This is a genomic window from Burkholderia sp. IMCC1007, from assembly GCF_027257875.1.
GTDB lineage: Bacteria > Pseudomonadota > Gammaproteobacteria > Burkholderiales > Burkholderiaceae > Burkholderia.
This window is the reverse complement of record NZ_JAPVQY010000002.1, coordinates 102,684-160,354: the sequence shown is the minus strand read 5'-3', so window position 1 is coordinate 160,354 and position 57,671 is coordinate 102,684. Positions and strand designations below refer to the sequence as shown.

Annotated in this window: 48 protein-coding genes and 1 pseudogene (1 of these 49 only partly in view); 39 read left to right on the top strand and 10 right to left on the bottom strand. The window is 60.6% G+C overall.

Annotated elements, in window-relative coordinates; genetic code table 11:
* The 3 genes from O1Q03_RS03245 to O1Q03_RS03235 all read left to right on the top strand — a co-directional run.
* Positions 1-1,113 carry the 3' portion of an LPD7 domain-containing protein gene (locus tag O1Q03_RS03245; protein ID WP_124455079.1) on the top strand. The gene continues 411 nt to the left of window position 1, outside the view, so only the last 1,113 of its 1,524 coding nucleotides appear in the window; the start codon falls outside the window, past its left edge; it ends in the stop codon at positions 1,111-1,113.
* A 104-nt stretch (positions 1,114-1,217) separates the two neighbouring features.
* A complete protein-coding gene (locus O1Q03_RS03240; protein WP_311767310.1) occupies positions 1,218-1,658 on the top strand; it encodes a plasmid stabilization protein in 441 nt (146 codons plus the stop codon).
* 1 nt (position 1,659) lies between these two features.
* Positions 1,660-2,673, top strand: a complete 1,014-nt coding sequence (locus O1Q03_RS03235; protein ID WP_124455075.1) for a relaxase/mobilization nuclease domain-containing protein — start codon at positions 1,660-1,662, stop codon at positions 2,671-2,673.
* Between the two features lie 17 nt (positions 2,674-2,690).
* On the opposite strand, the gene O1Q03_RS39945 is transcribed toward O1Q03_RS03235, so the two are convergent.
* Together O1Q03_RS39945 and O1Q03_RS03225 are read right to left on the bottom strand one after the other, a co-directional pair.
* Positions 2,691-3,716 (bottom strand): hypothetical protein, encoded by a 1,026-nt coding sequence (locus tag O1Q03_RS39945; protein ID WP_332112496.1) that lies wholly within the window; start codon positions 3,714-3,716, stop codon positions 2,691-2,693.
* Entirely contained in the window at positions 3,667-4,038 is a 372-nt protein-coding gene (locus O1Q03_RS03225) for a hypothetical protein (RefSeq protein WP_269501655.1), read from the bottom strand. Before O1Q03_RS03225 ends, O1Q03_RS39945 begins: the two co-directional genes overlap by 50 nt.
* Before the next feature lie 57 nt (positions 4,039-4,095).
* Between O1Q03_RS03225 and O1Q03_RS03220 the strand changes: the two genes are divergently transcribed.
* The 3 genes from O1Q03_RS03220 (at position 4,096) to O1Q03_RS03210 (ending at position 5,998) form a co-directional block, all read left to right on the top strand.
* Positions 4,096-4,560 carry a hypothetical protein gene (locus O1Q03_RS03220; RefSeq protein WP_124455074.1) on the top strand — a complete coding sequence of 155 codons (465 nt, stop codon included), beginning with the start codon at positions 4,096-4,098 and terminating at the stop codon, positions 4,558-4,560.
* Between the two features lie 9 nt (positions 4,561-4,569).
* On the top strand, positions 4,570-5,277 hold the full coding sequence (locus O1Q03_RS03215) for a nucleotide-binding protein (RefSeq protein ID WP_124455072.1): 708 nt from the start codon (positions 4,570-4,572) through the stop codon (positions 5,275-5,277).
* A gap of 76 nt (positions 5,278-5,353) precedes the next feature.
* Complete coding sequence (locus O1Q03_RS03210) at positions 5,354-5,998, top strand: hypothetical protein (protein ID WP_311767308.1); 645 nt, start codon at positions 5,354-5,356, stop codon at positions 5,996-5,998.
* 47 nt (positions 5,999-6,045) lie between these two features.
* Here O1Q03_RS03210 and O1Q03_RS03205 read toward each other — a convergent pair whose 3' ends face one another.
* A complete protein-coding gene (locus O1Q03_RS03205; protein ID WP_269501654.1) occupies positions 6,046-8,241 on the bottom strand; it encodes a ParB/RepB/Spo0J family partition protein in 2,196 nt (731 codons plus the stop codon).
* Positions 8,242-8,372: 131 nt separating this feature from the next.
* A complete protein-coding gene (locus O1Q03_RS03200) occupies positions 8,373-9,206 on the bottom strand; it encodes a DUF932 domain-containing protein (RefSeq protein ID WP_124455068.1) in 834 nt (277 codons plus the stop codon).
* A 767-nt stretch (positions 9,207-9,973) separates the two neighbouring features.
* Here O1Q03_RS03200 and O1Q03_RS03195 point away from each other — a divergent pair.
* The 5 genes from O1Q03_RS03195 to O1Q03_RS03175 are packed head-to-tail and all read left to right on the top strand — an operon-like array spanning position 9,974 to position 17,113.
* Entirely contained in the window at positions 9,974-11,917 is a 1,944-nt protein-coding gene (locus tag O1Q03_RS03195) for a hypothetical protein (protein WP_124455066.1), read from the top strand.
* Positions 11,914-13,023 carry a phosphoribosyltransferase-like protein gene (locus O1Q03_RS03190; protein ID WP_124455064.1) on the top strand — a complete coding sequence of 370 codons (1,110 nt, stop codon included), beginning with the start codon at positions 11,914-11,916 and terminating at the stop codon, positions 13,021-13,023. Before O1Q03_RS03195 ends, O1Q03_RS03190 begins: the two co-directional genes overlap by 4 nt.
* Positions 13,016-14,926: an ORC-CDC6 family AAA ATPase gene (locus O1Q03_RS03185; protein WP_124455061.1), complete on the top strand. Its 1,911-nt coding sequence runs from the start codon at positions 13,016-13,018 to the stop codon at positions 14,924-14,926. The genes O1Q03_RS03190 and O1Q03_RS03185 overlap by 8 nt, the downstream gene beginning before the upstream one ends.
* Positions 14,923-16,038 (top strand): hypothetical protein, encoded by a 1,116-nt coding sequence (locus O1Q03_RS03180; RefSeq protein WP_124455059.1) that lies wholly within the window; start codon positions 14,923-14,925, stop codon positions 16,036-16,038. The genes O1Q03_RS03185 and O1Q03_RS03180 overlap by 4 nt, the downstream gene beginning before the upstream one ends.
* Positions 16,004-17,113: a PfkB family carbohydrate kinase gene (locus O1Q03_RS03175; RefSeq protein ID WP_124455057.1), complete on the top strand. Its 1,110-nt coding sequence runs from the start codon at positions 16,004-16,006 to the stop codon at positions 17,111-17,113. The genes O1Q03_RS03180 and O1Q03_RS03175 overlap by 35 nt, the downstream gene beginning before the upstream one ends.
* Here the strand turns inward: O1Q03_RS03175 and O1Q03_RS03170 are convergent.
* Positions 17,087-17,617, bottom strand: coding sequence for an NADAR family protein (locus tag O1Q03_RS03170; protein WP_124455055.1), 531 nt, complete (start codon positions 17,615-17,617; stop codon positions 17,087-17,089). The genes O1Q03_RS03175 and O1Q03_RS03170 overlap by 27 nt on opposite strands.
* A 222-nt stretch (positions 17,618-17,839) precedes the next feature.
* On the bottom strand, positions 17,840-18,688 hold the full coding sequence (locus O1Q03_RS03165; RefSeq protein ID WP_185658219.1) for a WYL domain-containing protein: 849 nt from the start codon (positions 18,686-18,688) through the stop codon (positions 17,840-17,842).
* Positions 18,689-19,063: 375 nt separating this feature from the next.
* Between O1Q03_RS03165 and O1Q03_RS03160 the strand changes: the two genes are divergently transcribed.
* From O1Q03_RS03160 to O1Q03_RS03095, 14 genes are all read left to right on the top strand, one after another.
* Positions 19,064-20,809, top strand: coding sequence for a ThiF family adenylyltransferase (locus O1Q03_RS03160; protein ID WP_269501652.1), 1,746 nt, complete (start codon positions 19,064-19,066; stop codon positions 20,807-20,809).
* Positions 20,806-21,288 (top strand): Mov34/MPN/PAD-1 family protein, encoded by a 483-nt coding sequence (locus O1Q03_RS03155; RefSeq protein ID WP_111442665.1) that lies wholly within the window; start codon positions 20,806-20,808, stop codon positions 21,286-21,288. Before O1Q03_RS03160 ends, O1Q03_RS03155 begins: the two co-directional genes overlap by 4 nt.
* Before the next feature lie 121 nt (positions 21,289-21,409).
* The gene (locus tag O1Q03_RS03150; RefSeq protein WP_134163186.1) at positions 21,410-22,168 is read left to right on the top strand and encodes a hypothetical protein; all 759 of its coding nucleotides are present in this window, start codon (positions 21,410-21,412) and stop codon (positions 22,166-22,168) included.
* Positions 22,169-22,905: 737 nt separating this feature from the next.
* Positions 22,906-23,151, top strand: a complete 246-nt coding sequence (locus O1Q03_RS03140; RefSeq protein ID WP_111442668.1) for an AbrB/MazE/SpoVT family DNA-binding domain-containing protein — start codon at positions 22,906-22,908, stop codon at positions 23,149-23,151.
* Positions 23,148-23,543 carry a PIN domain-containing protein gene (locus O1Q03_RS03135; protein WP_111442669.1) on the top strand — a complete coding sequence of 132 codons (396 nt, stop codon included), beginning with the start codon at positions 23,148-23,150 and terminating at the stop codon, positions 23,541-23,543. Before O1Q03_RS03140 ends, O1Q03_RS03135 begins: the two co-directional genes overlap by 4 nt.
* Positions 23,544-23,580: 37 nt before the next feature.
* A complete protein-coding gene (locus O1Q03_RS03130; RefSeq protein ID WP_111442670.1) occupies positions 23,581-23,760 on the top strand; it encodes a hypothetical protein in 180 nt (59 codons plus the stop codon).
* 13 nt (positions 23,761-23,773) lie between these two features.
* Complete coding sequence (locus O1Q03_RS03125; RefSeq protein WP_111442671.1) at positions 23,774-24,034, top strand: hypothetical protein; 261 nt, start codon at positions 23,774-23,776, stop codon at positions 24,032-24,034.
* A gap of 306 nt (positions 24,035-24,340) precedes the next feature.
* A complete protein-coding gene (locus O1Q03_RS40085; protein ID WP_124455045.1) occupies positions 24,341-24,742 on the top strand; it encodes a DUF6283 family protein in 402 nt (133 codons plus the stop codon).
* Positions 24,743-25,380: 638 nt separating this feature from the next.
* Positions 25,381-26,526: a branched-chain amino acid ABC transporter substrate-binding protein gene (locus O1Q03_RS03120; protein ID WP_269501651.1), complete on the top strand. Its 1,146-nt coding sequence runs from the start codon at positions 25,381-25,383 to the stop codon at positions 26,524-26,526.
* Positions 26,527-26,604: 78 nt separating this feature from the next.
* Positions 26,605-27,510: a branched-chain amino acid ABC transporter permease gene (locus O1Q03_RS03115; RefSeq protein ID WP_269501650.1), complete on the top strand. Its 906-nt coding sequence runs from the start codon at positions 26,605-26,607 to the stop codon at positions 27,508-27,510.
* Positions 27,511-27,520: 10 nt separating this feature from the next.
* Entirely contained in the window at positions 27,521-28,525 is a 1,005-nt protein-coding gene (locus tag O1Q03_RS03110; RefSeq protein WP_269501649.1) for a branched-chain amino acid ABC transporter permease, read from the top strand.
* The gene (locus tag O1Q03_RS03105; protein ID WP_269501648.1) at positions 28,522-29,358 is read left to right on the top strand and encodes an ABC transporter ATP-binding protein; all 837 of its coding nucleotides are present in this window, start codon (positions 28,522-28,524) and stop codon (positions 29,356-29,358) included. The genes O1Q03_RS03110 and O1Q03_RS03105 overlap by 4 nt, the downstream gene beginning before the upstream one ends.
* A gap of 2 nt (positions 29,359-29,360) precedes the next feature.
* Complete coding sequence (locus O1Q03_RS03100) at positions 29,361-30,062, top strand: ABC transporter ATP-binding protein (protein ID WP_269501736.1); 702 nt, start codon at positions 29,361-29,363, stop codon at positions 30,060-30,062.
* A gap of 182 nt (positions 30,063-30,244) precedes the next feature.
* Complete coding sequence (locus O1Q03_RS03095; protein WP_269501646.1) at positions 30,245-31,909, top strand: FAD-binding protein; 1,665 nt, start codon at positions 30,245-30,247, stop codon at positions 31,907-31,909.
* A 133-nt stretch (positions 31,910-32,042) separates the two neighbouring features.
* On the opposite strand, the gene O1Q03_RS03090 is transcribed toward O1Q03_RS03095, so the two are convergent.
* Complete coding sequence (locus tag O1Q03_RS03090) at positions 32,043-32,987, bottom strand: LysR family transcriptional regulator (RefSeq protein ID WP_269501645.1); 945 nt, start codon at positions 32,985-32,987, stop codon at positions 32,043-32,045.
* A 221-nt stretch (positions 32,988-33,208) separates the two neighbouring features.
* On the opposite strand from O1Q03_RS03090, the gene O1Q03_RS03085 reads away from it, so the two are divergent.
* The 3 genes and pseudogenes from O1Q03_RS03085 to O1Q03_RS03075 form a co-directional block, all read left to right on the top strand.
* The gene (locus O1Q03_RS03085; RefSeq protein WP_269501644.1) at positions 33,209-34,513 is read left to right on the top strand and encodes an MFS transporter; all 1,305 of its coding nucleotides are present in this window, start codon (positions 33,209-33,211) and stop codon (positions 34,511-34,513) included.
* 463 nt (positions 34,514-34,976) lie between these two features.
* Complete coding sequence (locus tag O1Q03_RS03080; protein WP_442865732.1) at positions 34,977-38,480, top strand: indolepyruvate ferredoxin oxidoreductase family protein; 3,504 nt, start codon at positions 34,977-34,979, stop codon at positions 38,478-38,480.
* A 20-nt stretch (positions 38,481-38,500) separates the two neighbouring features.
* Positions 38,501-38,623: pseudogene (locus tag O1Q03_RS03075) on the top strand (acetyl-CoA C-acyltransferase); the annotation flags it as partial.
* Between the two features lie 50 nt (positions 38,624-38,673).
* On the opposite strand, the gene O1Q03_RS03070 reads toward O1Q03_RS03075, so the two are convergent.
* Together O1Q03_RS03070 and O1Q03_RS03065 are read right to left on the bottom strand one after the other, a co-directional pair.
* On the bottom strand, positions 38,674-39,396 hold the full coding sequence (locus tag O1Q03_RS03070; protein ID WP_269501642.1) for a GntR family transcriptional regulator: 723 nt from the start codon (positions 39,394-39,396) through the stop codon (positions 38,674-38,676).
* 273 nt (positions 39,397-39,669) lie between these two features.
* Complete coding sequence (locus O1Q03_RS03065) at positions 39,670-40,911, bottom strand: D-amino acid dehydrogenase (RefSeq protein WP_269501640.1); 1,242 nt, start codon at positions 40,909-40,911, stop codon at positions 39,670-39,672.
* 249 nt (positions 40,912-41,160) lie between these two features.
* On the opposite strand from O1Q03_RS03065, the gene O1Q03_RS03060 reads away from it, so the two are divergent.
* Together O1Q03_RS03060 and O1Q03_RS03055 are read left to right on the top strand one after the other, a co-directional pair.
* The gene (locus O1Q03_RS03060) at positions 41,161-41,508 is read left to right on the top strand and encodes a RidA family protein (protein WP_269501639.1); all 348 of its coding nucleotides are present in this window, start codon (positions 41,161-41,163) and stop codon (positions 41,506-41,508) included.
* Positions 41,509-41,576: 68 nt separating this feature from the next.
* On the top strand, positions 41,577-42,362 hold the full coding sequence (locus O1Q03_RS03055; RefSeq protein ID WP_269501638.1) for a maleate cis-trans isomerase family protein: 786 nt from the start codon (positions 41,577-41,579) through the stop codon (positions 42,360-42,362).
* 238 nt (positions 42,363-42,600) lie between these two features.
* Here O1Q03_RS03055 and O1Q03_RS03050 read toward each other — a convergent pair whose 3' ends face one another.
* Positions 42,601-43,425, bottom strand: a complete 825-nt coding sequence (locus O1Q03_RS03050; RefSeq protein WP_269501637.1) for an IclR family transcriptional regulator — start codon at positions 43,423-43,425, stop codon at positions 42,601-42,603.
* 113 nt (positions 43,426-43,538) lie between these two features.
* Here O1Q03_RS03050 and O1Q03_RS03045 point away from each other — a divergent pair, with 113 nt between their 5' ends.
* The 9 genes from O1Q03_RS03045 (at position 43,539) to pntB (ending at position 57,539) form a co-directional block, all read left to right on the top strand.
* On the top strand, positions 43,539-45,890 hold the full coding sequence (locus O1Q03_RS03045; protein ID WP_269501636.1) for a cytochrome P450/oxidoreductase: 2,352 nt from the start codon (positions 43,539-43,541) through the stop codon (positions 45,888-45,890).
* 90 nt (positions 45,891-45,980) lie between these two features.
* Positions 45,981-47,294 carry an MFS transporter gene (locus tag O1Q03_RS03040; RefSeq protein ID WP_332112498.1) on the top strand — a complete coding sequence of 438 codons (1,314 nt, stop codon included), beginning with the start codon at positions 45,981-45,983 and terminating at the stop codon, positions 47,292-47,294.
* A 182-nt stretch (positions 47,295-47,476) separates the two neighbouring features.
* Positions 47,477-47,854: a hypothetical protein gene (locus O1Q03_RS03035; RefSeq protein ID WP_269501633.1), complete on the top strand. Its 378-nt coding sequence runs from the start codon at positions 47,477-47,479 to the stop codon at positions 47,852-47,854.
* A gap of 46 nt (positions 47,855-47,900) precedes the next feature.
* Positions 47,901-50,609 (top strand): GMC oxidoreductase, encoded by a 2,709-nt coding sequence (locus tag O1Q03_RS03030; protein ID WP_269501632.1) that lies wholly within the window; start codon positions 47,901-47,903, stop codon positions 50,607-50,609.
* Positions 50,610-51,031: 422 nt separating this feature from the next.
* Positions 51,032-52,237, top strand: a complete 1,206-nt coding sequence (locus O1Q03_RS03025) for a paraquat-inducible protein A (RefSeq protein ID WP_269501631.1) — start codon at positions 51,032-51,034, stop codon at positions 52,235-52,237.
* Positions 52,234-53,520, top strand: a complete 1,287-nt coding sequence (locus O1Q03_RS03020; RefSeq protein WP_269501630.1) for an MlaD family protein — start codon at positions 52,234-52,236, stop codon at positions 53,518-53,520. The genes O1Q03_RS03025 and O1Q03_RS03020 overlap by 4 nt, the downstream gene beginning before the upstream one ends.
* The gene (locus O1Q03_RS03015; RefSeq protein WP_269501629.1) at positions 53,517-54,146 is read left to right on the top strand and encodes a PqiC family protein; all 630 of its coding nucleotides are present in this window, start codon (positions 53,517-53,519) and stop codon (positions 54,144-54,146) included. Before O1Q03_RS03020 ends, O1Q03_RS03015 begins: the two co-directional genes overlap by 4 nt.
* A 365-nt stretch (positions 54,147-54,511) precedes the next feature.
* The gene (locus tag O1Q03_RS03010) at positions 54,512-56,113 is read left to right on the top strand and encodes a Re/Si-specific NAD(P)(+) transhydrogenase subunit alpha (protein WP_269501628.1); all 1,602 of its coding nucleotides are present in this window, start codon (positions 54,512-54,514) and stop codon (positions 56,111-56,113) included.
* A 13-nt stretch (positions 56,114-56,126) separates the two neighbouring features.
* Positions 56,127-57,539, top strand: a complete 1,413-nt coding sequence (pntB, locus tag O1Q03_RS03005; RefSeq protein WP_269501627.1) for a Re/Si-specific NAD(P)(+) transhydrogenase subunit beta — start codon at positions 56,127-56,129, stop codon at positions 57,537-57,539.
* Positions 57,540-57,671: the final 132 nt, after the last annotated feature.

Genomic DNA, 57,671 nt, shown 5'->3' with positions numbered 1-57,671 from the left:
CCGGATGTGGTCGAATCGATGATTGACATGGTGCACGCGAAATCGTGGCGGCGCATTCGTGTGTCGGGCCATGAGGTGTTTCGTAGCGAGGCGTGGTTGCAGGGCACGCTGCGTGGCATTGAAGTGAGCGGCTACGAGCCGAAAGCAGCAGATCTGGCGCGTCTGACAGATGCGCGGCAGGCGCGGCTGGACAATCGCATCGAAGTGGTTGCGCAAGTCGGGGTGGCAACTGCCGAGAGTGGGCCGGCTCGCGCAGATAATCCGGCTATGGTTTCAAGCGCGCCCCGAGTCGACGTAGGCACGAATGGCGACCCTAACTCATCATCCACATCGGTCCGTGTGTCGGCATCGGAACCGTCTATTCATGAAGGCAGCCAGAGTGCGGCAAACGACGAAGCCGATATCCCGCGGCGATACGTTGGAGAACTGCGTGAGCATGGTGGCGCCCCGTATCAGCACAATCCAGCGCGCAGCGACTCGTACTACGTCGTGTTTCGCGATGTGGCGGGCGTTGATCAAGTCGTGTGGGGTGTGGATCTCGAGCGTGCGGTGCGCGAGGCGAATGCCGAGATCGGACAGCAGGTGATACTCGAAAATCTCGGCAAACGTCTCGTCACCGTGCGAATGCCGATCCTGGATGACGAAGGAAGGGTGATCGGAGAAGACGAGAAGGTCGTGCATCGCAATACCTGGCAGGTAGAGATTGTGCAGCGGGGCCATGACGTTGCAGTCTCGCAGAAGCCGAACTATTCACGGGATGACCAAGCCCGATCTACAGATTCATTCGGTGCTCCAGTCGACGAAACAGTGCCGCACGGCAGTCACGATGCGCGCCATTTAAGTAGCGAACGGGCATTGCATGTAGCCGTGCTGACGGCCGCCATGCGCGAACAGGGTTTCAGCGAGCGCTCCGTTACCCGCGTGCGGCAGCACGCTGAACGCATGCTGGCGGCGTTCCAGCACGAGAGCATTCCGGTCCCGACGCCGAAGGTATTCGATCCGAGCGCGCCATCGGGCCGGAATCGTCGCAAGCAGCAGGCTCCCGAACGCACGCCTGCCCGCGAACTCGAGCTCACGCCAGCTGAGCCGTCGCGATCATCACCCTCTCGCTGAGGTGAATCGTGGTCGTGCGCGAGCGTTTGTGCGTCGAACTTGGGGCAATCAGGTTGCGTTGGGACGACTGGTGCGCTCGCCGAGGTTTGACGGCGGGCGAGGGCGTGCGTCAGTTGATCGCAACGGCTATCGGCGGCGATGCGGACGGCGAATCCGGCACGACCATATGTCGCTTACCTCTACCGATCGTTGGGGAGCCGCGTCATCGCATCGAAATCCGACTGACCAGCGCGGAGCTGAACGCGGTCGAGCGGTGCGCTGCAGCAATGGGTCTGCGCAGTAATCGCTGGATAGTCTCGCTGGTTCGGGCGCAATTGAGCCGGGAACCGCAATTGGGCGAGCCAGAATTGAGTGCGCTGTCCGTATCAAACCAGCGACTTGCTGAGATTGGCCGTTTGTTGGGACAACTTGCACGTGCCGACGAAACCGAGCTTGTGCGTCGAGATTTGATGTCTGAATGGGCGGAATTGCGAAAGCGCGTTGACGAACACCTGCGTACGGTGGCCGCGATTATGCGCGCGAACCTCGATCGCTGGAGCCGCTGACATGCCATACCCGAAAATCTACATCGACGCGATGCTCGTGAACTGGGGCGATCGCCTGTTTCAGGATCCGCTACGACATGCGCAAGCGTCGCGACTCTCACATGTGGATATTCGCAACGCTGCCGCTCGCATGCGTGCGCAGGTCGCTCGCACGCTCAGGCGCACGCCGGAAGTCATGGTCAAGATCACCAACAAGGCGGCGAGTGCGCAGGGCATGGGAGCCGTACGTCGACATCTGCGCTATATCTCTCGTAACGGCAGGATCGAACTGGAAGATCAGAACGGTGACCGTATTGAAGGCAAGGATGCGCTGAATGATCTCGCGAAGACCTGGCAACTCGGTGGGTGGGGTATCCCCGAGACCAGCACGCGCCGGGAGACTTTTAACATCCTGCTGTCGATGCCACCAGGAACGGATCGGAAAGCGGTGCGCGATGCGGCGCGAGATTTCGCGGCACTTGAGTTCGGCGACGGCAGGGCATACGTTTTCGCCGCGCACGATGACGAAGCGCATCCGCATGTGCATCTGAGCGTGCAGGTACGTGGTCCGGATGGACATCGCCTGAATCCGCGTCATAAGGATCTTCAGCGATGGCGTGAGCGTTTTGCGGAAAAACTGCGTGAGCACGGTGTCGAGGCGAATGCGACGCCTCGGCGTGTGCGCGGCGTGACGCAGCGCTATCCGAAGCAGTCTGTCGTCCATGTGGTCGCGCGTGGAGAAACGCCGAGGTACTGGAAATCAATGCCGACCGATGCTCAGCGCGATGCAGTATGGGTCGCGCAAGGTGGCATATTTACCGCCTGGCGAGAAATTGCCTACGCAATGGCGAGGTCGAGTGTGCGTGAGGATCGCGCGATGGCCGTTGAAATGGCGTACTTCGTTGGGTCCATGCCCGTGCAACGAGATCGACCAATGGTAGGGCGTGCGCCGGATGACAGGCGCGAGATGCCGGATCGTCAGGTGCCAGGTACCGTAGAGCGTTCGGACGGCGCCGGGCAGGATGTGGAGCGTTGATGGTCACAGCGTTGGGTTCATTCCCGATCGGAAAACCACGCTGGTCCAGCCTTGAATGTCACGACAAGCAGAAACAGGAACGTGATCGCGAGAAGCGGAATGCCGTAGACTGCCACCGGGAAAAACAGCACTAGCTGCAGAATCGACCCGGGAACACCGTATATGGGTGCCGTGTTCTTGACGTTTTCGTAGATCAACCGGATAACTACCGCAAGTCCCATTGCGATGAGGACGAGACCGGCCCAAGTCGGTTCGTGATGCAGTAGTGCGGTTCCCCATCCGATGTATCCCCACCATGTGAGATTAATACCGACTGCGGCAAGCCAAAATCCACGTGCCGTGAAGAAACTGTAACCGTACTGGCATCGCGAGTGACGACTAAAAAGCTGGATGCTCTTTGCAATCGCGATGACTGTGCCAAAGACGACCGCAATTTTAAGAAATCCCACGGAACATTCCTCCAGAATGTGGCGCCCGATCAGGCCGCCTCCTTTGTCGAAATGAACAGCTCTACAGCGAAATGTGATGTGTCGACTGCCCTTCCTTCCAATATAGACGGCTAGACCGTGGATGAACAATCTCGACTTCGTAAATTTCAGAAGGTCGTTGTTCAGCAAATCTCCGCGTGCTTGAGAGCTAAGGTTCTCGCGATGAACGAAGAAATGGACGAATGTGGACAACATCGGAGTGCTTGGTAGTGCACGCTGCAGTCGTTGATCTAGAAAACACTTTGGACGTGAGATCGGACTTGATTTTCCGAGGAGCATTGCAATGGTGCCAAAAACCGGCGCAAGCCTATCCTGCCGTCCCTTGTCTTTTGTTCTTTCATCTTGCCGTTCGTCAATTACCACGCACGATGTGGTGTGGTCATGCAGAAAGATGGAGCCGTGGCAGCAAAAAGACGCGATCACAGCGCGAAGGAAGGGGCGCGCCTCGCGCAACAAGACGATCCGCATGTAATCAAAAAAAGCGGAAGGAACGGGTTGCGTAATGTCAATCCTTTGGCCAGGTGACGTGCGAAAAACGAGTGTTGTGGGCGACATGAGCGATCGGGGCCGTCATGCACAGTGCAACAAAAACGATTGATGGAAAGCGTGGTCGGATCAGTGCGAGCGCGAACTCAGCCAGTAAGTGGCCACGCGGATGCGGAGTAAGTCGCATCGGTCGAATACGGAGGTTTGCTCCTCGAGCATTGCTCACATGATCGGATTCATCCGGATCCAATCGTCGTTTGCTACTTAAGGCATGGTCGATAGCGAGTTGGTGTTGCCTTAGCGCGCCGACGAAAAATATTTTGTGATGCCGTTCAATTCCGGCCCGTTCCCATGCGGTCCGATGCGCGAAGGTCGGCTTGTTTTCGGGCATTGACGGTCGTCCTTGCCATCAGCAAGATGGCATCCAGGCAGTGTGTCGAGGCGGATCATGCCGGTCGTAAAGCACTTTACCCAAGCGCAATGGGACGCGGGAGCTCGCCGTCTCGACGCGCTGCCCCCAAAGCCTGCGCACGAGCATCACGTCACGGTGCGTGAGGCAGTGAACGCAATGCGGCCGCAGATAAGCGGCGCGCAACAGAAGGGCTACACATTCGAAGAAATCGTTCAGGAACTGGCGGAAGAGGGCGTCGACATCAGCGCCAGCACTTTGCGCTACGCGATGCGGCGCGTAGCGAAAGATCACAAGGTCGGGCATGTGGAAAGAGCCGCGCCGCCGGGTCAGGCTGCAGCGTCACCACGAATCAAGAAGTCGAGGCAAACGAGACCGCTGACTCTCGATCAAAAAGAGAATCGAGACCGAAAGGATAGTCGAAGGGCGACAACCAATTCGGGGGGCATGGTGATTCAGGACGCGTTCTCGTTCGAGATAGCGCCGGACACCGAGAACCTGTAGAGGGTGCATATGGCGACGACTTATCCAATCTATCTGGTGGGCGGCAGCAAGGGCGGTGTGGGCAAGAGCTTTGTCTCGCTCGCGCTGGTCGACTACCTCCAGCGCCGTGATTTTCCTGTCGCACTGGTCGAAACCGATACGTCCAATCCCGACGTGATGAAAGCGATTCAGGACGAGGTACCGTGCGTCGCCTACAGTTTGGACGAAGCCGAAGGCTGGATCGGCCTGGTCAATTTCTGTGATGAACGCCGGGACGCAGCCATTGTTGTCAACACGGCGGCGCGCAGCCAAACGGGCATTACCCGTTTTGGCGCGACACTTGCCAGTACGCTCAGCGAACTGCGGCGCGAACTCACCGTGCTGTGGGTAATCAACCGGCAGCGCGATAGTTTGGAATTACTGCGCGCGTTCAGTCCGACATTTCCCCAGGCGACGATCCATGTCGTGCGCAACGGTCATTTCGGCACGCCGGACAAGTTCACGCTGTATCAGGCGTCGCAATTACGCAAAACGATCGAAGCACGGGGACGCACACTCGACTTCCCGGATCTGGCGGATCGTGTCGCGGACGAACTGCGTAGTCAGCGGATGTCGATTCGCGTTGCGTCGGAGACGATGCACATCGGCGAGCGGGCAGAACTGCTGCGCTGGCGAGTGCTGTGCGACATGACCTTCTCGACCGTGATTGATAACGCCGGGACCAATGATGAGCCGTAGGCGGCCAGTCGAGCCACTGATTCGCCTGTTTCAGGAGATATCCGGCGAGGTCCCGGACGACACGAGTCTGGCCCGGATGCGCCGGGTATCGGGCATCCTGAATCTCCAGGACAACGACGCGCTCTGGTCCATCATCGCGGTGCTCGAATACTACGCGCGCCTGTATGAGGCAATGCCGGAGCGTATTCGATGGGCGAGCGAGGGCAGTCTCGAAGCGGCTCGGCGGGAAATTGGTGGCGCGAACGAGGCTTTGATGCAACAACACCGCAGCGCGCTTGAACGGTGCAAGGCGACGATCACGGTGGCGGAGAACCTGATTCAGGAACATGAGGCGCGGTACCGGGAAGCGTTGGCAAATCTCAATGAGGCCGCACTGACGGCGTTCAGCGCACGGCTGACCAGTCAGATTGTGCGCTCGACCGGCAATCGAATGATCGGTGCGGCGGCAATTTCGGGGCGCGAACAGCGTGAGCGGCTGGATGAGACGACCGGGCGGTTCGAGAAAGTGGTGGACACGGCGGCGGCGCGGATGGACACGATGACGACGGCTATGGAACGACGTTTTGTACGTGCGATGCGGTGTCTATGGTTGGCAAGTGCAACGGTCCTCTGCTTGATGGTGCTGGTCGCGAGTGGTTGGGTGGACGGGCGGTCAGGGCACCACCCGTCGGGTACGGTTAGCCAAGCGGCGCAGAGCAGGTCAGCAGACGGCAGGCCCTGAAGTGAGCTGCCGTCTGCTGTATCGCGTCACTGGATGAGGATCAACAGTTACGCGACGTCCGGGTCAGTTTGCGCAGCGGTTACCGATTCGGTGGTCGGGAAAGGCCACGGCGGCTGTTCGGCGGTTCCGGTAGACGGCTCGGCGTCGTGAGGCGTGTGGTTGACGGGGTTGTGGTCATTTCCGCCGTTCTCATCTGCATCGACGTCCTCGCCGTCGTTGTCATCCGCGTCGTCGCCGTGGACAGCCCATGAGGGCGATGCCGGAATCTCGCGATCGGTGAGGATTTCCGGGAGCCATGCGACCTTCGCGAGGCGCAGTTCCGCCGCCGCTGCAGCGTCGCTCTTTTTCATCTTCGCGAGGTCCGCCGCGACCTTGGGAGAAACCGCACCGGACACGACTTCCGCGATGCGCGCCTTACTGACATGGTCGAAGTACGCGGTGCGCGTTGGTGTCCAGTACCGGGCCATATCAAGATTCAGTGCATCGGCCAGTGCGTTGATCGCGTGTGGCGCTTCGGAGGTTGCAATACCATCGAGCACGGTTCCTGTGCAAAACGCGAGTAGGTCGAGCAAGGTCGTGTACGCGTCCTGCCTGAGCAACCATGGCAGCAGATCGGCTTGGCTTGCTGGCAGTTCTGCGATCCAGCGTGTGCGCTGCGTCTCGATAGAGTTCCAGGCCGGGCTGACGGGGAGGTCGTCCGCCGCGCGCAGCAGGTCATCGTGATTGTTGTTGCCGGACAGTGCCAGATAGTGCGGCGTGAAGCCGTGGCCGTAGTGCTCCGGAAGCGCCTGCGGAACCAGATGCTGCAACAGGGCCGCGAGTGCCACGGCGGGCTGCACGACGAGTTCCGCATGGAGGGCGGCGGTGCGATGGGCTGTGAGCCGTTGGCAGAGCGTCGCGCTGTGGACTGGCTTGATCTTGGCCGGTGCGTCTGCCGTGTCCGGCGCATTTGCCTCGGGCGTGCCAGTTATGGTCGCGCCTGCCGCATCGAGTGCCGCGCTGTCCTCGCGCCGCACGAGACCGCGCTCGATCACCAGTTCACCCTGCGGGCCGACGATCACAAACGCACCGGCTTCTGCTATCTGCGCTGCGTCCCATACGATGGCACGGGTTTCGAGCGCGCCGATTGCGGCTTCCACCTGATCGCTTTCGGCGTCGAGGCGTTCGGCTTCGTCATAGGCGTCCTCGTCGTCATCGGCCAGTGCATCGAGCTTGTTGCCCAGTTCGGTCCGCTGCGCGATGAGTGCGTCTAGTTCGCGTTGTTCTTCGTCGGTGTAGGGGCGCTGGGCCGGGTGCAGTCTGCCGTAACGGTTCAGCTCCAACACGTCCCGTTCGGCACGCGTTTCCGTCCAACCCCAGCCTTCCGCGCGGATCGTCTCGGCTGCCGCGTCGAGTTTTTGTGCGGCAAGGTTCTGCAGCAGGTCGGCATCGGCAATATAGCCCGCGTGCTCGTCGTCGCTGAAGAGGTCCCGGCGCACATAGCCGCCTGCTGCCTCGTAGGCGTCGAGGCCGACGAAGCGCACGAGGCGACTTCGGCTCGCATCGATCTCAGCTCGGGTGATTGCCTGCCGCAGATAGTGCGGTTGACGTTGCCACTCGTTGGCATCGAACCACAGATGCTCCTGCGTGTCGTGATCGTCTGCGAGCGCGAGTGCGGCAAGCTGGTCGAGCGTGATTGCGTCCTCGCGCAGCAGCGCCAGTAGCTTGGGCGACACGTTGGCGAGCTTCATGCGCCGTTTGACGGTAATAGGCGACGCTGAAAAGAGCGCGGCGATGTAATCGACGCTGCGACCTTCGTCGGCCAGCATTCGATACGCGCGCAGCACGTCGAACGGGTCGAGTCCTTCCCGCTCGCTGTTCTCGATCAGCGATATGGCGAGCGCTTCGCCTTCGCTGACGATGCGCACCGGTACCGGATAGTCGGCGGCGATGTGCTTCTGTTCGAACAGCAGATCGAGAGCGGCTTCGCGTCGCTGACCTGCGCACACGCCATATTTGCGGTGCTTTCCGCGTGTCCTTTTGATTTCATGGACTACGAGGTTTTGCAGTAGTCCTTTGGCGCGGATGTTGGTTGCCAGTCCAGCGATGCCGGATGGTAGTTTCGTGCGCACGTTCAACGGTGAACGTTGCAGGCTGGAATACGGCACCGTCACGACCGGCTGCTCGTTGCCGAAGTCGGTTTCGAGCACGGCGGAGGATTCGGCGGCGTCAGATGTGACGGTTTCAACAGATTGGGCTTGCATGATCGACTCCTGATAGTAGGAAGGAAGATGCCGGGCCAGTAAGGTGCGGATGCGTCAGGACGTGACCCGACTGGCGTCATGGCGCAAAACCGAACAGCAGGGCGACGCGGATGCGCCGCCCGTAGCAGTCGTTACGCCTTCATCTGCCGCATCGCGTCCGCGAGCATCCACAGCGCGCGGTTGAGCTTCACGTTCTGGTCGATACCGGTAATGGGGCGTGTAGACATCGCGCGGCCCGAGCGGGAGCGGCCATGCAGGCCACCCTTGGTCAGGTTCTCCTGCACCCGGTTAAAGACAGTCCAGAGATCGTCGCGGCGATCCTCGAAACGGCGCGGGGCGAGTAGCTGGCTTTCGCAGATGGGAGCCGGGGCTTCGGCGTCGGTCCGGTCATACCGCAGCGCGAGCGCGGAGCGGGCGAATGCGTGCTGTTCGTCGCGGTCGAGCGTTACCGAGCGCATGCCGTCTTTCTGTTCTCGGATCAGCTCGAACCCGTCGAGCACGTCGAACGCACCGTTGATCACGTTCTGCACCACGTTGCCTTTGTGGGGTACGCGGATATCGGCGATGTTCTCGCCTGCAACCATGCCGTTCTGGCAGACAAAGCGGAATGTGCCGGCGAGCATCTGGTAACTGCTGGTGCCGTCATGAGAGTTCAGCAGCACGATTTCGTCGGCTTCCTCGCCGGTGATTTGGTCGGCATGGCGCAGCCGGAGCATGTGCTTGGTGAATTCGCGCTTGCCAGTGTCACGTACGCGGGTCTGACAGATCATGAATGGTTGAAAGCCTTCGTTGCGCAGGCCGCGCAGCACATCGATGGTGGGAATGTAGGTATAGCGCTCGGAACGGCTTTCGTGCTTGCCGTCCGCGAAGATTGAGGGGGCAACGAGGCGAATCTGATCATCCGAAAGCGGCGAATCCGCGCGCAGCATCGGGGCGCTGTAGTGGAATGAGGAAGCGAGTTGCATGATTTTCTCCGGTCAAGGTTGAGGACCTGAACCGGGCGAGAAGGCGTGCCTTGCCGTTGTGGCTGGACACCTTCCGGTGGAACTCGGGGTTGGCTTTGCTGCCGCCAGGCTCCCGGGTTCCCGCCCGTGCGACTGGAGGAGCCGATCGCGGGCAGGTGTCAAGGAAAAAGGCGAGGGAGGGGTGCGGGCAACACGGTCCCGCGCCCCTTGATGCCTGCCCGCGATCGGCTACGGTCGCGGGTCAAGGGCGGGAACCTGGGAGTCGGGTGCATGCCGTGCCTCGGGTTGACCAGGCACGGGCGCAGCAGCGTAGCCGTACAGGCCACGCTGAACTCGAAGATGAATGGGGTTGACGGTTGCGCTAGGGATTGATGCCCGACAGGGGTGAGACGCGGAACGCAGCTCGGCGCGCAGCGCGAAAGCCCGGTCCCGGTGCGTTAGCGCCGGGAGGCGTCCCATAGGTTCGTGTGCGATCTTTTCAGGTACGGCTCACATTTGCGGCGAAAGGGCGTACAGTCCTATCGGTTGTTCCCGCGCTTGGAGCACTGCGCAGCAAGTTGCAAAGCGCGGAGCGATGTTCCATCGCGGCTGCCTTAGCCGAACGCAAAAGGATAACCAATCTCGCTTCCACTGTTGGTCCGCCGCTGGAAGCAGGCGCAAGGATCGTTTTACTTCCATGTTGAGACCGCGATTTAATGTTAATGTAGTGGCCCTACGTAAGCGGTTCAAAGACAGCAGATAAACGAGAATCCGAGAGACTACCGGGGATGGGAAAGCAGTTCGCCGAGGAAATTGCATACCTGCCGAGCGCAATACGTTGGGCGCTTGAGCAAAACGTTGTCCTTTTGGCTCGCGTTATCGCTGGCAATTCGGGGCGAAGTCTGCTTGCGGTCGGTTCGGGGGGGTCGTCGACGTCGGCGGCTTTTCTTGCCCAACTTCATGAATCGGAGTTCGGTCGGATCTCGCGTCAGTCAACCCCGGTCGACCTTTTCGCGCATGAGACCAGGCCAGAGGACTGCGCAGTCGTTCTGGTGTCGGCCGAAGGCAAGAACAAGGATGTTCTCGCTGCCGGCCGGCACATGCTGACGCTGGAGATTCCTGGGTTTGCTCTGACCTTGGCACCGGAAAGCCCGCTGGCGGACAGGCTTCGGGCGTCGGGCGCGACGGTTGCCGCTTTCGCCGCTCCGTGGGGAAAAGATGGATATCTTGCGACCAATTCCCTGATCGCGACCATGATCCTGATCGCTCGCGGATACGCGATTGATGGCTTGGATCGATACCTTGAGCAAATCGACGAGCAGTGGCTTCAGCGGCGTCGCCGCCAGATTGCGGAACAGGGACTCGAGGACGCGGTCACTGGCGGCCGTCAAATTTGCGTGCTTTATGGCAGGGATGGCATAGCTGGCGCGATCGATATCGAATCAAAAATTGCCGAATCGGCGATCGGTGTGGTCCAGAAAGTTGATTACCGGCAGTTCGCACACGGTCGTCACCTGCAACTGGCCAATCGGGAACTCGCGCCGTGCTTTGTGTCATTCGAGTCACCTCGAGACCGGATACTGGCGCGGGCGACGATAGGGACGTTTCCCGCAGATGTGCCTGTCGTTCGGCTCGACCTGCCAGGAGAACACGCACTCGCGGAAATAGTGAGCGTGATTGATGCAATCCTGCTAACCGATATCCTTTCCCAACGCCGCGGGATTGATCCAGGGCAACCCGATGTTCCGGAGTTCGGGCGGGCATTGCACGCGTCGGATGTACGTGAGGCCGTTCGTGGACGAGCTGGGTGGCCCCCAGCTCTGGTCCGTAAAGTACGAAACGTGGATGCGCCCCGCGCGACCTACGAAACATTCAGGCAGGCAGGCGTTGCGTTCGCCGACCGGCTTGAGCGGGCGAGATTCCGTGCACTGGTATGTGATTTCGATGGAACGTTCTGCAATACGGACCTCCGGTTTGATGGGCTTGATGCCTGCCTGCTATCGGAAATAGGGCGTATCGCAGGTGCCGGATTTCCGATCGGCTTTGCAACAGGTCGAGGCGATTCGCTGCATGGCGATCTGCGGACCAAGCTTGGTGAAGAGCTGTGGAAGTGGATCACGATCGGTTTTTATAGTGGGTCGGTTGTATCGGGTCTCGCCGAGGCACCGCCGGTGCAGGGTAAGCCTGACCCGAGGTTCGTCGAGTTGACTGAGTGGTTGACTGAGTCAACCCTGCTCGGTGCGTTGAAGTCGTCGCCGAAAATCGGTGAAGGGCAGTTGAGCCTCCGCATTCGTGATCATTCGGCGAAGTGCCGCGTTGGGGCATACGTGCGCCAATGGCTCCACGCCAAAGGGTATGACGGGTGGCGAATTTTTTATTCAGGTCACTCGATAGACGTGGTCACCGAATCTGCAGGTAAGGACAAGGTCGTTTCGTCCATTGCCGCGACCGTTGGTTGTGATCGCGAGGACGAAATTCTCAGGCTTGGAGATTCGGGTGACATCGAGGGTAACGATTACGAATTTCTCAATGCGGGCCTGGGTCTCAGTGTAGGTGGCGTCTCAATTGCAAGGGATGCCTGCTGGAATTTTCTGCCTCAAGGCCTTATTGGCGCACAGGGCACGCGATTTTACCTCAAAGCGCTTGTGGTCGACGGAGGGGCGTTGCGGTTCGCGCCGGAGTTTATCGAACATGTTCGTGCAATTTTGACAGTGCCGGGGTTTGCAAAATGAAGGCACAACTTGCCATGCGCCTCCTGGCAGACCTGATGGAGTGGGACGAGACCCGGGCAACGGAAGAATTTGCATGGTTGCGGCTGATGGTCGGCGCTAAATATGACCACTACCAGGGCTATAGTCCTGGAGCGCGTTTCTATGTCAACCTTCTTGCCTGGCTTGGGCAGTTCACTAGCAAGGATCGCACGACGGCCTATTCCTTTCTTCGACGGCGGCTTGTATTTATCAGTCAGGGCGAGATGCACCATCTGGTGAATCTGACAATGCCGGTGCTTCTGCGTTGCATGCGCACCGAAGTGGCAACTCATTTGGGTGTACCCCTGTATAGAACATGGGGCAACAAGTCGGCTGAACGTCGCCTCGAATTGATCGGAATCCGGACGCTTTACGTCGGGTTGAGCGACGGAGCAAAAATCGATATTTTCCGCCGGGATAACGAAGGGCGTGTTTCCACGGAGCAGGTTGTCGCTGCCAGCGAGATATCAAACGAGAAGTGGAAGAAGTTGAACGAGGCATTGCGTGAGCGTCTGGACAAACTGGGCTTCTGCGACGAGGACGCATTATTTGAACGCGTCTGTCTGATCGATGATTTCACCGCGTCGGGTGCCACGCTGATCCGGCAGAACGATAAGGGTGAATGGAAGGGGAAGATCCCTGTCTTCTGCGAACAGAACAAGGGGCGGCTCGGTACATCGCTTACCGTGGATTGCTGTATCCACGTTCACCACTACCTGGGCTCCAGCCGTGCGACGGGAACTGTGGACGATGCCATTGGACGGTTCCGGGCGCTAACCGGAGCATTCCGGTTTGAATCGACGTTTTCTGCCGTGCTTAGCAACGACATTGTGATTGACGATGACGGCCCCGCGGATCTGGTCAAGTTGCTTAAAGACTGCTATGACCCTTCGATTCAGGACGTGCATCTCGGGAAGAATGTCTGGTACGGATATCGACAGTGCGGACTTCCTGTCGTGCTTTATCACAATGCGCCCAACAACTCGGTCGCGATTCTATGGGCGACATCCGGACCTGACCGCGTACCGCCCTCGCATCAGATGAGACCACTGTTCTCCCGAAAAAAGCGACACGCTGACCATGGATAATCCGTTCAAGAAACGCGCCACGGAATATTTTGATGCGCCAGGCGCGCTACTATCTATTCTCAGCCCGGAGCCGCTCAGACGGTTCTTTGAAAGCAACGCCGCATCGTTCTTTGACAGACTCGTCATTGTGGTCGGAACACCGGGTAGCGGCAAGACCACGATTGCGCGACTGATCGAACTCGACACCGTTGTCGCCTTGTTGAGGTCGTTGCCCAGTACAGACCACAAGGACGTAACACGTGCCTTGACTGAGTGTCTGGTCATTGAGGATCTTCGGCCGCGAATACTGGCTTTTCGACTCGCAACAACGCCCGATATGCGGGATATCTGGGAGTTGCCGTATTCGGCCAAGGTGAAGTCCGCTCTTCTGCGGTCCTTGATCCAGGTTCGCTCAGTACTTGGATGGTTGAGAAAGATTGAGGGGGCCGGTGCGGATCTTTCGCAGGTCAAGATAGTTGCGCGTGAGCAATTTGAGGTTCAGGCGAGGCTTATTCGCGCCGAAGATACGCTTGCCTTTCGAGACTACGCGCGGTCAGTCGAGGCACGGATATTTCGGATCGTCACTGCCCTGGTGCCACCCGCGGAGCACCAATTGGCCGAGATCGGCCCGCAAAGTTCCTATGAGGCCTTTTCGATCATCGAAGCGATTCGCATACCGGCCATCGCGGGGGTTGACGGCGGCGAAATCACCATGAGGCCGCTGTCAATTGTCGATGATGCACATGAATTGCATCCTGAACAGTTCGCGGATGTTGAGCAGTGGCTGCAGGGGCGGGAGCTGAAGGTTGCCAGATGGCTGGTCACGCGCGTCGATGCGATTGGCCACGATGTCTTCCGGCGTGCGTTGACGTCGGATCCTGAGGGGGCGTCTGTCAGTGCCGCGGGTAGTACACGGGACCGCGACTGGGTGCTCAAGCTCATGCAGAAAGGTGCATCGGACAAGCGCGCGTTTAAGGCGACGGTCAAGGACATATCAAAGCGGTATATCGAACAGATGCCCACGTTGCGCAGGCAGTCGATCCGTCTTGAGGACTGTCTGTCGACGAAGGATCCTGTATTGCAGTCCGCGGACATGCGGCAACTGACTGCTGCGGTCAAGAGGGTGATCGATGAGAGTGGGTTTGCCGCAAATCGTGTTGATCTCATCCGGTCATGGATTCCTGCTGAACTACCGGATGATACCCGGCAGGCGCTGCTCCGGATCTTGATACACCGCGAGTCTCGTCGTACCCCTCAGACAGAGCTATTTTCTTCGGAACCCGAGGAGCTTGAGTTGCGACCGGATGAGCCGGTAGCGTCACGTTCAGTGAACGCCTCGTTGATTGCTGGTGCCAACCTCCAGTTACTCCATGACTATGGTAAGCCTTTCTACTACGGGTTTGATCGTTTGGTCGATGCGAGTAGCGAGAATATCGAGCAATTTATCCAGCTGGCGGGTGCATTGGTGGACAACGTGGAAACTAGAATTGTGCGCGGGCGAGAGCCTCGACTGGAGGCGAAGGTTCAAAATGAAATCCTGGTCCGGCAGGCGGCTTCGACGATCGAACGCTGGAATTTCCCGCACAGTGATGCAGTACGCCGGCTTGTCGAATTCATCGCGTCCCGCTGCAGGGGCCGCACTCTTGAACCGAACGCACCGCTGGATGACGGTGCCAATGCGTTCGGGATACCTCAGTCCGAAATGGATCGTTTCCAGAAGGATGGGGGCAATCTAGTGGTTGTTTTGCACTACGCGCTTGCCTATAACGCGCTTTCTCTCACTGAGAACTATGAATGCAAACGACGGACATGGTGCCTGTTTCAACTGGGTGGACTTCCGATCCTGAAGCACGGACTGACGTTTGGGCGTGGTGGCTTTTGTGAGGGCCACTTGTCGGAGCTTATTGCGAGTATCAGTGAATGAATCGTTTTTCCCGCGACAGGTGCTACGCCCAGAGCGACGCCGACGTGCTTCCCTTTCTGTCGGAACACCTGATGAACTCAAGGCGCGTGCTATTTATCGGGACCGTCGGGATTGAGACGAGCAGCCTCTATTTTGCGACTGAGCTGGCCGCGGCAAAATGCGTTGATTTCCGCTTTATGGTGGAAAGACGGCGCGATAGCTCGAAGACGTTGAATGACATTGGCGCCAGCCATGTTGCGTACCTCGAGCGAACAATACCGCGGGAGCAGCTCCGGTTCGAGGACGTGCGCATCGTGGCCGACGACGGTGCGACGGTCGGCGGGCGCGTCGCTGCCCGTGCAGCGGACAACTGGTACGAAGGCGATTACGCTGACGTCGTCATCGACGCGACAGGAATGTCGCGCGGGATATGCTTTCCCCTCGTCAAGCAGGCCATTGAGCGCAGCATGCAGTCTGGAGCAAACGTTCACGTTCTGATGGCGACAAACGATCATCGTGAGATCAGGCTGGAGTCGGAATCCAATGACCGTGCCGAGTGGATGCACGGATTTCAGGGAACTATGGGGCTTGATGTCAGCGCTGACAACCTGAAGCTGTGGGTGCCGCAACTGGCAGAGAGCTCACTACCTCAGATGAGCATCATGTTTCAGGCACTATCGGCAAACGCTCCGGTGGCGGAAGTCTGTCCGATTGTACCTTTTCCGTCGGCGCGTCCCCGGCGCGGAGACGATCTGCTCTTCGAGTTTGGAGATCTCCTCCTTGGCGACTGGGAGAGCAGTCATCTGAACATCATCTACGCGCACGAATCGGACCCGATGGATGTCTTTCAGTCGATTTCGAGGATGGACTCCGCGCGCAAGGAGGTATTTCAGGCGACCAAGCAGACAGCGATCACGGTGCTTTCGCCGAACGGCTGGCGCATGGGCAGTTTGGGAATGCTGCTGGCTGCGATCGACCTGGACCTCCCGATGCTGTATGTAGAGACGATCGGGTATACTACTGCCTCAGCACCTCCCGCAGGGCTGACTGTTCAAAAGCCCAACCACTTGTGGCACGTTTGGCTTGCTGGGGTTCCCTATGACGATTCGATTGAGCTTGCCGGAAAGGTCTGACACGCGACCACACGTCGTGGGGACAGGTCTGCTGGCGCTGGATGTCCTCCTGGGCGAGGATAGGACCAGCGTGCGGGCCGAATTGGGCGGCTCGGCAGGGAATGTCCTGGCTATTCTCGCATTCCTTGGCTGGTCGAGCGCCCCGGTCGCGAGGCTCGGGGATGATGTTGCCGGCAGGCGCATCCGCCGTGAGTTCGAGGTTCTTCGGGCGGATACCCGGTTCATCAGGCACGAAGACCATGCACATACGCCGGTTGTCTACCAGTGGCCCGGCGATCACGAATGTACCCACAGATTCAGTTTCTCGTGCCCCTTTTGTGGACAGAAGCGGGGGTTTGCGTCCGAGGCTGGGGACGCGTACTGCCATACGGTGCTGCGGCAGATCGAACGGCCGGATGTTTTCTACTTTGATCGCGTCACTGACTGGTCGCTTAATCTGGCGGAGAACTACCGTAGTCGGGGGGCGTTAGTCGTGTTCGAGCCATCCGCCGTTGCTGTCAGAACGGCGGATTTTCAGCGGGCGATCGATGCGTGTCACATCCTGAAGTACGCGGACGAACGAATCACGGAACTGGCGGCGTTTGACTGCTCGGATGTTGAGGTGGTTATTCAGACACTGGGCGCACAGGGACTTCGCTTCAGGGTGGCGTCCGACATGCCGCAGGGGAGTTGGCGGACGCTGACGGCGTTCAGTGTCCCGCGTGTGGCTGACACGGCCGGAGCGGGTGACTGGTGTACTGCCGGTTTGCTTTACGCGTTATACGGGGGCCGTTCATCGCGAGAATTGAACACACCAACGCTTGCAGCGTCTCTTCGGTTCGGTCAGGCACTGGCCGCCCTGAACTGCATGCATTCAGGGGCACGTGGGTTGGCCCGATATGAGGTAAGAGACAAGTTGCTGGCCTTGGCTGATCTGATGGAAGCCCGTGACCCAGATGCAATCTGGGAAGCCGGAGATTGGCGCGATGCTTATGAATCCGCGCAGGCGGTCGGCAGGTCATCGTACTCCGGCGTTGGACTGCATATCCCGCCGCGAAAGCCCGCGAAGTTATGCTGTGAGCTTTTCCCGGTTTGATTTCCGGCGGGAGAGGGCGGGCTTTGTCTTTGCCCGGGACGGTTTGACAAGCGATGCCCTGATTTCTGAGCGGACCTCCATCAGCAAGACCCCCAGCATATTTTTCCCGACACCGTTCACCTGTCCCCAAAGCCGATTGACCGCATTGTCAACCGTTGCGGTTTCTACCAGTCTTGCGTCGCCTGTCGAAAGCAGAATCTCCTGCAAGTCCTGGTGCTGGGTGAATTTGGCATGCAGTACCTGTTTCATCCTGGCGAATTTGGTTTTGGACCAGTCAGGGTGAACGTCCCACACATACAGTCCATGCGCCGCCATCGCAAGCAGCGAGGGTGAGGGCGCAGCCATGAGCCAATCGCGAACTGAGTCCTTTCTGGCTTTGCCCGCCTGATAGGCGTGTTCTGACGTGGGATACTCGATGCCTTCAAATACGATTGCGCGTTTATACAGGTTACTGAAAACGCCGTATGGTTTTTCGTTTGCGCGATAGAATTCGATATCTTGCATCTTTGATTGGCTAGTGTTCGTTAGCGTCTGGGTAGACGATGATCTCGTGCTTTCTCGGCGTACCGGGACGTCCGCATGTTCCCTGCTGGACCGACGGCGAGCCAGCAAGATCGAGCTGATCACATCATTGTATCAAGAGCGCATCGTGCCTCCGAAAGGGCGATTACGTTACCGGTGATGAAGACGTCGCGTCATTCTTCACAACTGCTCCGACCTAGTCACCTAAGGTTGCAGCGCCCATGCCGGAGTACCGGCGTCAATCACTTCACTCCGATTCGCGAGATAGAGCTGTTGCGCGCGCGGGTTGCCGGATGCGTTTGGGGAGTAGTCAACATGCCAATGACGCAAAAAATATCCCACTAGGCAAGCACGGAGCGTGACAGTCTTGGCGCCGTCTTTCATGTCATAGTCAGCATATGTCGTTTCCGGGTGAAGGGCCTGGGGATGTGGGGTAAGACGCAACATTATTTCGGTGTTCCAGTCACGATCTTTTGACAAGTCGACATCGGAACTGCCACGTTCCTCGACACTCGTGAATCGAGTGAGCCCGAAATCCCGAAACTCTTCCTTTTCGTGGTCGAAACACCGAATGTGCCAGCGTAGGCCGTCATTCACGAGAGCCAACGGTGAGAGTTTTCGGGAGTGAGATCCAGTCGTTAGTGAGGTGTACTCAGCAATAACAAACTGTTGCTGATCGATAGCGCGGGTGAGAGTCGCAGCGATTTCCAGCGGAACCTGACGCTTGATGCTTGTGCTTACCCAACCAGGGATTCGCTTTGTTCTCGAAGGATCGAAATCGACAGCGCCGTCGCCCGCTAACGCATGCAGGGCCTGCTCGACGTTGTGTTCGAAGTATGGCTGTCCGCCGTCAAAAACGTAGCATTTCCGGCGCAGGTCGTATCTCAGCACCGAAGGGGCTAACTCTGCGTAGAGCGATAGGTCCTTGGTTGCAGCAGGTTCGCTAATCCCGAACCGGAAAGTCAGGTCCTTCCTGCTCACTTGTCCAGAAAATAGGGCCAGAAATTCGATGTAGTACAGCCGCTCGCGCTGGGTGTCTCGGGGCAGGTTCATATAAGGTAGTCCTCCGCACCACATTGTAGGCCAAGATTGATTTTATGTCATCGCTTAAAATATGTGGTCATAAAAAGTAGTTGTATTTTCTGCGCGCGCCGATAGAATAGTTCCATCGGCCGTAGATGGCGGCCGATCAGCATCGACAGATGCTGCCGGCGATCTATCAGGAAAAGCGACTATGAGCGAGCATGACCAGAAGGGCGCGCACGAACAGCGCGGCCATGAAGACGGTTCCAAGCATGGCCACCATGGTGACCACGCGCATCCCGGCCATCATGATCATGGCCACCAACCACCGCCGAACCCGCCGGGGCGGCCGGACCCGGGATCCGGTGCGCCGAAGCCTCCTGGTCATCGGCCGGTGGGTTAATCATGGAAGCCTGGTGGGACCGCTATCCGGCTGCGTTCTCCAGGGAGAAGGAGGCGCTGGAGCGACTGGGATATCGTTGGTCGATTGACGCCGCTGCGATGGAGGCGGGGCAGCTGGTGGTACATGTTGACGTGCCGCACGGAGATGGGGTGCTGGCACTCACGGCCAGTTACCCGGATATGTATCCATACTTCGTGCCAGCGGTGACGACGGATCCCGGTCAGTTTCAGCGCCACCAGCACCCTCTTGGGCAAAATCTCTGCCTTTTGGCGCGAGAGGGAGAGGAGTGGCGTCCCGGGCACGATTCGCTGGCGACGCTGATTCAGGAGCAGTTGCCAGCGATTTTGGAAGTTAACAACAGTAGCGCAGCTGCTGAGGCCATCGCGAAAGCAGAGGATCATGTTGGCGAGCCTTTGTCGTCGTTCTTGCCGTATGCGGTGGAATGTGCGGTCGTCGTTCCGGACGAAACCCCGCCGGCGGAGGTGTCAGCAGGGCGGCTTAACCTACTGCTTCGTGCTGCGCCGCCCGGATGGTCAGATCGGTGTTTCGTCAATGGCGTCGTTGCGTCGATAAGCGACATGCACAACAAGCCACTCGTGACTTTCGCGGCGAAGATACCGGCCTTCGCAGTCCGTTCGAACGGTTTTTGGCTGAGGCTGGAGAAAAGGCCGGAGGTCAGTTCCTTCGAGACCGCCGCGCAAGATGTATTCCGCCAGATAGAAGCTAAGCTTCCTGAACTGGGGAAAATGCTTTCGTCTGCGAAGCGGGGCGACGTCATCGTAGTCGGTGTGGTTTATCCCGACGAAGTGTCCTGGCGGCACTCCGCGGATGACTGGATATTCTTGTCCGTACGTGTGACGCGAGAAGCAAAGCGATCGCGTCCGGCTGTCTTTCGCGTGGACTTTGTGCGAGCGGATTGGGGAGGCCAGCAAGCTTGGCTGCGGCGCGCGCCATTTTTGACACCGATGCGCGACAAGGCCGCGTTGATTGTTGGGCTAGGCAGCTTGGGATCGCCCGTCTGTCTCCAACTGGCAAGGGCAGGAATCGGCCGGCTTGAACTCGTCGATTGCGATAACTTGCAGGTCGGAAATACGGTGCGGTGGGCGTTGGGATGGCAGTACGCAGGGCTCCAGAAGACGACCGCTCTGGCGTTGCACATCGGCAATGAGTATCCATACACGACCGTGCGTGGCTGTAATCTTCGCATCGGAGTGCCCTCCGGAGACAATCGCGTTTCTGAATATGCGATCCTCCGGCAGCTGGCGACCGAGGCAGATATCGTCATTGACGCAGCCGCGAATCACCGGGTAAGTCACTTCCTGGCAGATCTCGCTCGTGAGCTCGGGAAGCCGTATGTTTGGCTGACGACGACGCACGGCGCTGCAGGCGGCATCGTCGGTCGAATCAGGGCGGGCAGTTCGAACGGCTGTTGGCATTGTTTTCTTCGCGGTCTCGAGGATAAGACGATCCGACTGCCGGCAGATGCCGGTACAGATGAAATCCAGCCCGGCGGGTGCTCCCAACCCACGTTCATTGGTGCAGGGATCGATAGTGATGCGATCGCCAACCTCGCCAGCCGTTTGGCGGTCGCGACTCTATGTTCGGGAGCGCATGACGGATATCCAGACTTTTCGTGGGACGTCGCGGTTGCCGATATCCAGAGAGAAGGGATGTCAATTGCGCCTGATTGGACGACTTATGTTTTGGCTGCGAGACAGGACTGTCTGGTCTGCAGCTCGCGGGTATGAGCCAGCTTTGGATTGACGCGCCCGCGCTCGACGAGATGCTTGATGAGGCTCGCCGCGCGTATCCGCTCGAAACGGGGGGCATCCTAGTTGGATATGTCGCCAGTAACAATGAGCCGGTTGTTCAGCACATTATCGGACCAGGACCGGCCGCCCGGCACAAGCGCCAGCGATTTCACCCCGATCATGACTGGCAGTGCCATCGGCTCGACGATATTTTCGAGGCATCATCGGGACGCGCGGTTTATCTGGGAGACTGGCATACGCACCCTGATGGAAGGCCACATATGAGTTGGCTCGACAGGCGAACACTACGCGGCATCGCCCGACATCGAGAGGCAGAGCTTGCACGCCCATTGATGCTCATCGGCGGCGGCGGGCCCGAAGGTTGGGATTGGCGAGTGCATCGGTACGTCAGCGATTGCATAGCCGGTTTCGACATTCGGTACGACGTGCTCGATATTCGGGCATACGCGGCCTGATTCGGTACGGCTCGGTGCCGGGCTGCCGATGCCTTAACGGCACGCAGGCTTCTCATGGCCGTGGGCGAGACGACACTCTGAATTTTGTGAACTTAAATCGACATATTAATAAGGATAACGTATGAAACACGTAAATGTTGACATCGTGGGAAATGGGAATGTTGTCGGAAATGGTAACCGCACTATCAGCGTTACTAATAACACGCGGATTAACAATAATGGAGGGTCTGGCGGATCGGGTGGTAGTGGCGGTGGCGGGGGCGCGGGTGGAGAGATTGCCGTCCTCGCAGCCGTGGTATCGGTCATCATGTGCTGGCTGTACGTGCGACACATCGATGGAATCTATGACGTCCTTACGAAGGCTGCGCTTCTGTCGAGTTTGCCCATCCTGCCTCTTGTCATCGGATTTCTCTGGCGACTTCGCACTGAAGAGGGAACATGGGGGGATATGGTCAAATTGTTTATCAACCCTGTTGTTACGATCATCGTTTTGAGCTTGCTCAACTTCGGTTATGGGCGATTGGACGGGCACGTTATTCAGATGGCAACTCATATGCAGGCGCGTGACTTTTGGAACGGCCTATCGGAATACGGACATCGCGTAGTGTTCGAGAACATCGTTGGAACGGCCGCGATTGTGGGTGTCTTGCTTTCGAATGCGTTGATGGCAGTTTTCCAGTGCGCGGAAAGTATGGCTCGGATTACTGGAAGCGTGATGGCCGTCAGGCTGGTTGGTCTCACATTCAATTTCAGGCCGGCCCGTATGGTCGTGGTCTTTGCTGTATTTCTTGGAGGTTCGTTCTTGGCTTTCTCAGGTAAAGGCTTTGATTGGTGGTCATCTACCGTTGGGGGTATCACGGCTGCTGCTTTAAAGGGGTAGTCAAACAGCGTATCCGGCCATTGCCATTGAACGATGAATTTCGGATTTTTGGCCGGCCCGGGTGCAGTACCGTTGGCGAAGTAACTAAATCGCCAACTCCAGCGGGGCCCATCGGGCGATGATGCTCGATCGCCAGTAAGGCGCCGCCCCGCCGGGCGGCTCAATAGCCACGATCATGAGCCTGAATACCCCTGACCTGAACCGCCCCGGATTTTGTGGAGACTTCAACTCTTAAGGGAATGGAGCGAATCGAAGGCAGCCAATGGTGTACCAAGGTCGAGGCCGCCTGGAATCCCAAATGGATCGGCACGATGCGGTGCCGGGAGCTCCGCGTCTCCGGCGACCGTCTGGAGGTGCTGACTCCATGGCGGCAGATGCCGAACTGGCCCGCCACCACGCGGTCCATCATTACCTTCGAACGAGACACGCCGAATCCGGCGAGGTAGGCGGTCGGGTGCGTCGGACGCCGCCGTCACACCGTACTGACAATCTGACGCTTATCCACGATGAACGTCAGACCGTCCAACCGGTTCGTTGTAGCCGACCCTCGCCCGCACAATGACTCAAGACGGCGGCAATCCGAAAGCCGCCTTTGTCAACGGCCCCAATGCAGCACTGGAGTCAAAGCTGTGAGCTTGGCGAGCAGCGGGAGGTACATTGGTGGTGCGATGCGGCTGGAGGCTACTCTTGCTTTTTGCTTTTCCTTACCATAAAGTAAGGAATGGGGAGGTGTCACCATGACAGCCGCAACTATTACTTCAAAGGGTCAGATCACGATTCCAGTGGCCGTGCGCAATCAGCTTGGTTTGGAGGCCGGCGACCGGATCGAATTCAGCTTCAACGAGGCGACAGGCCGGTACGAGATCTATCCGGCCACGCGCTCGCTCGAGGCCCTTAAGGGCATTGTGAAGAAGCCCGCGAAACCGGTGTCGATTGACGACATGAATCAGGCCATCGCCGAGCAGGGGGCATCAGCGCGATGATCGGACTGGATACAAACGTGCTAGTCCGCTACTTCGCGCAAGACGACGAGATTCAGTCGAAGAAGGCGACGGCACTGATGGAGTCCCTGTCGCCCGAGCGGCCGGGATATGTTTCGCAAGTCGCATTAATCGAGGTCGTCTGGGTACTTGGGCGCTGCTACGGTGTCGAACGAGAGCAGATGAAGGACATCGTCGAATCAATGATCGGGACCAGAGAACTGGTCGTCGAAAGTGCTGACACGGTACGTAAGGCACTTCGAGTTTTAGCATCTTCAAAGGCGGATTTCGCGGACTGCTTGATCGAGCGTTCGGGGCATGTAGCCGAGTGCGAGTACACGGCTACTTTCGACGTGTCGGCCTCGAAGGTCGCGGGGATGCAGTTGATCAAATAATCGTGCCGACGGCCAATACACTGAGAAAGGAAATGATATGTTCACCAGAGCTCGAGCGGAACTTAGGGAACTCGTAACTCTCGTGGCGGAAATCGAACGCTACGACGCGACGCTGGCTGCCAAGCGCGACATCATTCCGACCGAGGAGTCGCGGCAAGAGCGACGTCGCAAAGAGATGCGAAAACTCGAACTGCTCGATAAGTACGAACTCGCTTAAGGAAGCGGAACTGATGGAACAGATTTACACCATTGACGTCTCGACGGCTGGCGACACCGTATGGGTGACAGGTCATGATGGGTCATGTGTCGGGCGATTCAGCAAGCGTTTTGGCGTAGACGTACATCGGACCGTAACCGAGCAGTTGGCCGGCGCGGACCAGTGCCTGCATTGCACGCACGAGGCGGCTGGTACTGAGGAATGGCGTGCCTTCCGTGAAGCAGTCCTGATGCATCATGGGATTGACGTACCGGTTGACACGATCCGGTTTTGAGCGAGGAAATGCTATCTATGTATCTCGGAGCAATCTCGATCCGTTGCCAGTATTGTGGCCGCCCAGCATTGTGCAATGCGAGCAAAGGCATGTGGTGTGGGCACTGCCAGAACGGCACAGTGCGATAGGAGGGCGAGCGATGATTTCCGCGAGTGCAAAACTAGGGCAAGACATGTGGAACGACTGTAGCCGACCGAGGCGCGAGCAAGAAGCAAAGGCTCAGGAATTGGTTCTGGTGAAGTGCCCACGCGTGGTGTCGGCGTATGCCATCGATGTAGCGGTCGTTTATGACGAAGCCGCCGGATTATGAAAACACCTGGCAAACCATGTGCATCGTGCCCCTGGCGTCGTGCCGCGGGCGCGGCAGATATTCCAAACTTCGATCTCGACCTAGCCGAAAAGCTGGCTGATACGTGCCCTGATCACCGGGGCATGGGACCGGATTTTGGCGCTAGTATGTTTGCGTGTCATCAATCACGGCAAGGGGAGGAATTCGCATGTGCTGGCTGGTTGGCCAAAGTCGGACACTGCCATCCGGCAGTGCGCCTTGCTGTGACTTCTGGTCGGCTTGATCCAGCGGCACTTGAGCCTGGCGTGGACTGGCCGGCACTGCATGAGAGTTATCAGGAAGTGCTGGACAAGTTGCGTGAAACTTCGAATTCCGAGGGCGGGGTCACCGGAGACGAGCGGGTTGTCAAAATCGGCTGATACAACGTCAGCCATTGTTCACCGATGCCACCTCGCGGGATTGCATCACTGTTCGCCAGACTGCCAGTGTTCGGCGTGCCGTTCTCGGATAGTCGGGTGGGCACGCGTTGCGGCAACTGATGGCATCGAAGAGACGAGTAGTTCGGATGCTGCCGACTTCCAACGCTCGCCGGATATGAGGTTTCGTCGCGTCCGCTTTTTAGTGTTTTTTTAGTGTTCGGACTGGGGTAAGGGAAGTTTGGTTTTAGGGGATCGAGCGCAAAGCCTTGCTGGTATTGCCCCGGGACACAGCCACGATTCAAAGTTAAATGAATTGTGAAGTCAGTACGCGCCGGATGCCAGTCCCCGCCGAGCAGTCCACAGGCTCGGGAACGAACCGGGATAGCCGCTCCAGGATGGGGGAAAAACATTATTTGCGCTCAAAAACTGTCGATGATAGTGTCGACACTTGTGTGGGCGATCGGCTTGCTTTCACACACGGGGAAGATCCCTGCACGAGAGCGTCATCCAGATGGGTCCGTTGCGGGGAGCGGCGCCAGGGAGAAGTCATTCAGACAGCCGCTCGAGTGCGCTGACCTGCGGACGCAGGCAGAGCGGAGATCGCACGACTGTCGCTTCATTAAATTCGGAGAATTGGCATGAGCACTGCTCGTCTGAAATGTGTAGTTTTCGGTGTCGCGGTCACGGCGATGTCCTCGACGTTTGCCCAGTCGACGATCAAGATCGGCGTTCAGGCGCCGATCACCGGTGAGTACGCTGCCGAAGGTCAGGGCATCGCCAACGCGGTCAAGCTGATCGCTACGCAAGTCAATGCCGCTGGCGGGACGCTCGGGCGCAAGATCGAAATCGTTACCTGCGATGACGAGGGCAAAGCGGCGCAGGCGGCGATCTGCGCACGCAAGCTCGTCAACGACGGTGTGCTGGCAGTGATCGGGAGCTACACCAGTGGAGCGACACTCGCTGCTGCACCGATCTACACGGCGGCGAACGTGATCGTCACGTCCGACGCGAGCACGGACGATCTCACCCAGCGCGGCTACAAGACATTCTTCCGCAATGCGCCGCCGAACTACGCGGAAGCGGCCTTCACGGCGGAATATCTCGTGAAGCACAAGAAGTACAAGCGGATCGCAGTGCTGTCGGATCACTCGAGCTTTTCAAGCGGCCTGGGTGCGGGTGTCGCCAAGGCGGTCAAGGACAACAACGGCAACGTGATCTTCAGCGGCTTCATCACGGCGGGTAGTCAGGATTACACGCCCATCCTGACCAAGATCAAGTCCGAGAATCCCGATGTCCTCTATTTCTCGGGGTATTACTCGGACGGCGGCCTGATTCGCGCGCAGATGGTGCAGTTAGGCCTATCTGCGCCGTTCGTCGGTGGCGACGCAAACCAGAACACATCGTTTGCGAAGATTGCGGGCAAGGCGTCGGAAGGCGCCATAATAATCGGTACTCCTGAACCGGAGAGCCTGCCTTACCCGCTGGCCAAAGAATTCCTGGCCCAATACAAGAAGGCTTATAACGCGACGCCGCCCAGCATCTACACGTTCTCGAATGCTGACGGTATGCGTATTGTGCTGGCGGCGGTGACGGCCACGAAGAGTACCGATCCGTCGAAGCTGATCGACTGGATGCACAACATGAAGACGTTTGACGGTCTGACCGGCACCTTCGGCTTCGACAGCAAGGGCGAACGCGTTGGAAGCCCGTTTGCAGCCGCCGAGATCAACGCGTCCGCGCAGTATCGGACCGTCTATCCACTCGATCAAAACGCCAAGAACTAAGCTCGGCCGCCACGTTCGACTACCGAGGATGTGGCGGTGCTTTCCTGATGGCGGCTCGACGTTTCTGGAAACGACATTATGGATTTCATCTGGCAGCAAGCTGTCAACGGCCTGACCATAGGCGGAATCTATGCGCTGATTGCGCTTGGATACACGATGGTTTATGGCGTGATGCGGCTGATCAACTTCGCGCATGGTGACCTTTGCGTGATGGGCGCGTTCATCGGTCTAACCTTGCTCGGCGGCGGCGTTCTTGGTGGACTGGGCAGCCCGATCGTTTTGCTGATCCTGGCCTTTGTTATCGCGGTCATCGTGGTTGCCGTCTCCGGCACCTTGCTCGAACGTATCGCATATCGACCGCTGCGAAACGCCAATCGGCTGTCACCGATGGTGTCCGCGCTCGGCGCATCCATGCTGATTGAAAACGGCATGATGCTCATCTGGGGGCCGAACGTGAGGGTATTTCCCGCCGACGTGCTGCCGGAAACGCGTTGGCTCGTCGGAGGCGCTTCGATCAGCGCCGTACAAGTGCTGATCATCGCGGGCGCATTCCTGCTGATGCTCGCTCTCCACATTTTCGTCAATCACACGCGGCTCGGCACGGCAATTCGCGCGGCAGCGATCGATCAGGACGCGGCGAAACTGATGGGCATCAACGTGAACCGCGTCATCAGTCTCGTGTTTCTCATCGGCCCCGCGCTCGGTGCGGTGGGCGGGCTCTTCATCGGCCTCTACTATCGCCAGGCCTATTTCACGATGGGATGGTCGTATGGATTGAACGCGTTCATCGCGGCGATTATCGGCGGTATCGGCAACATCCCGGGCGCGATGCTCGGTGGACTATTGCTCGGCCTCGTCAATGCATTCGGTGCCGGCTACATATCCAGTTCCTGGCAGGATGCCATCACGTTCGGATTGCTGATCATGATTCTGATCGTCAGGCCATCCGGTTTGCTCGGTGAACGCGTGGCAAACAAGGTGTGAGGAAATCACGATGCAACAAGATAGCAAGACTGTAATGGTTCCCGGGGCGAGTCCGGCCGCAGATCGTGCATGGACGAATAGCCCCGGAATCCGGTCGGCAAAAGGACCGGTGATCGGCACAACCCTGTGGGCGATCGGCCTGCTGATCCCGGTGTTTCTGTCGCCGTCGTGGATCACGATCGGTGGCGTTTTCGCCGTGTATGCGATGGTTGCGCTGTCGCAGGATATTGTGTTGGGAAGAGCCGGAATGTATGACATGGGCCACACGGTCTACTTCGGCATCGGCGCATACGTTACCGCGGTATTGAACGTGACGTACGGGTGGTCGGTATTCGCGACGATTCCGTTTTCCATAGCGGCGGCTGCGCTCGTCGCGGCGGTGCTTTCCGCGCCGATCGTAAGACTGAGAGGCGACTATTTACTGCTCGTCACGCTTGGATTGAACGCGATCTTCGTACTCGCTCTCAAGAACGATCCCATCGGAATGACGGGCGGAGCCGACGGCATCTTTGGTGTCGTGCCGCCGACCGTCATGGGCTATTCGCTGTCCAGTCAAACGGCGATCTTCTATCTGAGCTGGATCGCGCTGGCGATCGTCCTTCTGCTTGTGATCAACCTCGACCGTTCGGCACTGGGCCGCGCGTTTCGGTATCTGAAGCATGACGAACTGGCAGCAGTGACCGTCGGCGTGCGTGCACGCTGGTACAAGACCGGTGCTTTCTCACTGGCCGCGGCGATCGCGGGGTTCGCCGGATCGTTCTTTGCAATGCAGTTGTCCGGTGTGAGTCCTGGCTCGTTCCAGTTCGCCGACTCGGTTACGCTCTTCGCGATCGTGATCGTCGGTGGGCAGGCGTCCATACCGGGCGTTCTGCTCGGCACTGCATTGATGTTCGTTGTGCCGCAAGTGTTCCTGGGGCTTGCGCAATACCGTTACCTTGTCTTTGGTGCCGCGATGATCGCAGTAATGGTCGCGCGTCCCCAAGGCATCTGGCCCAGCCGGCGAGGCGCAAAATGAATATGCCGATTCACGCGGAACGGGAGACGCCCGAAGAGATCCTCGTGCTCGACAAGGTGGGGATCAGTTTCGGCGGTCTGCGCGCAGTGGACAACCTGAGCTTCAGGATTCGGCGCGGTGAAGTCGTCGGACTGATCGGTCCGAACGGCGCCGGAAAAACCACGGTCTTCAATCTGATCACGAGCATCTACACGCCGACTGATGGCGACGTCAAATGGAAGGGCATGCGCATTTCCGGGCAGAGTCCCGACAGAATCGCTGCGCTGGGGATTCGGCGCACGTTCCAGTCCGTGCGTCTCTTCTCGGATATGACCGTACTCGAGAATGTGGCGGCGGGGGCGCACCTGTCGGTCAAGCAGCGTTGGTGGCAGGGATTGCTGAACACCCCGGCGCAGCGCTCGGAAGAACGGCAATTGAAAGAGCGTGCATACGCGATGCTCGAGCGCATGAACCTGACCAGGGTGGCACTGGAAAACGCAACGTCGTTGCCGTATGGCACGCAGCGGCGGATCGAGCTGGCTCGCACGCTGATCGCCAACCCGGAGCTGATCATTTTGGATGAGCCCGCAGCAGGCCTGAACGACAACGAGTCGGCCGAACTCAACGAGAGCATCCGCTCTATTCAGAAGGACGGGATTGCGGTGTTGCTGGTCGAGCACGACATGAACGTCGTAATGGCGGTGACGGACCACATCGTGGTCATCAACTTCGGGAAAAAGATTGCCGAGGGGGCACCCGACGAGATTCGGTCGAATCCTCAGGTGATCGAAGCCTATCTTGGTCAGGACGACGATGTACCGGTTGCGGAAAATTCGACAGGAGCGGTGCGATGAGCTTGCTAACAGTCAAGGACCTCCGCGTGAACTACGGACAGATCGAAGCGCTGAAGGGCGTTTCCCTGCACGTGGAGCGCGGGGAAGTCGTCGCCATTCTGGGTGCGAACGGAGCGGGTAAAACGACGCTGATGCGGGCGCTCAGCGGGTTGCTGAAGCCTCGATCCGGGCAGCTTCAGTTCGATGGTGAGGACATCACGAAAGCGCCTGCAGACCGCATTGTGCGGCTGGGTATCGGTCAGTCTCCGGAAGGACGCAGAGTGTTCGGCACGCTCTCGGTCACGGAAAATCTACGACTCGGTGGTTTCACGAGGCCGGCCCGGGAGATCGCCGAAAGCATGGACTTCGTGTATGGCATCTTCCCCCGACTGTACGAGCGCAGGACGCAGCTGACCGGCACGCTTTCGGGTGGAGAGCAGCAGATGGTCGCGATTGGCAGGGCGCTGATCAGCAAGCCAAAGCTGCTTCTTCTCGATGAGCCGAGTCTTGGTCTCGCGCCGATCATCATCAAGGAAATCTTCTCCGTGCTCGGCAGGGTGCGAGATACCGGGGTGACGATCCTGCTGGTCGAGCAGAACGCCCGCACGGCTTTGAAGCTTGCGGATCGCGGCTATGTCCTCGAGGTCGGCCGTTGCGTGCACGAAGCGCCCGCAACTCAACTGTTAGCCTCCCCGGAAATCCAGGCGGCATACCTCGGAGCATAGCGAGCCGATCGTCCGCGATCTGTTGCAACTTTTTCGGTACGCACTTGTGAATCATCGATGTGCGCGCTTGATCGGAATCAGACTCGCGAGCCGGTCACGAAGCAGAACGAGCACGCCAGTCGCTTCGATTGCTGTCGCGACGTGAACGTCCGGATGTGGGTCCTAAAAAACGAGATATTGATATGAACGGTTTGCAGAACTGGGACGAGTCTTACGACGTGCTCGTAGTCGGCTCGGGATCGGCAGCCCTCTCGGCGGCGCTGCGTGCAAGCGTGGGTGGACTGCGAGTCAAGGTCATCGAGAAAAGCGCGTTCATCGGTGGCACGAGCGCGATGTCCGGTTCGGGAACCTGGATCCCTGCCAATCATCACGCGGCGGCAGCGGGCCTGAAAGACTCTCGCGAGGAAGCGCTGCAATATCTGCGCGCTTCAGGTCCGCAAGGCTGGCGTGATACGGAAGATCATTTGTGGAAAGCCTTCGCGTACGCTGCACCGCCTGCGTTGAAGTTCATCGAGTCGAATACGCCGCTGGAATTCCGGCTGACCGAAGAGCCGGATATTGTGCCGGAGCTGAACGGGGGCAAGTCGAAGGGGCGCATGCTGTCGCCCAAGCCGCTGAGCAAATGGATCGTCGGACGGTACGCTGGCAAGATACGGACGTCGACGCTGCCTCACTTGTTCACGTATCAGGAAGTGTATGACGGGGATCTCTATCACCATCCCGTGCGGGCGGCCGTTCGCGTGCTTCCGCGCCTGATCTGGCGCCTGATCACCCGCAGCCGTGCGCAGGGAAGTGCTCTGATCACCGGTCTGCTGAAGGGTTGCCTCGAGCATGGATGCAAGATCGAATTGGGCGCGCGCGTGATGCAGCTTCTCCCGGGCGCTAACGGGCGGATCGAAGGTCTGGAACTTGAAGCGGGCGGGAATCGCAAGCGTTATCGTGCTACGGCCGGTGTCGTCATTGCGTCTGGCGGTTTCGAATGGAACCAGGAAATGCTCGACCTGTATTTCCCGGGCAAGCTCGACTGGCTGGGCAGCCCTCGGACCAACGAGGGGGACGGGCAACGCATGGTGGCCGCGGTCGGTGGAAGGCTGTCCCACATGGATCAAGCGAACGTGTATCCGGCAATTCCGACCCGCTACGAGGGTAAGCCCCACGGCCTGCCAATGATTTTCCAGGCAGAAAAGCATGCCATTGTTGTCAACAGTTCCGCGAAGCGGTTCGTAAGCGAGTACGACTTCAACATCGGCGTCGAGGTCGACCGTCGCGATCCGAAAACCGGCCAACCGGTTCATTTGCCGGCATGGGTGATCGCCGATAGCCGTCTGCTCGACGATGCACCGCCTCTGGCGTTCTACGCCGGCCGCAGCCGCGGCTGGCTCGTCAAGGCAAACACGATCGCGGAGCTTGCGTCGAAGATCGGGTTGCCGTCCGAAGCATTGGAAGCGACGATCGCACGGTACAACGGATTCTGCCGTGACGGTAAAGATCATGATTTCCGCCGGGGAGAAAGCGAGTGGGAGCAATTCAAGACCGGCGGCCTTGGCGAAGCGTTGGGTGCGATCGATCGGCCTCCGTACGTCGCGGCGCCATTCAATCGTTCGATACTCGGGACCAAAGGCGGCGCGCAGACGAACGAATTCGGACAGGTGCTGCGCGAGGACGGTACGGTCATTCCTGGCCTGTACGCTGCGGGTTTGTGCATGTCCAACCCTATCGGCACATTTGCAATCGGCCCAGGAACGACGATTGGCCCGAACCTCACCTGGGGCTTCATCTGCGGCGAGTCTCTCGTCAATGAGACACGCGAAATGGGCGTCAGCAAGAACGGAACAGCGTTCGCGTGAGCCCCTCTGGTCGGGCGATCGTCGAAGTCGCTTGCCGCGACCGGCGCCGGTTCCCGGTTTCGGACGAAGAACCTGAAGACAGGGGCGGCAACGGGCGGTGTTGCTTCAAGCCTGATGCAGTGCCGCCGTCTTCTCATCGGGGTGCCACGGCGTCTGGTAACGCTCGCGTCAGAGCCTTGATGAGCAATTGCGCGCCGGGCGAAACGGGCGCGCCCTGTCGTGTCACGAGCTCGTATGGTTCGCTGCGAGATGTCACGGATAGTGCGAGCTTGCACGCCCATCCTTGTCCTGTACAGAAGTTCGCCACGGCGACAGGCAACATCGCGACGAATTCCGGATTGGTTTGCAGGAGCGACATCGTCATGAACGCAGAGGTGGTCTCGACGAGATGGACGGGCATCCGAACTCCCGCGTCCTGGAATTCCCGCTCGAGAAGGCGGCGAATTGGCATGTTGGCGCGGTAGACCACCCAATGCGCACCTTCGAGATCCGCTAGCGTCAGCTGCTCCGCTTGCGCAAGGCGGTGCCCCGTGCTCGCGATGACGGCCAGGGTTTCCTCCTGGACCACCGTGCTCGCGTACAGCTCTGGCGAGCGGCTGACGCTCGTTCTGCACAGCGCCAGGTCGATTCGGCCCTCATCCAGTAGACCCAGCAGTGTCGCGCTGGTGTCTTCGAGTACCTCGACGGAGATCTGCGGTTGCTCCGCCAGCAGGTAGTTGACGGCGTCGGTCAGAAATGGAACCGCACCCATGATGGTTCCGGCCGACACGCGGCCGCCGTAGCCGCGGAGAACGTCGAGCAGCTCGTCGCGCAGATGTCCCATATCCGACTGGAACAGGCGTGCGTAGCGAATCACGCAGTGACCGGCCGCATTGGGCTCGAGGCCGCGATTGGTGCGGACGAACAGCTCGACCCCGAAGATGGACTCGATTTCGCGCAGTGCCTTGCTCGCGCCGGGCTGCGACATGGACACCTCGCGTGCCGCATTCAGGAGCGAGCCGTGGTCGCCCAAGGCTGCAAGCAACCGAAGCTGCTTTGCATGCAGGCGTCCGATTATCGAATTGAGCGACGGAATCATCTGGGTTGCCTTGCAGCTATACCGCTATCCCGAAGTTTCATTATTCAACGGGCGACGGGTTTTCTTATACTGAACGAGTGCATTCATCAGTGTACACACGCTGGAGCCGTTTTCGAGGCCGGACGCGTTGAATCAACACACTGGGATGCTGCGCGATGAGCCGCGCAGACATCCCTGGTATCCGCCAGCAACGACTGTCGGAGCCGCACCGGAGACAGTTGATGACCCCCAAGACACGCCGTTTGCAGCGGATTCAGACACTTGCCGTCACTTTCCTCGTGATGGCAGGCCTCGTGAACTATCTCGACCGGAGTACGCTCTCGATCGCGAACCGGTCCATCGCGCATGAACTGAACCTCTCTGCGACGCAGATGGGACTGCTGCTCTCCGCATTCTCGCTTGCCTACGCATTTTCACAGCTTCCCGTCGGAGCGATGCTCGACCGCTTTGGCGCACGTATGATGCTGGGCCTGGGGATGTTCGCGTGGTCCTGTGCCCAGATCGCCGGCGGCCTTGTTACCACGTTCCAACAATTCTTCATTGCTCGAATCTTTCTCGGTATCGGGGAAGCCCCGCAATTCCCTGCAGGCGCCAAGGTCATCAGCGAGTGGTTCAACGCTCGCGAGCGCGGCGGGCCGACGGGAATCTTCACTGCATCGTCGACCATCGCGCCGATGCTTGCGCCTCCGCTTCTTACGTTCCTGATGCTCGGGTTCGGCTGGCGCATCATGTTTATCGTCATGGGCGCCGTTGGCGTGGCCGTATCCATCGGCTGGTACCTCATTTATCGGAACCGCGAGGAGCGGCAGATGGAACCGGAAGAACTCCGGCACCTCTCCGAAGGTGAAGAAGGGCATGCAGATAACGCGAAGGTGAGCTTTGCCGAATGGCGGGGACTTTTCGCCAAGCGCACCACGTGGGGAATGATTCTTGGCTTCATGGGCGTCATCTACATGTTCTGGCTCTACCTGACCTGGCTTCCGGCGTACCTCGAGCATGAACGACATTTGAGTATCGCGAAGACCGGCTGGCTGGTTTCCATTCCGTATGCATTCGGCACGCTGGGCGTTTGCATCAGCGGCTTCCTCGCCGATTGGCTGGTTCGAAAGGGCATGGCGCCCGTGAACAGCCGAAAGTGGCCGATTTGCGTGGGACTTTTCGGCGCGGCCGCTTTCACGGTTCCGGCGGCATTTACGCCCAGCACTTCGCTTGCGATCGCATACATCTGCGGTGCCATGTTCTTCGTCAACCTGGCAAGTGGAGGCGCCTGGGCGCTGGTCAGCGTGGCGGCGCCCCGTAGGCTTGTGGCGTCCCTCGGCAGCATGCAGAACTTCGGCGGATACCTCGGCGGTTCGCTTGCGCCGTTGATTACCGGCGTGGTTGTCGACCGGACGCAGTCGTTTGTCGTCGCGCTACTTATCAGTGCGGCTGTGGCGGTCGTCGCGGCATTGATTTATCTGTTCCTCGTTTCCTCGCCGATCAGTTCTCGAGAGCTGAATTCGTCGAGCGCGCAGGAAGCCTTCTGAGCGGCATGTGGTCTTCATCGACAGACAGGTTTGGGAGGCAAGACATGTCGGATTCCTTTTCATTGAGCACGGAAATGGCCGAACGCAGGAGTGGAGGCGCGCGCGTACGCGCACCCTCGGCTCTGTTTCATTGCAGCAGCCATGCTTGTCGCGTCCATTCTGATTCTTTTCGGGGTTGCGCTCACCTATCCGTCACGCGGCTCGGTCAGCGTGCAGTCCTTCGATGAACGAGATGGTCGCATGACGGGCCGGGTTTGAAGGAAGGCGCCTGCGGAATTCCCGGCAATGATGTTTTTTTGAACTGTCGACACTTGTGTAGAATAAATGCTGGCACGAAGATGACTCGGCGACGGCTATGGCTGGTTCAGGTCCGTCAAAGTGACCACGGTGCCCCGTTTCCAGGAGACGTGAATGAAGAAGGTTGAGAACAGGATGGATTCGGTAGCGGAACCGGAAACAAGGAATGCGAAGGCTTTGCCTCGAAGGAGCAATCGTGACGCTGCGTAAAGTAACGCTCGACGACAAATTCACGCTCGACGAAGGGCGCATTTTCCTGACAGGCGTTCAGGCGCTTGTCAGGCTGCCCATCATGCAACATCGCCGTGACAAGGCTAACGGCCTGAACACGGCCGGATACATCTCGGGATACCGCGGCTCGCCGCTCGGCACCTACGATGCTGAACTAGGCAAAGCGAAGAAGTTTCTCAGCGAAGCCAATGTCGTGTTCGTTCCGGGCGTGAACGAGGACCTCGCGGCTTCAGCGGTGTGGGGTAGCCAGCAGGCCGAGTTGAGCGGCGAAGGCCGATACGACGGCGTTTTCGGCATCTGGTACGGCAAAGGGCCGGGAGTCGACCGAAGCGGTGATGCCTTCCGCCACGCAAACCTGGCGGGCAGCTCGAAGCATGGTGGCGTGCTGCTGTTGATGGGCGATGACCACACCTGCGAGTCGTCCACGACCTGCCACCAGTCCGAGTTCGCGCTGGTCGATGCGGCAATTCCGATTTTGAGCCCAAGCGGCGTGCAGGAAATTCTGGACTACGGTCTGTATGGCTGGGCATTGTCCCGGTACTCAGGGTGCTGGGTTGGGCTCAAGTGTGTCAAGGACACGGCGGACGCGTCGGCAGCGATCGAAGTGGACCTGAATCGCGTGACTCCGGTGCTTCCAGAGGGCGTGCCGATGCCGGCGGGCGGTCTCAATGTCCGTCAACCGGACACGCCGCAAGAACAGGAATTCCGCCTGCACAACTACAAGCTCGACGCTGTTCGCGCTTTCGTTCGCGCCAACGGTCTCGACCGCGTGACGCTGGGCCAACCGGGTGCGCGTATTGGCATCGTGACGCACGGCAAGAGCTATCTGGACCTCATGCAAGCCATCGACGACCTCGAGATTTCCGAGGCTGAACTCGAGTCGATGGGTGTGGCCATTTACAAGGTCGCGTGTACGTGGCCTCTCGAACCCGAAGGGCTCCGCGAGTTTGCCGTCGGCCTCGACTTGCTGATGGTCGTCGAGGAAAAGCGCAGCCTGCTGGAATCCCAGATCAAGGACGTCCTGTATCGGACGCCCAATGCGCCACTCGTCATCGGCAAGCAGGACGAGCAGGGCAACAAGCTGTTCCCTGTAGAGATGTCGTTGAATTCCATCCAGGTTGCTATCGCGCTGGGACAACGGCTCGAGCGCAGCACAGGCGACAAACGCATCGCAGAACGCGTTTCCTTTCTCACGGAGTTGAGCCGTGTCGAATTCGCGCCCGAGGCGATGCTGCGCAGCTTCTACTTCTGCAGCGGGTGCCCGCACAATTCGTCGACTGTCATCCCGGAAGGCAGCAACGCATACGCCGGTATCGGGTGCAGCTGGATGGCGCAGACGATGGATCGCAACACGCTCGGTTACACGCAGATGGGCGCCGAAGGTATGACATGGGTCGGAGAGGCTCCGTTCTCCAAGCGGCAGCACATGTTCCAGAACATGGGCGATGGCACGTATTTTCACTCGGGGCTGCTGGCCGTCCGTGCCGCCGTGGCAGCAAAAACCAATATCACGTTCAAGATTCTCTACAACGACGCAGTGGCAATGACCGGTGGTCAGCGCCACGACGGCACCCTCGATCCGATGACCATCACGACGCAGGTCCGTGCGGAAGGCGTGAATCGGATTGCCGTCGTGACCGACGACCCCGGCAAGTATCCAGCCGATGCCGGCTGGGCGAAAGGTGTCACGATTCATCATCGATCAGAACTGCAGAAGGTGCAGGAAGAACTTCGCGACATCCCGGGGGTGACGGCGCTCGTCTACGACCAGACCTGTGCCGCGGAGAAGCGTCGGCGTCGCAAGCGCAAGCAGTTCCCCGATCCACCGAAGCGCCTGGTCATCAACGACCTCGTCTGCGAGGGCTGCGGCGACTGCGGCGTCAAATCGAACTGCGTGTCCCTTTTGCCGCTCGAAACAGAATTTGGCCGCAAGCGCGAAATCGATCAGTCTGCGTGCAACAAGGATTACTCGTGCAACAACGGCTTCTGCCCGAGCTTCGTCACCGTGCATGGCGGCAGCATGCGCAAGGACGGAGCCGTCAAACCGAACGTCGACTTGTTCCCGGCCCTGGTCGAGCCGCAACTTCCGTCTCTCGACCATGGCGTGTATTCCATTATCGTGACCGGCGTGGGCGGCACGGGTGTCGTGACGATCGGTGCAATCTTGGGCATGGCCGCGCATCTTGAAGGCAAAGGTTGCGGGATTCTGGACATGGCGGGTCTCGCCCAAAAGGGCGGCTCCGTGTGGTCGCACCTTCGATTCGGCAAGCGTCCGGCGGATATCAAGGCGATCCGGATTGCAGCGGGCGGAGCCGATGCCGTTCTCGGCTGCGACATGGTCGTCGCGGCCAGCCGCAAGACGCTCGCTGCGACGCGCAAGGGTTCGACGCGCATGCTCGTGAACACTCACGAAGTCATGACCGGTGAGTTCACGCGTCATCCAGACCTGAAGTTTCCGGCCGCGGAATTGCGCGACGGCATGACGAAAGCCGTCGGCAGCGATCGCGTCGAATTCGTGGATGCGACGAAGTACGCAATCAACCTCTTCGGCGACACGATTGCCGGAAACATGTTCATGCTGGGCTATGCCTATCAGCGAGGCCTCATCCCTGTTGGCTCGAAGGCGATCGATGCAGCCATCGAGTTGAACGGCGCAGGCGTGAAGATGAACAAGGACGCATTCCTCTGGGGCCGGCGTGCTGCGCTGTCGCCGGGTTCTGCCGAGCGCGCATGGATTGCCGCCAAACCGGTTCGTGATTCGCTTCGCCTGTCGACGTCACTCGATGAGCTTGTCGAGCGCAAGGCGAAGTTCTTGACGGGTTACCAAAACGCAGCATATGGAGAGCGCTTCCGAAAGCGGGTGAACCAGATTCGCGACTGGGAGCGTAGCGTCATGCCGAATGAACAGTCGGTCACGCGCGCGGTCGCCAATGGCTACTTCAAGGTTCTTGCCTACAAGGACGAATACGAGGTCGCGCGTTTGCATTCGTCGCCCGAGTTCGTTGAAAGTCTCAAGCAACAGTTCGAAGGCGACTTTCGCATTGCGTTCAACCTGGCGCCGCCATTGTTCGCCAAGCGGGACGAGGTCACGGGCGAGCCACGCAAAAAGGAGTACGGTGCATGGGTTCTGCCTGCATTCCGGTTGCTCGCGAAGCTCAAGATCCTGCGCGGTACGCCGCTCGACATCTTCGGTTACACCGCGGAGCGCAAGATGGAGCGCGATCTGATTTTGCGCTACGAGCAAACCGTCGACGAGATTCTTCGTCATGGCAGCGCGCGCAACTATCGCTTCGTGCTGCGGGCCGCGACGATGGTCGAGAAGCTTCGCGGCTACGGACACGTGAAGGAGCGCAACTTAAAGTCTATCGATGCCGAATGGGCGAGCGCAGTTGCTCAGTTATCCAAACCGTCTGTCATCGAACTGAAGCAGGTTGCCTGACGAATGGCGACGAGGATACGACCGGCGCTATTCTTTCCACCCGCGCTGCTTACCCATTGCAGCGTTCGGGTGGCCGCTATGCGCTCGTTGCCATGTGCATCGGTGGCGGACAACGCATGGCGGCGATCTTCGAAAGGATGTGACGTCTCGGGCTGGGCGCGCGCAGCGTGCCCGCCTCTCAGCGGCCGGTCGACTATTGCGAGAAGAGCCTCACGACCCCGGCGTCTACGACCTTGGCAATCTCTTCCATTCGCCACGTGATATGCGTCTCCGTGAGTTCGCGGCAGCGCTTCGCATCGCGCGCTTCGATGGCGTCAAGAATTTCGAGGTGCTCGGCGAAGGCGTCGTGTCCGCGCTGTTCAAGGTCGATCCAGCGAACGAAGTGTATGCGTGCGTTGATGCCATACATCGTACGGACCATCTCGTTGTTGCCCGACAGGGCGACCAGACGGACGTGGAACTCTTCGTCACGGGACACCAGTTGAGCTGCGGGCGCCTGCGCCTTGCTCTTCATCGTGTCCTTCCAGAACTTCCGCAGTGCCTTCACATCCTTGAGGTCGGCGCGTTCGACGGCAAGTTGCACGGCCGACGCTTCGATGCTGCGGCGAAGCTCGAACAGATCGAAGATGTCTTGACGGTTCAGTTCCCGGACAAAGAAGCCTCGATTGGGGACGAATGTCAACAGGTTTTCAGCGACCAGGCGATTCAGCGCCTCGCGAAGCGGCGTCCGACTGACGTCGAATCTCTCGGACAGTTCCAGCTCGTTGACGCGCTCGCCTGGCCGGATGGTGTACAGAACCGCCATCTGCTTCAGATGCTCGTACAAGTCGTTGACGGTCAGTCCCGCTCGCTTCGGAGCATTGGTCTCTCGGACCCGCGGTTTCGGATCCCGGATGAGAGAAGAGTAGCCTGCCATTGTGAGTTTCCTTCCTGATGCGCGTGGCACCTTAGATGATTCTGAAGACCTGCCACTCCGTCGGAGACGGCAGCTTGACGCGTGTCGGCTCGTCGGGTGCGCCGGCTCCACGGTCGGGCGCTCACTTCCAGGGCGGCTACTTTCTGTTCCGTACAGGCGCGGCCGGGAAGTGTCGGCAACGCTGTATTCTATACCAGCCCCGGAACGGCGTCGGGTGCGCGCCGGGGTCGCCCACGGCCGTCAAAAACTCAACGGATGCAGGCTGCGCGCCGGCTAAGCGAGCAGTCCTTCCATCGAAATTTCCGGCGCGCGCCGCGCTATCAGGTCAGCCGTGATGCGTGCGGACCCATGGGACATGGTCCAGCCGATGTGCCCGTGGCCGGTGTTCAGGAAAAGGTTCGAATATTTCTTTTGTCCGAAGAACGGGAGGTTGTTCGGCGTCATCGGTCGCAATCCCGCCCACATCTCCGCGCGGTCGTAGCTGCCGCCGTCCGGATAGAGTTCTTGCGTAACCCGCTTCATGAACGCGAAGTCCGCGGGCTTGTGCGAAGTATCGTATCCGGCGAACTCCGCGGTCGCCGTGACTCGGATCCTGTCTCCGAAGCGCGAAATGGCGACCAGATTGTGTTCGTCGACGACGGCAACATTTGGCGCGTGAGCATGCGCGTCGATCGGTACGGTCAACGAATAGCCCTTCACGGGATAGATCGGCAAGTGGATTCCAACTTGCCGGGCAACGATCGGGCTGTAACTGCCGAGCGCCAGTACGTACACGTCGCCTTTCAGTACACCCTTGTCTGTTCTAACACCGTCGATCCGGCCGGCGGCGACGTCCAGGCCGCGGATGCTCGTTCCCGTCAGGATGGTTGCGCCCCGGGCGACAATGATGTCGGCAAGCGCGCGCGTGAACTTCGCCGGGTCGCCCGTCTCATCCGTCGGGCAGTAAATGGCACCCGCAATCTCGTCTTTCGCAGAGCGAAGCGAGGGGTCGAGCGATACGACCTCTTCGCGGTTCAGCACTTTGATGATCTGGCCGTCCGACTCGAGGAGTTTCATCTGCGCGACACCACGGTCCAACGCTTCCTGGCTGCGATGGAAGTAGATGATGCCGCGGTCGTTGCGGTCGTACGAAATGCGTTCCGTCGCGATGACGCTCTGCAGCACCGACTGCGAATAGGCTGCCAGTCGATGTTTGAGAAGGGTGTTGCGGCGCGCCTTTTCAGCGCTGCATTCCATCAGGAAAAGCCACGACCACGAATAAAGTCGCGGGTCCGCTGAAAATTTGAATCGCAGGGCCTGGTCCTTCAATAGCAGCGACTTGGCCAGAATCATCGGCGCCTTCGGCGATGACCAAACGAAGGAGTGGCCCGGAGCGACCATTCCTGCGTTTCCCCAACTCGTTTCGCCAGCGACAACGGGTTGCCTGTCCACTACCGTGACATCGTGACCATCTCTTTGAAGCTGATACGCAGTGGTGACTCCAACCACACCGCCGCCGAGCACAATGACCTTCATGGCGTCCTCAATGTGAACCATGGAATGACTTCGGACCGCTGCGGCCGTCTGTGAGTGGGCCGCAGCTTCACCCGGGCTTACTCGCGCCCTAAGTGTCGACACTATTGTATATTAAGATTGGTGAACTTGTGCAACGAGGCGAACCCCCTCCATTGGGATTTTTCCTCAGATATGTCGATAAAAGTGTCGACAGTTGTGTGTGAGATGCGCTAGTCTCGTCACACTTTGACATCAACCGAAGGAGGATTTATGCAGATCAAGCGATACGAGAGCGGCAAGCGGATGAGCATGGCAGTCGTGTACAACGGTTTCGTCTTTGTGGCCGGGCAGGTCGCGGACGATCCGAGTCAAGACGTAAAGGGGCAGACGACGCAGATTCTTGCGAAGATCGACAAATTGCTGGAGCAAGTCGGCTCTGACAAGACGAAGGTTCTGTCGGCAAGCATCTGGATCGCCGACTACACAACATTCAACGAGATGAACGAAGTGTGGGACGCATGGGTGCCCGAGGGCGACGCTCCCGCGCGTGCCTGTGTCGAATCGAAGCTGGCCTTCCCTCAGTACACGGTTGAAATCGGCGTGATCGCCGCAGTCTAATTTCAGGATTCGAGGCAACGGCCTGGACGCTGCAGGTAAGCCGGCCGTCAACGTGAAGAGGCACGAATATGGAAACTCTCGAAGGCGCCGAGCGTTACGCGAAGCTCGATTTCGCCCTTGATGCCGGTATCTGCGACCGCGCCGCAATCGGCCTGGTCGTCCTCGCGACCGACCACACGATCGAGTACGAATGGCGCAAGCTTCTCGCCATCGATGGGGTTGGATTCTATGAAAGTCGCATCGCGAATTCGGCCGACATCACGCCGGAGACACTGAGAGAAATGGACGGCCTGATTGCGCCGGGGGTGGCGGTCATTCGACCCGGCGAGCGGCTCGATGTGGTGGCGTTCGGTTGCACATCTGCATCGATGGTCCTGGGTGAGGACCGCGTCATTGCGCGGATAAAAGAATCCAGGCCGAATGCGGCCTGTACCACGCCCATCACCGCGGCCCGGGTCGCGTTGAACTCGCTTGGCGCGCAGCGTGTCGCGCTTCTGACGCCGTACATGCGAACGATCAACGAATCGATGCGTGACTACCTGTTGAATCGCGGCGTGAACGTCGTCCGGATGGGATCGTTCGAGCACTCGGACGACAACGAGGTCGCGCGTATCGACGCACAGTCGGTTCGCAATGCGATCTTGGCACTCGGTCGACATGACGATGTCGATGCCGTCTTCGTATCTTGTACGTCGTTGCGATTGGCTGACCAGGTTGCGCTCATCGAGCGCGAACTTGGAAAACCGGTGACATCGAGCAATCACGCAATGGCGTGGCACGCTCTGCGCCTCGCGGGCGTGAAAGACGAATTGCCGCAGCTTGGTCGGCTTTTCACCGTTCAGAGCGCATCGTAAAGGCCGAGTCCGCAACGCATGGCCGTCGCTTGCTCGGGCGGCCGCACTTGCGTTGCGCGCCTTCACCCTTAAGTCATTACTTCTCGGATTCCGGGCAATGATCCGGAACTCGACGGCGAGGGGCTGCGCAACAGAAGGAGCGCGCGTGTTGGCGAGCACACAGCCTTGACGCACGACAGATCCCGTTCAGGCGATCGGGGGAGAACGTCAGTCTCCATCGCGCGTCTACACGATCGCATTAACGCAATTGAACGTTGTGCCCCAATTCCGCGCTGATCGCTTCGGCTTCGTGGCGCAACTCGCTGGCGATGGGGCCATGCGGCGACGCGTCGAACCCTCCGGTTGCGCCCAATGCTGTAATCGCCGCGCAGATGTGCCCGTTCGCATCGAATACGGGTGCCGAGACCGCGCTGATTCCTTTCAGGTTCGTATCGCGTACCGTTGCCAGACCTGCGGCCTGAATCTCGCGCTGCAGCAGGCCGATCGGATCGGTGGCATCGAGTTGAGCGCGCAATTCGGCGGGTGTGGCCGCCAGTTCCTCTTCCGCCATCTTCCTGATGCGCTTCTCGTTGAGCAGGGCGAGAAAAAGCCTTCCCGTCGAAGACCACAGTAGAGACATCACGGAACCCGCGCGCACGTTAACCGTCACCGGCAAGCCGGGCTCTTCGAACCGCATGATCGTCGGTCCCCGGTTGCCCATGATGGCGACGAAGCAGGTGACTTCAAGCCGCTCACGCAGGCGCATCAGCGCTGGCTCCGCCAAACGGATCGGATCAGCCACGCGCATGGCTGACAGACCGATTGCAATGCATTGGGGCCCCAGAACGTATTGCTGCGTGCCCTTGTCTTGCGTCACAAACGATTCCTCGATCAGGCTCGCCAGATAGCGATGCACCTTGGCAGGATTTTCGCTGAGTCGCGCGGCCAACGCAGTCAGCGTCGCGCGCCCACCCGACGCCGCCAGTTCCTTCAGCACGAGCAAGCCGGTCGACGCCGATTGCACACGTTGTCTGCGATCCCGCGTGGCCGCGGCGACTTTTTCGCGTTCGTTATCTGTATTCATAGGTGTGATCTTAGCCGAGGAGCCGAGGCTACTGCGCCGCACAGGTTTACCCCGATCTGCCGATTACGCAATGCGTATTATAGTTACGCAAAAGCATCGTACAGGAGCAAACCATGTCGTCGAATGCGCGTCCCGCATCATCGTCGGAGTGTCCCTTTCATTCGGCTTCGGGAGCCGCGCAATCCGCGCCGAATGGTTGCCCGGTGAGTGCACGCGCCGCCGCGTTCGACCCGTTCGACGACGGTTATCAGCAGGATCCGCCGGAGTACGTGCGGTGGTCCCGCGAGCAGGAACCGGTATTCTTCAGCCCGAAGCTCGGCTATTGGGTCGTCACGCGTTACGACGACATCAAGGCAATTTTTCGCGACAACGTCACGTTCAGCCCGTCGATCGCGCTTGAAAAAATCACGCCCACCGGCCCCGAAGCGAACGCCGTGCTGGAGTCGTACGGCTTTGCGTTGAATCGCACCCTGGTCAACGAAGACGAGCCCGCGCACATGCCGCGCCGGCGCGCGCTGCTGGATCCATTCACGCCCGAGGAGTTGAAGCATCACGAGCCGATGGTTCGCAAGCTGGCGCGTGAATACGTCGATCGCTTCATCGACGATGGGCGCGCCGATCTGGTCGATCAGATGCTCTGGGAAGTCCCGCTTACCGTCGCACTGCATTTCCTCGGTGTGCCGGAAGAGGACATGGATACGCTTCGCGAGTATTCGATCGCGCACACGGTGAACACGTGGGGCCGTCCGAAGCCCGAGGAGCAGGTTGCGGTAGCGCACGCCGTCGGCAAGTTCTGGCAGTACGCGGGCAAGGTGCTCGAAAAGATGCGGCTGGACCCGTCTGGCCCGGGCTGGATGCAGTACGGCATCAGGAAGCAGAAGGAACTGCCCGACGTCGTGACGGACTCGTATCTCCATTCCATGATGATGGCGGGCATCGTCGCTGCGCACGAGACCACGGCAAACGCCACCGCCAACGCAATGAAATTGCTGCTGCAGCATCCGCAAGCCTGGCGCGACCTCTGCGATGACCCGAGCCTGATTCCCAACGCTGTCGAGGAGTGCCTGCGGCACAACGGCTCGGTGGCTGCGTGGCGGCGTCTCGCGACAAAGGATGTCGTCGTGGGCGGGATTTCGATTCCGGCCGGCTCGAAGCTGCTGATCGTCACTTCGTCGGCAAACCACGATGACGCGCACTTCGTCGATGCCGATTTCTTTGACATTCGCCGAGAGAATGCGAGCGACCAACTCACCTTTGGCTATGGCTCGCATCAGTGCATGGGGAAGAACCTCGCGCGCATGGAGATGCAGATCTTCCTGGAAGAGTTCACACGTCGGCTCCCGCACATGAAGCTTGCCGAGCAAACCTTCACGTATGTGCCCAACACATCGTTTCGTGGCCCGGAACATCTGTACGTCGAGTGGGACCCCGCGCTCAATCCCGAGCGTCACGGCCGGTCCGTGCTGGTGTCCGATACGCCGGTGCGAATCGGCGAGCCGTCATCGCATGCGGTGAGCCGGGCAATGAAAGTCGAGCGCCTGACGATGTGCGCCGATCACATCTTGCATGTCCGCCTTGTTCCGGCCGATGGCCGACAACTGCCGCGGTGGGCGCCCGGTGCGCATATCGATGTCGCGTGCGGCAATACGGGCATCTCGCGGCAATATTCTCTCTGCGGTGCCCTCGAAGATCGACAGGCGTTCGAGATTGCCGTGCTGCATGAACCGCAGGGGCGTGGTGGATCGGCGTGGATACATGCGAACCTGCAAACAGGCGATGTTGTCCACATTCGCGGGCCGCGCAACCATTTCCGTTTCACGGGGGATGCGACGCGTGCCGTGTTTGTCGCAGGCGGAATCGGGATTACGCCGATCAGCGCGATGGCGCGTGAGGCCAAGGCCCGCGGCATTGACTATGTCATCCACTACAGCGGCGCAAGACGGTCGTCGATGGCCATGCTCGATGACCTCATCGCGCTGCATGGCGAACGCCTGCACGTGCATGTTTCTGAAGAAGGCACTCGTAACGATCTCGCATCGCTTTTCGCACCGGCACACGACGATACACATGTATACGCTTGCGGGCCCGCCAGAATGCTGGATGCACTTGCATCCAGCTGCGCACATTGGCCTGAACACGCGTTGCGCATGGAACATTTCGCCGCGACGAAGACCGTGACCGATCATTCGAAGAACGAGGCCTTCGAAGTGGAGCTGAAGGACTCGGGTCTGCTGCTCACGGTGGCGGCCAATCAGACCGTGCTCGACGCGTTACGGCATGCAAACATCGACGTGCAGAGCGACTGCCGCGAGGGCTTGTGTGGATCGTGCGAAGTGCGCGTGCTGAAAGGCCGGGTCGATCATCGCGACATGGTACTGACGCGAGCGGAACGCGAGGCCAACGATCGCATGATGACCTGCTGCTCGCGCGCATGCGGCGGGGAAAAACTGATTCTCGAGCTGTGACGACGACACCGTGTGCAGTGCTGCCGGCCATATCTTGGCACGGCCATTAAAGATAGGAGACCGAAGGTGAAAAAGAAACGTGCCAATCTGATGTTCGCATGTACCATCGGCACCACGCTCGAATGGTATGACTTTTTTGCCTTTGCCGCGTGTGCCGTACTGGTATTCGACAAGCAGTTTTTCGTCGTGGGAAATCCGCTCGCTGCGACGCTGCTGTCACTGGCCACGTTCGCGGTCGGGTTTATTGCACGACCGTTGGGCGGCATCGTGTTCGGGCTGATCGGTGACCGTGTCGGTCGTCGCAAGACCCTGGTCGTCAGCCTGTTGATGATGGGGCTCAGCACCTTCTCGGTCGGCCTCTTGCCAACGTACGCTTCGATCGGACTCGCCGCGCCTTTGCTGCTCGTGTTGCTTCGAATACTGCAAGGTATCGCGGTCGGAGGCGAGGCGACGGGCGCAATCCTGATGATTGCCGAGTCGATGCCGCGTAGTCAACGGGGCTTCTGGACGAGCTTCACGATGTTCGCCGGGCCGCTCGCGAATGTGTTGACTGCATTGGTGGTGGGCACCGTGCAGAAGGTTTATGGGGACTCGGCGTTCGTCGAATGGGCGTGGCGCATTCCGTTCTTTATCTCGGCGCTTCTGGTGATCGTCGGTTTCTGGACTCGCCGGCGAGTCGAGGAGTCAGCTGCGTTTGCCGAACTCGCCGCCGCACATCAGACGGTAGAACGCGTGTCGCTGAGCGAAACCTGGTCGCATAATTGGCAACAGATGAGTAAGGCCTTTTTCGTCAAGGCGGCTGAAAACACGTTCCTGTATCTCTTCTCGACATTTGTTCTCGGACTCGCCACGGGCTACCTGCACTTCAGTCGTCAGCAAGCGTTATCCGCGCTTATGCTGGCATCTGCGATCGAAGTGTTCGTGATTCTTGTAGCCGCCCATGTGTCGGATCGAGTCGGCCGTCGGCCTGTGTTGATCGTCGGCATGCTGGGCGCCGCGGTTGCAAGTTGTTCGCTGTTCACGCTGTCACCGGGAAGCCACTACCTGCACCTCCAACTTGCGCTTATCGCTTGCTTGGCATGCCACGGAATCATTCTCGGACCGATGGCCGCATATATGGCTGAACTGTTCCCAACGCGCGTGCGCTTTACCGCGCTTTCGACGAGTTATCAACTGGCGTCGGTGCTCGGCGGATCCATCGCGCCTATCGTCGGGACACTGCTCGTCAGCTTTACCGGATCGGCAGTATTCGTCGCGGGCTACGCTATCGTGATGGCATTGCCTGCGTTCATCGCCGTGGGTTTGTCGCGAGAGTCGCGCGGTCGGGACTTCGGATTGCCGCATGGCGCAGAGGACGGTGCAATCGTCCTGCCGGGCAACGGTGTGCGTCCGACTGGAGGGTGAGCGGCGGCGTAGATCATTTCTCCGCCGTAACAGGCCTACCGCGGATGGTTTGAGCACTCACCCGGAGCGGTATCGCTGGATCAGTCCGCTCCATGGCGCATCCACGTGTAGTCTCCCCGGCATCCATCTGCTGACCAAGCCGCCCCGATGCCGAAAATTCCGGCAGATTCCATTTATGTGAGATGGAGCACACTGCTTTCCGACGGCGACTGTATCTTGTTGTTTCGGCTGGAGCAGTGCCGGATTTTCAGAACGGCTATCGGGGCAATGCGACATTGCAAGACGGCATCGATCTCGGCGCCGGATTCGACGACGAGATCGCATTGCTCGAATCCGTGCGAGTGCCGGGCAATGCACTCGCCGACCTTCCCGCACCGGGAGTACCGGTCGCATTGTGGCAAAACGCCGGCTTCCCTCTCGCGACTGCCGGCGGCCCCGACTCGTTGAACAGCACCCTGCTCGTGCCATTGCCGCAAGCGATCGCTTCGCGATCGTGCGGCACGGCCGGTACGTCGGCGCGACCGTTGTCCGTCATCCGCACGTTGGCGCTGCAGCCGTAGTGAAGCCGTCTCTGCCGGTGTGGAGGCGAGTCAGGGATACCGAGAGATGACGCACTATATTGATTTTGAAGCAGACGAGCTTCCCGGCGATCCGTTGTCGGCACCATTGGACCTGATCGTCGTCGGCGGAGGCGCCGCGGGCCTGACGATCGTTCGCGAGCTGTCCGGCCTGGGCCTGAACATTCTGCTTCTCGAAAGCGGTGCGCTCGAAGAATCGGCCGACCACGAAGCGCTGAACGAAGTCGACGTCGAAGGATCGCTGCAAGACGCGGAACTGCAGCGGTCCCGCCATGCGTCGCACGCGTTTCAATTGAAATTCTGGACCACGCAAACCCAGAAGTTCGGCGTTCGGTGTCGCGTGCTGGGCGGCTCGACGGCCGGATGGGCCGGCAAGGTCGCGCCATTCGATGCGATGGATTTTGCTTCGCGCGAGTGGATCGCGGACTCCGGCTGGCCAATCGCCGCCGCGGATCTCGCGCCCTACATTCAGCGTGCCGCACGGCACCTCGACGTCGGCCCGATCCTCAGCGGCGCCGCATTCTGGCCGGCGGCGAAATTGCGTGAGCCTGTCGAAATGGCGCGCATGAAGCATGTGTCGTCGTTCTTCTGGCAGCTTGCGCGCTCTCATCGGAACCTGACGGACGTGATGCGCTTCGGGCCGGATTTCAGAAGCGAATCGCATCGCGACGTGACGATCATGCTCAACGCGACGGTGCGCGCGATCCACGCGGATAACACCGGAGTGACGGGCGTCGAGATCGTGTCGTCGCTGTCGGGCAAGCGACGCCGCACGTTGCAGTCGAGCCACGTGGTGCTGGCGGCCGGCGCCATCGAAAACGGCAGGCTGCTGCTCCTGTCGCGGGACGAGGCCGGCAATGCGCTGGGGAATGCGCGCGACGTCGTCGGCCGTTATCTGACGGACCACCCGTGCATGTCGATCGGCGTGTTTTCGCCGGATAGCCAGGCGTCGGCTGCCGCATTGCTCGGCTTCTTTTCGTTGCAGCAGGACTATCGCGCGTTCATGTATTCGCATGGACTGGCACTTCGCCCCGACGTGCAGCAGGAACGACGTCTGCCGAATATGGCCGCGTATGCAAATGCCCGCATCTCGAACGACGATCCGGTCGTCGCGTTGAAGCGGCTGGCAAAGCGGCAAAGCAAGCGCCCGCTGGCCGATCTGGTCCTCGTGCTGCAGCGATCCGGCGTGGTCGTGAGTTTCGTCGGGCGGCGGATACTGGGTAGCTCGATACTGCCGCGGCGCGTGCGTCGTCTACTCGTCGACACGGTCATCCGGCTCGATGCGAATTTCGTCGCGCGTGACTACGTGGCGAAAGGCACGGGCAGAAAAATCGACAAGGTCACGCTCGACGTCATTTGCGAGCAGCCGCCGATGCGCGAGAACCGCGTGACGCTGTCGAGCCGATGCGACCGGCTCGGATTGCCGGTGGCCAGCGTCACGTGGGAGTCCGGGCGCGTGATGAAACAGGCCGTCGTCACGTTCGCGCGTCTGCTCGACAGCGACCTGCGCGACGCCGGCATCCACGGCTTCGAGTTGCGGCCTGAAATCGCGGCAGGCGACCTGCCGGCCATCGCGCTGCACGACATGGCGCACACCGCCGGCACGACACGCATGGGGCGAGACCCGGCGACGAGCGTCGTCGATGCGGACTGCCGCGTGCACGACGTTCGCGGCCTGTATATCGCAGGCGCGTCGGTTTTCCCGACGAGCGGGCATGCCAATCCGACCATGGTGATCATGGCACTCGCGATCAGGCTTGCCGACCATCTGAAGTCGAACCTGGTCGCGCGACGGATCGCGGCATTGACGCGGCCCGCCGCGGCAAACGACACGCGGCCGCTCGTGCTGGTGACGGGCGCGACCGGCAACGTGGGCGCACACGTGGTCGATCAGTTGATTCAGCATGGCTATCGCGTGCGAGGGCAGTTTCACCGCAAGGTACCGGTCGATGCGCGGGTCGAATGGGTGGCGGCCGATTTTTCCGATCGCGATCTCGCGGATGCCGCACTGGACGAACTGGTCGATGGCGCGACGGCGGTCGTCCATCTGGCGGCCGGTTTGCCCGGCACGCCGCATCTGCAAACGATCAACATCACCAATCTGGAGCGCTTCGCGCAGGCGTGCGTCCGTCGCGGCATCAGCTATTTCGGATACGCGAGTTCGATGGTGGTTTACGGCTCTCCGCGCAACCGGCTCGTGGATGAAAACGCGCCGTTGCTCGACGTGAACCGCCCGCTCGAAAAGCAGTATTTCGAGGCGCCGGAGATGCGCGAATACGCGCGCAGCAAACGTATCGGCGAGGACATCCTGTCCCGATGCTCGGCGAGCATGCATGTCGATCTGTATCGGATCGCCCTCGCGCAGCAGCCGGGCTATCTCGAGGAAGCGCTGCACTGGAACCTGACCAAGCGGCTCTTTGCGCTGTACCGCAACAGTCACTATATTTCGCCGCACAACGTCGCCAGGGCGATCGTTCATCTGCTTCGACGCTCGATCGACGGCGGGAAGCGTGACGGGAGCGAAGCGTTCAATATCGCCGACACCCATTCGCCGACCTACGAAGAAGTCTATCGCCGCGCGGGACGCAAGCCGAGCGTCCACGTCCCGTTGCTCGCGGATGTCGCGAGAAGTCTGGCCGTCGGCAAGACCGTGAAAAAGCGCTATCCGATGGGCTTTTATCGTCTCGACGACAGAAAACTGCGCGCAACCGGCTTCGTGCTCGATCGCCAGGACTGACGGCGTCCGTCGTTTGGCCGGCATGTCGCTTCCGTCGTTGTAGTGCCGTCGTACGGCCCGCTTCAGCGCGGCGCCAACGCCGCTCGCTGCTTCGCCCGATCCCGGGCCGTTGCTTGCCCCTCCCGCTCACGCGTGCTCGGCACGGCGAGGCACGCAGTTTGCTCTGGCCGTCGTGCATCGGGGCGTGGGGCCCCGATGTCTTCGACCTCACGGCGAAGCGACAGAAGAGGAGGGCGCATGTCGACGACGGTGCGCGAACCGGAGCGCGAACCGGGCAAATTCTGCGACGGCGCGTGTCATAACGCACGGCGGGCCGCAATCGCCGCGTCATTTCGCGCGGCGGTGCGGCCGGTGGAGCCGGCCGCATGCCGCACCGGTGCGGCGCGTGCATGCGCGCGCTGGGCGGCCGAAGGAGCACCGTCATGACGATCGGCTGCCCCGAGTGCGGGTCGCTCGAGGACATTCCGCCCATCGGCGCACATGCGCTCGTGCGATGCCGAATGTGCCAGGCACCCCTGGAGCGCCGCAGCGGCCGCAGCGTGCAGGCCGCGCTTGCATGCACCACCGCGACCTTCATATTGCTGTTTCCCGCCAACCTCGCGCCGTTGATGACCGTGCGGATGCTCGGCAGGCCCCACTCGTCGGTCCTGGCCTCCGGGATGCTGACGATGTGGGGGCAGGGCTGGGTGCTGCTGGCGGCGCTGCTTGGGATGTTCGGCATCGTGCTGCCATTCTTTCGCTTCGGCGGGCTCATGGTGGTGCTCGCCGCGGTGCGCTTCGGCTGGTGCTTCCGTGGTATCGGGCCGCTGTTCCGGTGGACGGTCTGGCTCGATGCATGGGCGATGCTGGACGTGTATCTGCTCGGATGCATGGTCGGTTACGCGCGTGTCACGCAGAGCCTGCCCTGCACGATCGGCGCGGGCGGCTATTGCCTCGTTGCGGCCGGGCTGTTGTCGATGATCACGCGCGCGTCGCTGGATCGCCGCACGGTCTGGCGAGCCATCGCGCCCGAACGATACCCGTCGCCGGGAGAGGCCACCGTCGCCTGCACCGCATGCGACCTGGTTCAGCCGGCGCACTGCGACGGGTTTCCGTGCCCGCGCTGCGGATTGACGCTGCGTGCGCGTAAGGCGGCACCGCTCACGCGTGCGAGCGCGTTGTCGCTCGCGGCGCTCGTGCTGACCGTGCCGGCCAACCTTCTTCCGATGACGCTGTCGAGACAACTCGGACACGTCGTGTCGCACCGGATCGTCGACGGCGTGCTGCGGCTGTTTCATGTCGGTCTCTGGCCGTTCGGGATCCTCACCTTCGTGACGAGCGTCGTGATACCGGTCGCCAAGATCGTCTGCATGGCATGGTTCGTCGCGTCCGTCCTGCGGCAGTCGCGTTCGCATCTGCGTCTGAAAGGCCGCATCCATCGATGGATCGACGAACTCGGCCGATGGTCGAACATCGATGTCTTCACGATTGCGGCATTCGTTCCGTTGATCCGCTTCGACGGCATCGCGTCGGCGGCGCCGGCGGCCGGTGCGACGGCCTTCGCGCTCGTCGTGTTCTTCACGATGGCGGCCGCGCACGCGTTCGATCCGCGCCTGATGTGGGACAGCCGCGACAGGAGGCGCCGATGACCGGCCACCGTACGCGGGCCGACGTGCGCCGCAGTGCATGGCCGGGCTGGGTATGGGCCGTGCCGCTCGCGACACTCGGCGTGGTCGGATGGCTCGGCATCCGCGCGCTGGCCGAAGGCGGCGAGACCGTGACGGTCGTGTTCTCCGATGCGCACGGCATCAGAGTCGACGACACCGAAGTGACGCTGCGCGGCGTCAGGGTCGGCAACGTGTCGGACATCACGCTGACGGCCGATGGCCGGCACGTGGAGGCGGCGCTCAGGATCGATCGGGCCGGCGAGAAGTATCTGCTCAGCGGCACGCGATTTTTCCTGCGCGGCGCGCAACCCGACATGAACGACCCGGCGTCGCTGAGGGGGCTCGTCGCCGGCCCGGAAATCGTGATGGAGCCGGGGCCCGGCAAGCCGGCGCGGCACTTCGACGGCACCGAGCGCCGGCCGGCGCTGGCGCCGCAACACGGGCCGGTGGTGTCGTATGTGGTGCGGTTCGGCGGCGCGGTGGGCGAACTCAAGGACGGCGCGCCTGTGGAGTTGCGCGGCTTTCCGGTTGGAACCGTTACCAGCGTGCGCCTGCACTATGACGTCGGCAGCGGGCAGCTCGATACGCCCGTGCAAATCGCGCTCGAGCCGTCGGCACTCGGCATCACCGGGGTCCGGCCGCCGACGGACGGCAACTGGCGGCCGATCGTCGACGGCATGCTCGCGCGGCTCGTCGCGCACGGGTTGCGCGCGCATCTGGTGCAGGATCCGCCGCTCGTCGGCCCGCGCATGATTCGCCTCGACTTCGAGCGCGGCGCGCCGGCCTCGGCGTTCGTGAGCGGACACGGGCCGGCCGAGATACCGAGCGTGTCGTCGGCGGACTTCGATGCGATCGCCGCGCGTGCAAACGATATCGCCGGCAAGATCGACGCGCTGCCGATCAAGGAGACGGGCGAGCAGGTGCGCAGTATCGCGGCACGCGTCAACGCACTGGCCGGGTCGCCGCAGATCCGCGACAGCCTTTCGCATATCGACCGGTCGGTCGCACAAATCGACCGGATGATGCAGCAGGTGTCGCCGCAAATCGGGCCGCTCGTCGCGCAGCTGCGCGACACGGCGAATGCGGCGGACCAGGCCGTCGCGGCGGCCAACCGTACGCTCGGCGACGACGCGACGGCGCAGACGAGTTTGCCCGGCGCGATACGCGAGCTGACCGACACCGCGCGCTCGGTGCGTGCGCTGGCCGACTATCTCGATCGGCATCCGGAAGCGCTCGTGCGCGGCAGACGGGAGGACAAGCCATGATCCGCATTGCCGACCGACCGGTCGGAACATTCGGGCGGAAACGGAGCACGTGGGCAGCCGCTGCACTCGTCGCCGTGCTGACCGGCACGCTCATCCCCGGCTGCGGGCATAGTCCGCCGACGCGCTACGTGGCGCTGAGCGCGATGCCGGCTTCCGCACCGCTTGCGAGCGAACCGGTTGCACCGGTGCAACTGACGGCGGTGCATATTCCGGCCGAGCTCGACCGGCTCGAAGTCGTCACGCAGTTCTCCGCAAATCGACTCGCGATCGACGACGGCGCGCGCTGGGGCGCGCCGCTCGGCCCGATGATGCGCCAGACACTGGCGCAGGATCTGCTGACGCGCCTGCCCGGCGGCGCGTTCGTATTGCCCGATGCGCCGCGGCCGCCCGACACGCGCACGCTCGTCGTCACGGTGCTGGCGGCGCGCCCGGACGCAAACGGAGTGCTGACGTTCGACGTCGCATGGACCGTGTTGTCGGGCCGTCCTGCCCGCGTGACGTTGAGCCGCGAGACGACCTTGACGTCGCAGATGGCGGACCGCGACGCGGCGGCGCAGGCGGCCGCGCTGAGCCGGATTCTCGGACAGCTTGCCGACCAGATCGTCGGCTCGCTTCCGGCGCGCTGAGCCCGGTTTCGGCGGCATCGCCTTCTTCGTCGGTTGCGGCCTGACTCCGTTGCTCGACGACCGGAGCCGCGCGCGCGGATAGCGACCATTGCGATGCGGGAGCAGCGATGCGTACGGCCGCATCGTCAACACCCGTTCGGTCGACGCAATCTTTCCTGTACGTGGATAAAACACAACAGTACGATCGCATTCGTGCGCGACGCGCGTGCGCGCTTCGCCTGTTCTGACGCGGGCATCGCGGCGGGACGGGGGTGATCGTGTTTAGCGAACGGTCGTTCGATCGTTGACGCGAATTCACATGATTCTGGTAACTTGACGCATCGGCCCGAGCGCTTCGCGATGGCCATCACCCAACTTTCAACAACATGACACTACAGATTGGGATTCCTCTGGAGATAGCCCCCGGCGAACGGCGCGTCGCGACCGTTCCCGAGGTGGTTGAGAAACTGATCAAGCTGGGGTTCTCGGTGGCCGTCCAAAGCGGCGCTGGTGCCGGCGCGAACTTTGACGACGACGCATATCGCGCGGCCGGCGCGAGCATCGCCGCCACGGCGGCCGAGCTCTGGGCGGGCAGCGAGATCGTGTTGAAGGTGCGCCCGCCGAGCACGGAAGAAGTCGCGTTGATGCGGGAAGGCGGCACGCTGATCGGCTTCGTGTGGCCGGCGCAAAACCCCGAGCTGATGGAGCAACTGGCCGCGAAGCGCGCCACGGTGCTCGCGATCGATTCGTTGCCGCGCACGCTGTCGCGCGCGCAGAAGATGGATGCGCTCACGTCGATGGCCGGCATCAGCGGCTATCGCGCGGTGATCGAGGCCGCGCATGCATTCGGCCGTTTCCTGAACGGTCAGGTCACCGCGGCGGGCAAGATTCCGCCGGCGAAGGTGTTCATCGCCGGCGCCGGTGTCGCGGGTCTCGCCGCGATCGGCACGGCCGCGAGCCTCGGCGCGATCGTGCGCGCGAACGACACGCGAGCGGAAGTGGCCGACCAGGTCAAGTCGCTGGGCGGCGAGTTCGTCAAGGTCGACTACGAAGAAGAAGGCTCGGGCGGCGGCGGTTACGCGAAGGTGATGAGCGAAGGCTTCCAGCAGGCGCAGCGCGCGATGTATGCGCAGCAGGCCAAGGATGCCGACATCATCATCACCACCGCGCTGATCCCCGGCAAGCCGGCGCCGAAGCTGATCACCGCCGAGATGGTGCAGTCGATGAGGCCCGGCAGCGTGATCGTCGACATGGCCGCCGAACAGGGCGGCAACTGCGAACTGACGGTGCCCGGCGAAGCCGTCGTGCGCCACGGCGTGACGATCGTCGGCTATACGGATCTCGCATCGCGCCTGTCGCGGCAGTCGTCGACGCTGTACGGGACCAACCTGCTGCGCGTGGTCGAGGAGCTGTGCAAGAACAAGGACGGCACGATCAACGTCGACTTCGACGACGACGCGATCCGCGGGCTGACCGTGATCAAGGAAGGCAACGTCACGTGGCCGCCGCCGCCGATCAAGCAGGCGGTCGTCGCGCCGAAACCGCCGGCGGCCGCAACCACCGTCGTCGCGCCCGCGAAGTCCAAGGGCCACGGTCACAGCGGCGAGCCGATGTCGGCCAAGGCGCTCGCGATCGTGTTCGCGGTCGGTGCAGTGGCGTTCCTGCTGGTCGGCCAGTTCGCGCCGTCCAGCTTCCTGTCGCACTTCACGGTGTTCGTGCTCGCGTGCTTCGTCGGCTACATGGTGATCTGGAACGTCACGCCGTCGCTGCACACGCCGCTGATGAGCGTGACCAACGCGATCTCGTCGATCATCGCGATCGGCGCACTCGTGCAGGTCGCGCCGCCGCTCGGTGAGCTGGCCAATGCCGGCGACCGTCCGTCCGGGCTGATCCTGGGCCTGGCGGTGGGCGCGCTGACGCTCACGGCCGTCAACATGTTCGGCGGCTTCGCGGTCACGCGACGCATGCTGGCGATGTTCCGCAAATAAGGGGACGACAATAATGACTTCAAACCTGACCACCGTCTCCTATATCGGCGCCGCAATCCTGTTCATCCTCAGCCTTGGCGGGCTGGCCAACCCCGAGACCGCGCGCCGCGGCAACCTGCTCGGGATGATCGGCATGCTGATCGCGGTGCTGGCCACCGTGCTCGGCCCGCGCGTGTCGGCCTCGGGCATTCCGTACGTGATCGCGGCGCTCGTCGTCGGCGGCGCCGTCGGCCTGTACGCCGCGAAGAAAGTGCAGATGACGCAGATGCCGGAACTGGTCGCGCTGATGCACAGCCTGGTCGGCCTCGCGGCCTGCCTGGTGGGCTTCGCGAGCTATATCGACACGTCGGTGCAGTTCACGGGTGCCGAGAAGGCAATCCACGAAGTGGAGATTTATGTCGGTATCCTGATCGGTGCCGTCACCTTCGCGGGTTCGATCATCGCGTTCGGCAAGCTGTCGGGCAAGATCGGCGGCAAGCCGCTGCTGCTGCCGGCACGGCACTGGATGAACCTGGCCGCGCTGCTGATCGTGATCTACTTCGGTCGCGCGTTCCTGCATGCGGAAAGCATTCAGGACGGGATGCTGCCGTTGCTCGTGATGACCGTGATCTCGCTGCTGTTCGGCGTGCACATGGTGATGGCGATCGGCGGTGCGGACATGCCGGTCGTGGTGTCGATGCTCAACAGCTACTCGGGGTGGGCGGCGGCGGCGACCGGCTTCATGCTCGGCAACGACCTGCTGATCGTGATCGGCGCGCTGGTCGGCTCGTCGGGTGCGATCCTGTCGTACATCATGTGCCGCGCGATGAACCGCAACTTCATCAGCGTGATCGCGGGTGGTTTCGGCGGCGGCGCGCCTGCGGCAGCGGGTGCCGGCGGCGCTGCGCAGCCGGCTGGCGAAGCAGTCGCGGTGAGCGCGGTGGAAACGGCCGAGCTGCTGCGCGAAGCGAAGCGCGTGATCATCGTACCCGGTTATGGGATGGCCGTTGCACAGGCTCAGCACACGGTGTACGAGCTCACGAAGCTGCTGCGCGAGAAGGGCGTCGACGTGCGCTTCGCGATCCACCCGGTCGCGGGCCGCATGCCGGGGCACATGAACGTGCTGCTGGCCGAGGCGAAGGTGCCGTACGACATCGTGATGGAGATGGACGAGATCAACGAGGACTTCCCCGAGGCCGACGTGTCGATGGTGATCGGCGCGAACGACATCGTGAACCCGGCCGCGCAGGACGACCCGTCGAGCCCGATCGCGGGGATGCCGGTGCTGGAAGTGTGGAAGGCGAAGACGTCGATCGTGATGAAGCGCAGCATGGCTTCGGGTTATGCGGGCGTCGACAATCCGCTGTTCTACAAGGACAACAACCGCATGTTGTTCGGCGATGCGAAATCGATGTTGGACGAGATCTTCGGTGCGCTGAAAGCCTGAGGATTACCGCGAGGCCGACACGGACCGCAGGCAGGCCCGGGTCGGCAGTGCGCGGCTTCGATGCAGGGTCGGGGGGCCCCCCCCCCCCCCCCCCCGGGGGGGCCCGGGGGGGCGCGGGCGTTTCCCCCCCCG

What these genes read in the sequence shown, in the direction of transcription:
- O1Q03_RS03235 (WP_124455075.1), top strand. Translation starts at nt 1,660, where the DNA reads ATGCCATACCCGAAAATCTACATCGACGCGATGCTCGTGAACTGGGGC.
- O1Q03_RS39945 (WP_332112496.1), bottom strand. Translation starts at nt 3,716, where the DNA reads ATGTCGCCCACAACACTCGTTTTTCGCACGTCACCTGGCCAAAGGATT.
- O1Q03_RS03225 (WP_269501655.1), bottom strand. Translation starts at nt 4,038, where the DNA reads ATGCCCGAAAACAAGCCGACCTTCGCGCATCGGACCGCATGGGAACGG.
- O1Q03_RS03220 (WP_124455074.1), top strand. Translation starts at nt 4,096, where the DNA reads ATGCCGGTCGTAAAGCACTTTACCCAAGCGCAATGGGACGCGGGAGCT.
- O1Q03_RS03215 (WP_124455072.1), top strand. Translation starts at nt 4,570, where the DNA reads ATGGCGACGACTTATCCAATCTATCTGGTGGGCGGCAGCAAGGGCGGT.
- O1Q03_RS03210 (WP_311767308.1), top strand. Translation starts at nt 5,354, where the DNA reads ATGCGCCGGGTATCGGGCATCCTGAATCTCCAGGACAACGACGCGCTC.
- O1Q03_RS03205 (WP_269501654.1), bottom strand. Translation starts at nt 8,241, where the DNA reads ATGCAAGCCCAATCTGTTGAAACCGTCACATCTGACGCCGCCGAATCC.
- O1Q03_RS03200 (WP_124455068.1), bottom strand. Translation starts at nt 9,206, where the DNA reads ATGCAACTCGCTTCCTCATTCCACTACAGCGCCCCGATGCTGCGCGCG.
- O1Q03_RS03195 (WP_124455066.1), top strand. Translation starts at nt 9,974, where the DNA reads ATGGGAAAGCAGTTCGCCGAGGAAATTGCATACCTGCCGAGCGCAATA.
- O1Q03_RS03190 (WP_124455064.1), top strand. Translation starts at nt 11,914, where the DNA reads ATGAAGGCACAACTTGCCATGCGCCTCCTGGCAGACCTGATGGAGTGG.
- O1Q03_RS03185 (WP_124455061.1), top strand. Translation starts at nt 13,016, where the DNA reads ATGGATAATCCGTTCAAGAAACGCGCCACGGAATATTTTGATGCGCCA.
- O1Q03_RS03180 (WP_124455059.1), top strand. Translation starts at nt 14,923, where the DNA reads ATGAATCGTTTTTCCCGCGACAGGTGCTACGCCCAGAGCGACGCCGAC.
- O1Q03_RS03175 (WP_124455057.1), top strand. Translation starts at nt 16,004, where the DNA reads ATGACGATTCGATTGAGCTTGCCGGAAAGGTCTGACACGCGACCACAC.
- O1Q03_RS03170 (WP_124455055.1), bottom strand. Translation starts at nt 17,617, where the DNA reads ATGCAAGATATCGAATTCTATCGCGCAAACGAAAAACCATACGGCGTT.
- O1Q03_RS03165 (WP_185658219.1), bottom strand. Translation starts at nt 18,688, where the DNA reads ATGAACCTGCCCCGAGACACCCAGCGCGAGCGGCTGTACTACATCGAA.
- O1Q03_RS03160 (WP_269501652.1), top strand. Translation starts at nt 19,064, where the DNA reads ATGGAAGCCTGGTGGGACCGCTATCCGGCTGCGTTCTCCAGGGAGAAG.
- O1Q03_RS03155 (WP_111442665.1), top strand. Translation starts at nt 20,806, where the DNA reads ATGAGCCAGCTTTGGATTGACGCGCCCGCGCTCGACGAGATGCTTGAT.
- O1Q03_RS03150 (WP_134163186.1), top strand. Translation starts at nt 21,410, where the DNA reads ATGAAACACGTAAATGTTGACATCGTGGGAAATGGGAATGTTGTCGGA.
- O1Q03_RS03140 (WP_111442668.1), top strand. Translation starts at nt 22,906, where the DNA reads ATGACAGCCGCAACTATTACTTCAAAGGGTCAGATCACGATTCCAGTG.
- O1Q03_RS03135 (WP_111442669.1), top strand. Translation starts at nt 23,148, where the DNA reads ATGATCGGACTGGATACAAACGTGCTAGTCCGCTACTTCGCGCAAGAC.
- O1Q03_RS03130 (WP_111442670.1), top strand. Translation starts at nt 23,581, where the DNA reads ATGTTCACCAGAGCTCGAGCGGAACTTAGGGAACTCGTAACTCTCGTG.
- O1Q03_RS03125 (WP_111442671.1), top strand. Translation starts at nt 23,774, where the DNA reads ATGGAACAGATTTACACCATTGACGTCTCGACGGCTGGCGACACCGTA.
- O1Q03_RS40085 (WP_124455045.1), top strand. Translation starts at nt 24,341, where the DNA reads ATGAAAACACCTGGCAAACCATGTGCATCGTGCCCCTGGCGTCGTGCC.
- O1Q03_RS03120 (WP_269501651.1), top strand. Translation starts at nt 25,381, where the DNA reads ATGAGCACTGCTCGTCTGAAATGTGTAGTTTTCGGTGTCGCGGTCACG.
- O1Q03_RS03115 (WP_269501650.1), top strand. Translation starts at nt 26,605, where the DNA reads ATGGATTTCATCTGGCAGCAAGCTGTCAACGGCCTGACCATAGGCGGA.
- O1Q03_RS03110 (WP_269501649.1), top strand. Translation starts at nt 27,521, where the DNA reads ATGCAACAAGATAGCAAGACTGTAATGGTTCCCGGGGCGAGTCCGGCC.
- O1Q03_RS03105 (WP_269501648.1), top strand. Translation starts at nt 28,522, where the DNA reads ATGAATATGCCGATTCACGCGGAACGGGAGACGCCCGAAGAGATCCTC.
- O1Q03_RS03095 (WP_269501646.1), top strand. Translation starts at nt 30,245, where the DNA reads ATGAACGGTTTGCAGAACTGGGACGAGTCTTACGACGTGCTCGTAGTC.
- O1Q03_RS03090 (WP_269501645.1), bottom strand. Translation starts at nt 32,987, where the DNA reads ATGATTCCGTCGCTCAATTCGATAATCGGACGCCTGCATGCAAAGCAG.
- O1Q03_RS03085 (WP_269501644.1), top strand. Translation starts at nt 33,209, where the DNA reads ATGACCCCCAAGACACGCCGTTTGCAGCGGATTCAGACACTTGCCGTC.
- O1Q03_RS03080 (WP_442865732.1), top strand. Translation starts at nt 34,977, where the DNA reads ATGCGAAGGCTTTGCCTCGAAGGAGCAATCGTGACGCTGCGTAAAGTA.
- O1Q03_RS03070 (WP_269501642.1), bottom strand. Translation starts at nt 39,396, where the DNA reads ATGGCAGGCTACTCTTCTCTCATCCGGGATCCGAAACCGCGGGTCCGA.
- O1Q03_RS03065 (WP_269501640.1), bottom strand. Translation starts at nt 40,911, where the DNA reads ATGAAGGTCATTGTGCTCGGCGGCGGTGTGGTTGGAGTCACCACTGCG.
- O1Q03_RS03060 (WP_269501639.1), top strand. Translation starts at nt 41,161, where the DNA reads ATGCAGATCAAGCGATACGAGAGCGGCAAGCGGATGAGCATGGCAGTC.
- O1Q03_RS03055 (WP_269501638.1), top strand. Translation starts at nt 41,577, where the DNA reads ATGGAAACTCTCGAAGGCGCCGAGCGTTACGCGAAGCTCGATTTCGCC.
- O1Q03_RS03050 (WP_269501637.1), bottom strand. Translation starts at nt 43,425, where the DNA reads ATGAATACAGATAACGAACGCGAAAAAGTCGCCGCGGCCACGCGGGAT.
- O1Q03_RS03045 (WP_269501636.1), top strand. Translation starts at nt 43,539, where the DNA reads ATGTCGTCGAATGCGCGTCCCGCATCATCGTCGGAGTGTCCCTTTCAT.
- O1Q03_RS03040 (WP_332112498.1), top strand. Translation starts at nt 45,981, where the DNA reads ATGTTCGCATGTACCATCGGCACCACGCTCGAATGGTATGACTTTTTT.
- O1Q03_RS03035 (WP_269501633.1), top strand. Translation starts at nt 47,477, where the DNA reads ATGGAGCACACTGCTTTCCGACGGCGACTGTATCTTGTTGTTTCGGCT.
- O1Q03_RS03030 (WP_269501632.1), top strand. Translation starts at nt 47,901, where the DNA reads ATGACGCACTATATTGATTTTGAAGCAGACGAGCTTCCCGGCGATCCG.
- O1Q03_RS03025 (WP_269501631.1), top strand. Translation starts at nt 51,032, where the DNA reads ATGACGATCGGCTGCCCCGAGTGCGGGTCGCTCGAGGACATTCCGCCC.
- O1Q03_RS03020 (WP_269501630.1), top strand. Translation starts at nt 52,234, where the DNA reads ATGACCGGCCACCGTACGCGGGCCGACGTGCGCCGCAGTGCATGGCCG.
- O1Q03_RS03015 (WP_269501629.1), top strand. Translation starts at nt 53,517, where the DNA reads ATGATCCGCATTGCCGACCGACCGGTCGGAACATTCGGGCGGAAACGG.
- O1Q03_RS03010 (WP_269501628.1), top strand. Translation starts at nt 54,512, where the DNA reads ATGACACTACAGATTGGGATTCCTCTGGAGATAGCCCCCGGCGAACGG.
- pntB (WP_269501627.1), top strand. Translation starts at nt 56,127, where the DNA reads ATGACTTCAAACCTGACCACCGTCTCCTATATCGGCGCCGCAATCCTG.